The organism is Chachezhania antarctica (assembly GCF_003646465.1).
Lineage (GTDB): Bacteria > Pseudomonadota > Alphaproteobacteria > Rhodobacterales > Rhodobacteraceae > Chachezhania > Chachezhania antarctica.
Map to the genome: position 1 here is coordinate 55,037 of NZ_QZEX01000013.1, position 55,640 is coordinate 110,676.

57 protein-coding genes and 1 tRNA gene (2 of these 58 running past the window's edge) are annotated in these 55,640 nt (G+C 64.9%); 41 read left to right on the forward strand and 17 right to left on the reverse strand.

Translation table 11 applies throughout. The annotated features are described in order from the left end of the window. The 4 genes in view from D4754_RS20115 to D4754_RS20130 are tightly spaced (at most 18 nt apart) and all read left to right on the forward strand, a layout consistent with a single transcriptional unit that may run on beyond the window. On the forward strand, positions 1-604 hold the 3' portion of the coding sequence (locus D4754_RS20115) for an MBL fold metallo-hydrolase (protein WP_121067204.1). The gene continues 347 nt to the left of window position 1, outside the view; only the last 604 of its 951 coding nucleotides appear in the window; the start codon falls outside the window, past its left edge; the stop codon is at positions 602-604. Next, entirely contained in the window at positions 601-1,125 is a 525-nt protein-coding gene (locus D4754_RS20120; protein WP_121067207.1) for a DinB family protein, read from the forward strand. Before D4754_RS20115 ends, D4754_RS20120 begins: the two co-directional genes overlap by 4 nt. Positions 1,126-1,143: 18 nt before the next feature. Next, positions 1,144-2,766 (forward strand): FAD-dependent oxidoreductase, encoded by a 1,623-nt coding sequence (locus D4754_RS20125; protein ID WP_121067210.1) that lies wholly within the window; start codon positions 1,144-1,146, stop codon positions 2,764-2,766. A 3-nt stretch (positions 2,767-2,769) separates the two neighbouring features. Beyond that, a complete protein-coding gene (locus D4754_RS20130) occupies positions 2,770-2,961 on the forward strand; it encodes a DUF2783 domain-containing protein (RefSeq protein WP_121067212.1) in 192 nt (63 codons plus the stop codon). A gap of 180 nt (positions 2,962-3,141) precedes the next feature. Here the strand turns inward: D4754_RS20130 and D4754_RS20135 are convergent, their stop codons facing one another. Further along, the gene (locus D4754_RS20135; RefSeq protein ID WP_240453954.1) at positions 3,142-3,876 is read right to left on the reverse strand and encodes a response regulator transcription factor; all 735 of its coding nucleotides are present in this window, start codon (positions 3,874-3,876) and stop codon (positions 3,142-3,144) included. After that, positions 3,860-5,761, reverse strand: coding sequence for a PAS-domain containing protein (locus D4754_RS20140; protein ID WP_121067214.1), 1,902 nt, complete (start codon positions 5,759-5,761; stop codon positions 3,860-3,862). The genes D4754_RS20135 and D4754_RS20140 overlap by 17 nt, the downstream gene beginning before the upstream one ends. A gap of 275 nt (positions 5,762-6,036) precedes the next feature. Between D4754_RS20140 and D4754_RS20145 the strand changes: the two genes are divergently transcribed. Next, positions 6,037-7,434, forward strand: a complete 1,398-nt coding sequence (locus tag D4754_RS20145; RefSeq protein ID WP_121067216.1) for an ethanolamine ammonia-lyase subunit EutB — start codon at positions 6,037-6,039, stop codon at positions 7,432-7,434. Continuing rightward, positions 7,431-8,180: an ethanolamine ammonia-lyase subunit EutC gene (gene eutC / locus D4754_RS20150; RefSeq protein WP_121067218.1), complete on the forward strand. Its 750-nt coding sequence runs from the start codon at positions 7,431-7,433 to the stop codon at positions 8,178-8,180. Before D4754_RS20145 ends, eutC begins: the two co-directional genes overlap by 4 nt. Positions 8,181-8,416: 236 nt before the next feature. Here the strand turns inward: eutC and D4754_RS20155 are convergent, their stop codons facing one another. Further along, complete coding sequence (locus D4754_RS20155; protein WP_163025998.1) at positions 8,417-8,719, reverse strand: hypothetical protein; 303 nt, start codon at positions 8,717-8,719, stop codon at positions 8,417-8,419. 313 nt (positions 8,720-9,032) lie between these two features. Continuing rightward, on the reverse strand, positions 9,033-9,494 hold the full coding sequence (hpaR, locus tag D4754_RS20160) for a homoprotocatechuate degradation operon regulator HpaR (protein ID WP_121067377.1): 462 nt from the start codon (positions 9,492-9,494) through the stop codon (positions 9,033-9,035). 95 nt (positions 9,495-9,589) lie between these two features. Here hpaR and D4754_RS20165 point away from each other — a divergent pair, with 95 nt between their 5' ends. The 6 genes from D4754_RS20165 to D4754_RS20190 are packed head-to-tail and all read left to right on the forward strand — an operon-like array spanning position 9,590 to position 14,999. Next, positions 9,590-9,985, forward strand: a complete 396-nt coding sequence (locus tag D4754_RS20165; RefSeq protein ID WP_121067380.1) for a 5-carboxymethyl-2-hydroxymuconate Delta-isomerase — start codon at positions 9,590-9,592, stop codon at positions 9,983-9,985. Between the two features lie 3 nt (positions 9,986-9,988). Next, positions 9,989-11,500 carry a 5-carboxymethyl-2-hydroxymuconate semialdehyde dehydrogenase gene (gene hpaE, locus D4754_RS20170; protein WP_121067224.1) on the forward strand — a complete coding sequence of 504 codons (1,512 nt, stop codon included), beginning with the start codon at positions 9,989-9,991 and terminating at the stop codon, positions 11,498-11,500. A 41-nt stretch (positions 11,501-11,541) separates the two neighbouring features. Continuing rightward, positions 11,542-12,522: a 3,4-dihydroxyphenylacetate 2,3-dioxygenase gene (gene hpaD, locus D4754_RS20175; protein WP_121067227.1), complete on the forward strand. Its 981-nt coding sequence runs from the start codon at positions 11,542-11,544 to the stop codon at positions 12,520-12,522. A 13-nt stretch (positions 12,523-12,535) separates the two neighbouring features. Then, the gene (locus D4754_RS20180) at positions 12,536-13,432 is read left to right on the forward strand and encodes a fumarylacetoacetate hydrolase family protein (protein WP_420837225.1); all 897 of its coding nucleotides are present in this window, start codon (positions 12,536-12,538) and stop codon (positions 13,430-13,432) included. After that, the gene (gene hpaH, locus D4754_RS20185; RefSeq protein WP_121067233.1) at positions 13,429-14,232 is read left to right on the forward strand and encodes a 2-oxo-hept-4-ene-1,7-dioate hydratase; all 804 of its coding nucleotides are present in this window, start codon (positions 13,429-13,431) and stop codon (positions 14,230-14,232) included. The genes D4754_RS20180 and hpaH overlap by 4 nt, the downstream gene beginning before the upstream one ends. 5 nt (positions 14,233-14,237) lie before the next feature. Beyond that, entirely contained in the window at positions 14,238-14,999 is a 762-nt protein-coding gene (locus tag D4754_RS20190) for an HpcH/HpaI aldolase family protein (protein WP_121067237.1), read from the forward strand. Positions 15,000-15,082: 83 nt separating this feature from the next. Here D4754_RS20190 and D4754_RS20195 read toward each other — a convergent pair whose 3' ends face one another. Genes D4754_RS20195 through D4754_RS20210 form a run of 4 tightly spaced genes read right to left on the reverse strand, consistent with a single transcriptional unit; the run spans position 15,083 to position 19,850 of the window. Then, positions 15,083-16,309: a Tm-1-like ATP-binding domain-containing protein gene (locus D4754_RS20195; protein ID WP_121067240.1), complete on the reverse strand. Its 1,227-nt coding sequence runs from the start codon at positions 16,307-16,309 to the stop codon at positions 15,083-15,085. Continuing rightward, complete coding sequence (locus tag D4754_RS20200; protein ID WP_121067243.1) at positions 16,306-17,790, reverse strand: aldehyde dehydrogenase; 1,485 nt, start codon at positions 17,788-17,790, stop codon at positions 16,306-16,308. The genes D4754_RS20195 and D4754_RS20200 overlap by 4 nt, the downstream gene beginning before the upstream one ends. Before the next feature lie 3 nt (positions 17,791-17,793). Next, positions 17,794-19,317: a tripartite tricarboxylate transporter permease gene (locus tag D4754_RS20205; RefSeq protein ID WP_121067246.1), complete on the reverse strand. Its 1,524-nt coding sequence runs from the start codon at positions 19,315-19,317 to the stop codon at positions 17,794-17,796. After that, positions 19,317-19,850: a tripartite tricarboxylate transporter TctB family protein gene (locus D4754_RS20210; RefSeq protein WP_121067249.1), complete on the reverse strand. Its 534-nt coding sequence runs from the start codon at positions 19,848-19,850 to the stop codon at positions 19,317-19,319. Before D4754_RS20210 ends, D4754_RS20205 begins: the two co-directional genes overlap by 1 nt. A 128-nt stretch (positions 19,851-19,978) precedes the next feature. Here D4754_RS20210 and D4754_RS20215 point away from each other — a divergent pair, with 128 nt between their 5' ends. From D4754_RS20215 to D4754_RS20245, 7 genes are all read left to right on the forward strand, one after another. Next, positions 19,979-20,770, forward strand: coding sequence for an IclR family transcriptional regulator (locus D4754_RS20215; protein WP_121067251.1), 792 nt, complete (start codon positions 19,979-19,981; stop codon positions 20,768-20,770). A 10-nt stretch (positions 20,771-20,780) separates the two neighbouring features. After that, the gene (locus D4754_RS20220) at positions 20,781-22,136 is read left to right on the forward strand and encodes an aspartate aminotransferase family protein (protein ID WP_121067254.1); all 1,356 of its coding nucleotides are present in this window, start codon (positions 20,781-20,783) and stop codon (positions 22,134-22,136) included. Positions 22,137-22,515: 379 nt separating this feature from the next. Next, positions 22,516-23,196 (forward strand): GntR family transcriptional regulator, encoded by a 681-nt coding sequence (locus D4754_RS20225; protein ID WP_121067257.1) that lies wholly within the window; start codon positions 22,516-22,518, stop codon positions 23,194-23,196. Continuing rightward, the gene (locus tag D4754_RS20230) at positions 23,193-24,785 is read left to right on the forward strand and encodes a gamma-glutamyltransferase family protein (RefSeq protein ID WP_240453955.1); all 1,593 of its coding nucleotides are present in this window, start codon (positions 23,193-23,195) and stop codon (positions 24,783-24,785) included. Before D4754_RS20225 ends, D4754_RS20230 begins: the two co-directional genes overlap by 4 nt. Before the next feature lie 3 nt (positions 24,786-24,788). Continuing rightward, positions 24,789-25,301: a TRAP transporter small permease subunit gene (locus D4754_RS20235; protein WP_121067260.1), complete on the forward strand. Its 513-nt coding sequence runs from the start codon at positions 24,789-24,791 to the stop codon at positions 25,299-25,301. Then, on the forward strand, positions 25,298-26,854 hold the full coding sequence (locus D4754_RS20240; RefSeq protein ID WP_121067263.1) for a TRAP transporter large permease: 1,557 nt from the start codon (positions 25,298-25,300) through the stop codon (positions 26,852-26,854). Before D4754_RS20235 ends, D4754_RS20240 begins: the two co-directional genes overlap by 4 nt. Positions 26,855-26,882: 28 nt before the next feature. Then, positions 26,883-27,962 (forward strand): TRAP transporter substrate-binding protein, encoded by a 1,080-nt coding sequence (locus D4754_RS20245; protein ID WP_121067266.1) that lies wholly within the window; start codon positions 26,883-26,885, stop codon positions 27,960-27,962. A gap of 114 nt (positions 27,963-28,076) precedes the next feature. Here the strand turns inward: D4754_RS20245 and D4754_RS20250 are convergent, their stop codons facing one another. Next, positions 28,077-29,021, reverse strand: coding sequence for a tripartite tricarboxylate transporter substrate binding protein (locus tag D4754_RS20250; RefSeq protein ID WP_121067269.1), 945 nt, complete (start codon positions 29,019-29,021; stop codon positions 28,077-28,079). 122 nt (positions 29,022-29,143) lie between these two features. On the opposite strand from D4754_RS20250, the gene D4754_RS20255 reads away from it, so the two are divergent. The 19 genes from D4754_RS20255 to D4754_RS20340 all read left to right on the forward strand — a co-directional run bounded on the left by D4754_RS20255 (position 29,144) and on the right by D4754_RS20340 (position 47,423). Further along, the gene (locus tag D4754_RS20255; RefSeq protein WP_121067273.1) at positions 29,144-29,938 is read left to right on the forward strand and encodes an IclR family transcriptional regulator; all 795 of its coding nucleotides are present in this window, start codon (positions 29,144-29,146) and stop codon (positions 29,936-29,938) included. Continuing rightward, the gene (locus D4754_RS20260; RefSeq protein WP_121067276.1) at positions 29,935-31,221 is read left to right on the forward strand and encodes an aspartate aminotransferase family protein; all 1,287 of its coding nucleotides are present in this window, start codon (positions 29,935-29,937) and stop codon (positions 31,219-31,221) included. Before D4754_RS20255 ends, D4754_RS20260 begins: the two co-directional genes overlap by 4 nt. Next, positions 31,218-32,168 carry a phosphotransferase enzyme family protein gene (locus tag D4754_RS20265; RefSeq protein ID WP_163025999.1) on the forward strand — a complete coding sequence of 317 codons (951 nt, stop codon included), beginning with the start codon at positions 31,218-31,220 and terminating at the stop codon, positions 32,166-32,168. Before D4754_RS20260 ends, D4754_RS20265 begins: the two co-directional genes overlap by 4 nt. After that, positions 32,165-32,950: an SDR family NAD(P)-dependent oxidoreductase gene (locus D4754_RS20270; protein WP_121067279.1), complete on the forward strand. Its 786-nt coding sequence runs from the start codon at positions 32,165-32,167 to the stop codon at positions 32,948-32,950. The genes D4754_RS20265 and D4754_RS20270 overlap by 4 nt, the downstream gene beginning before the upstream one ends. Before the next feature lie 83 nt (positions 32,951-33,033). Next, complete coding sequence (gene map, locus D4754_RS20275) at positions 33,034-33,783, forward strand: type I methionyl aminopeptidase (RefSeq protein WP_121067282.1); 750 nt, start codon at positions 33,034-33,036, stop codon at positions 33,781-33,783. Between the two features lie 163 nt (positions 33,784-33,946). Next, on the forward strand, positions 33,947-35,920 hold the full coding sequence (locus D4754_RS20280; protein WP_121067285.1) for an AMP-binding protein: 1,974 nt from the start codon (positions 33,947-33,949) through the stop codon (positions 35,918-35,920). Then, complete coding sequence (locus D4754_RS20285; protein ID WP_121067288.1) at positions 35,917-36,513, forward strand: hypothetical protein; 597 nt, start codon at positions 35,917-35,919, stop codon at positions 36,511-36,513. The genes D4754_RS20280 and D4754_RS20285 overlap by 4 nt, the downstream gene beginning before the upstream one ends. Then, positions 36,510-37,325, forward strand: a complete 816-nt coding sequence (locus D4754_RS20290) for an ABC transporter ATP-binding protein (RefSeq protein ID WP_121067291.1) — start codon at positions 36,510-36,512, stop codon at positions 37,323-37,325. The genes D4754_RS20285 and D4754_RS20290 overlap by 4 nt, the downstream gene beginning before the upstream one ends. 25 nt (positions 37,326-37,350) lie before the next feature. Further along, on the forward strand, positions 37,351-38,304 hold the full coding sequence (locus D4754_RS20295) for a branched-chain amino acid ABC transporter permease (protein ID WP_121067294.1): 954 nt from the start codon (positions 37,351-37,353) through the stop codon (positions 38,302-38,304). A gap of 39 nt (positions 38,305-38,343) precedes the next feature. Continuing rightward, entirely contained in the window at positions 38,344-38,589 is a 246-nt protein-coding gene (locus tag D4754_RS20300) for a hypothetical protein (protein ID WP_121067297.1), read from the forward strand. Further along, complete coding sequence (locus D4754_RS20305; protein WP_121067300.1) at positions 38,586-39,008, forward strand: hypothetical protein; 423 nt, start codon at positions 38,586-38,588, stop codon at positions 39,006-39,008. Before D4754_RS20300 ends, D4754_RS20305 begins: the two co-directional genes overlap by 4 nt. 34 nt (positions 39,009-39,042) lie before the next feature. Then, entirely contained in the window at positions 39,043-40,128 is a 1,086-nt protein-coding gene (locus tag D4754_RS20310; RefSeq protein ID WP_121067303.1) for a branched-chain amino acid ABC transporter permease, read from the forward strand. Between the two features lie 55 nt (positions 40,129-40,183). Beyond that, positions 40,184-41,500, forward strand: a complete 1,317-nt coding sequence (locus D4754_RS20315; protein WP_121067307.1) for an ABC transporter substrate-binding protein — start codon at positions 40,184-40,186, stop codon at positions 41,498-41,500. Positions 41,501-41,559: 59 nt separating this feature from the next. Next, complete coding sequence (locus D4754_RS20320) at positions 41,560-42,384, forward strand: ABC transporter ATP-binding protein (protein WP_121067311.1); 825 nt, start codon at positions 41,560-41,562, stop codon at positions 42,382-42,384. Positions 42,385-42,475: 91 nt separating this feature from the next. Next, on the forward strand, positions 42,476-43,696 hold the full coding sequence (locus D4754_RS20325) for a phenylacetate--CoA ligase family protein (RefSeq protein WP_121067314.1): 1,221 nt from the start codon (positions 42,476-42,478) through the stop codon (positions 43,694-43,696). A 5-nt stretch (positions 43,697-43,701) separates the two neighbouring features. Next, positions 43,702-43,881, forward strand: a complete 180-nt coding sequence (locus D4754_RS24120; RefSeq protein WP_163026000.1) for a hypothetical protein — start codon at positions 43,702-43,704, stop codon at positions 43,879-43,881. A 16-nt stretch (positions 43,882-43,897) separates the two neighbouring features. Beyond that, positions 43,898-44,872 carry an NAD(P)H-dependent flavin oxidoreductase gene (locus D4754_RS20330; protein ID WP_121067317.1) on the forward strand — a complete coding sequence of 325 codons (975 nt, stop codon included), beginning with the start codon at positions 43,898-43,900 and terminating at the stop codon, positions 44,870-44,872. After that, positions 44,869-45,657, forward strand: a complete 789-nt coding sequence (locus D4754_RS20335; RefSeq protein WP_121067320.1) for an enoyl-CoA hydratase/isomerase family protein — start codon at positions 44,869-44,871, stop codon at positions 45,655-45,657. The genes D4754_RS20330 and D4754_RS20335 overlap by 4 nt, the downstream gene beginning before the upstream one ends. 128 nt (positions 45,658-45,785) lie before the next feature. Then, positions 45,786-47,423, forward strand: coding sequence for an ABC transporter permease (locus D4754_RS20340; RefSeq protein ID WP_121067323.1), 1,638 nt, complete (start codon positions 45,786-45,788; stop codon positions 47,421-47,423). 54 nt (positions 47,424-47,477) lie between these two features. Here D4754_RS20340 and D4754_RS20345 read toward each other — a convergent pair whose 3' ends face one another. From D4754_RS20345 to D4754_RS20355, 3 genes are all read right to left on the reverse strand, one after another. Next, positions 47,478-48,452: a Fe(3+) ABC transporter substrate-binding protein gene (locus D4754_RS20345; protein WP_121067389.1), complete on the reverse strand. Its 975-nt coding sequence runs from the start codon at positions 48,450-48,452 to the stop codon at positions 47,478-47,480. 312 nt (positions 48,453-48,764) lie between these two features. Beyond that, a complete protein-coding gene (ykgO, locus tag D4754_RS20350; RefSeq protein ID WP_068338904.1) occupies positions 48,765-48,890 on the reverse strand; it encodes a type B 50S ribosomal protein L36 in 126 nt (41 codons plus the stop codon). A 78-nt stretch (positions 48,891-48,968) separates the two neighbouring features. Further along, a tRNA-Val gene (locus D4754_RS20355) sits at positions 48,969-49,043 on the reverse strand. A 182-nt stretch (positions 49,044-49,225) separates the two neighbouring features. On the opposite strand from D4754_RS20355, the gene D4754_RS20360 reads away from it, so the two are divergent. Continuing rightward, positions 49,226-50,086 carry an N-formylglutamate amidohydrolase gene (locus D4754_RS20360; protein ID WP_121067326.1) on the forward strand — a complete coding sequence of 287 codons (861 nt, stop codon included), beginning with the start codon at positions 49,226-49,228 and terminating at the stop codon, positions 50,084-50,086. A gap of 3 nt (positions 50,087-50,089) precedes the next feature. Here the strand turns inward: D4754_RS20360 and D4754_RS20365 are convergent, their stop codons facing one another. Together D4754_RS20365 and D4754_RS20370 are read right to left on the reverse strand one after the other, a co-directional pair. After that, on the reverse strand, positions 50,090-51,304 hold the full coding sequence (locus tag D4754_RS20365; RefSeq protein ID WP_163026001.1) for a Hint domain-containing protein: 1,215 nt from the start codon (positions 51,302-51,304) through the stop codon (positions 50,090-50,092). A 160-nt stretch (positions 51,305-51,464) separates the two neighbouring features. Continuing rightward, positions 51,465-52,775: a DNA polymerase IV gene (locus D4754_RS20370; RefSeq protein ID WP_121067332.1), complete on the reverse strand. Its 1,311-nt coding sequence runs from the start codon at positions 52,773-52,775 to the stop codon at positions 51,465-51,467. 109 nt (positions 52,776-52,884) lie between these two features. Here D4754_RS20370 and D4754_RS20375 point away from each other — a divergent pair, with 109 nt between their 5' ends. Further along, positions 52,885-53,301, forward strand: a complete 417-nt coding sequence (locus tag D4754_RS20375; protein ID WP_121067335.1) for an NUDIX hydrolase — start codon at positions 52,885-52,887, stop codon at positions 53,299-53,301. On the opposite strand, the gene D4754_RS20380 is transcribed toward D4754_RS20375, so the two are convergent. The 3 genes from D4754_RS20380 to D4754_RS20390 form a co-directional block, all read right to left on the reverse strand. Next, complete coding sequence (locus D4754_RS20380; protein ID WP_121067338.1) at positions 53,298-53,627, reverse strand: DOPA 4,5-dioxygenase family protein; 330 nt, start codon at positions 53,625-53,627, stop codon at positions 53,298-53,300. The genes D4754_RS20375 and D4754_RS20380 overlap by 4 nt on opposite strands. A gap of 321 nt (positions 53,628-53,948) precedes the next feature. Continuing rightward, on the reverse strand, positions 53,949-54,653 hold the full coding sequence (pyrF, locus tag D4754_RS20385; protein ID WP_121067341.1) for an orotidine-5'-phosphate decarboxylase: 705 nt from the start codon (positions 54,651-54,653) through the stop codon (positions 53,949-53,951). A 61-nt stretch (positions 54,654-54,714) separates the two neighbouring features. Continuing rightward, positions 54,715-54,972 carry a hypothetical protein gene (locus D4754_RS20390; protein WP_121067344.1) on the reverse strand — a complete coding sequence of 86 codons (258 nt, stop codon included), beginning with the start codon at positions 54,970-54,972 and terminating at the stop codon, positions 54,715-54,717. Positions 54,973-55,252: 280 nt separating this feature from the next. Between D4754_RS20390 and clpB the strand changes: the two genes are divergently transcribed. After that, positions 55,253-55,640, forward strand: the 5' end (the start) of a protein-coding gene (clpB, locus tag D4754_RS20395) for an ATP-dependent chaperone ClpB (protein ID WP_121067347.1). 2,231 nt of this gene lie beyond the right edge of the window; only the first 388 of its 2,619 coding nucleotides appear in the window; its start codon is at positions 55,253-55,255; the stop codon falls past the right edge of the window.

The following is a 55,640-nucleotide window of genomic DNA, read 5'->3' on the forward strand; positions in this document are numbered from 1 at the left end:
CGAATTCGGCCGTTTCCCGCGCCTGTTCGAAGGGCACGAGGAAATCCCCGGCCTGACATGGCCCACCACCACCTTCAGCGACCGGATGACCGTCTATCTTGGCAACCGGCGGGTCGATATCGAATGCGTGGGCCGCGCCCATACCGCCGGTGACGCGGTGATCTGGGTGCCGGATCAGGAAGTGCTGTTTACCGGGGACATCGTCGAATACCATTCCGCCTGCTATTGCGGCGACGGTCATTTCAACGATTGGCCCGATACGCTGGACGCCGTCGCCAGTTTCGAACCCCGCGCGATTGCGCCGGGCCGGGGCGATGCGCTGGTGGGCACCGAAATGGTGACAGCGGCGATCGAGAACACCAAGGATTTCGTCCGCTCCACCTACAAGCCGGTGGAGAAGGTCGTGGCCCGCGGCGGGTCGCTGAAAGAGGCATGGGACGCGGTGCGCGCCGCATGCGACCCGAAATTCGCCGACTACGCGATCTACGAACACTGCCTGCCCTTCAACGTCGCCCGCGCCTATGACGAGGCCCGCGGGATCGACACGCCGCGCGTCTGGACGGCGGAACGCGATCAGGCCATGTGGGCGGACCTGCAGGGATGAGTGCTGCGGCGCCTTTCGTGACCATGGCGCGGAACAACGCCTGGGCCAACGAGGTGCTGCATGGTGCAGTGGCGGGGATGGATGAAGCGAGATTCACCGCCCCGCGCCCCGGCTTCTTTCCGTCGCTGGCGGCGACCCTGAACCACATCCTTCTGGTCGACCGGTTCTACCTGGCCGCGCTGGAAGGGCAGGGGGTGCCCTATGCCGATATCGACGCGCCCGACATCACCGAACCGGGCGCGCTGTACGCTGCACAACGGGCCTGTGACACGCGCCTCATCGCGTTCTGCGAAGGGCTGTCGGAAGGGGCATTGTCGGAAACCCGCGACACCAGGCGGGTGGACGGTCCGGTGCCGGAACGGGTGGATGCGCTGCTGCTGCACCTTTTCCAGCATCAGGTTCACCATCGCGGGCAGGCCCATGTGCAGGTGCAGGACGCAGGGCTGTCGCCACCGCAGCTCGACGATTTTCATCTGGAGTATGGCCGCGTCGCATCGGCTCGCGCGTGGCTCGACGGCTAGGCCGTCAGGGGAGGGGACATGTTGGACGACCGCTATTCGCTGGCTTTCAAGCTCTATCCGTACGAACGCTCGGCCGATCAGGACGCGGCGCAGGCGGTGCGCCATCCGGTGATCGTGGTGGGCGGGGGCCCCATCGGCGTGGCCACCGCGCTGGATCTGGGCCTGCAGGGCATCCCGGTTGTGGTGCTGGACGACCATGAGGGCATCGGCCAGGGCAGCCGCGCGATCTGCTTCGCCAAGCGCAGCCTCGAAATCGCCGACCGCTACGGCGCGGCCGGGCCGATGCTGGACAAGGGCGTTGTCTGGAACCTTGGCAAGGTCTTCCACGAAGACCGGAAAGTGTTCGAGTTCAACCTGCTCCCCGAATCCGGCCACCGCTTTCCGGCGTTCATCAACCTGCAGCAGCCCTATTTCGAACGCTTCCTCGTCGAACGGCTGCGAGAATTGCAGGCAGACGGTGCGCCTATCGAGATCCGCGGCAGGAACAGCGTGCAAAGTGTCGAATTTCACGACGATCACGTCCGGCTTCAGATCGACACCCCCGAAGGCCCCTACACGCTGGAAGCCGACTGGCTGATCGGCTGCGACGGCGCGGGCTCGCCCCTGCGCACGATGATGGGGCTCGATTTCGATGGCCGTGTGTTTCAGGACAGTTTCCTGATCGCCGACATCACGATGAAGGCCGATTTCCCCACGGAACGCTGGTTCTGGTTCGAACCGTCCCACAAGGCCGGCGCCTCGACCCTGCTGCACAAGCAGCCAGATGGCGTCTGGCGGGTCGATTTCCAGATCGGCTGGGACGTGGACCGAAAGGTCGAACTGAAGGAGGAGAACGTCCGCAAACGGCTCGACGCGATGCTGGGGCCGGACGTGGAGTATGAACTGGTCTGGACGTCGATCTACACCTTCCAGTGCCGCCGGATGAAGAAATTCCGGCATGGGCGCGTCCTGTTTGCCGGCGACTCCGCGCACCAGGTGTCGCCCTTCGGCGCGCGCGGCGCGAATTCCGGCATGCAGGACGTCGACAACCTTGGCTGGAAACTGGGCATGGTGATCCGGGGCGAGGCGCCGGATGCGTTGCTGGACAGCTACTGCGCCGAACGGCGGCATGGCGCGGATGAGAACATCCTGAACTCCACCCGCGCGACCGATTTCATCACGCCCAAGTCGAAGATCAGCCACATCTTCCGCAATGCAGTGCTGGACCTGGCCGAGCGGTTCGAATTCGCGCGGCCCCTGGTCAATTCCGGTCGCCTTTCGGTGCCTTGCGTCTATGACGGCTTGCCGCTGAACGGCCCCGATGCCCTGACCGGCGGCCCGGCCCGCACCCGCGTCGGCAGCCCGTGCCCGGATGCTCCGCTGGGCGACGGCTTCCTGCTGCCGCGTCTGGGCAAGGGCTTCACGCTCCTGACCATCGACGTCGAGGCGGCGGAGACGATCGAGGCCGACGGGGTGATCGCCACGCGCGTGGCGCTCAGGGCGTCCGACGACACGACCGGCGCGCTGGCCGAACGGTACCTGGGAACGGCCGCCTCGGCTGTCTACCTGATCCGTCCCGACCAGCACGTTGCGGCGCGGTGGGAGAGTTTCGACGCCGCCGCGGTGCAGGATGCGCTGCGGATCGCCTGCGGAAAAGGATGACAGATGACGCTGCAGACCAAACCGAACATCGCCGATGCTGACGGCTTCTACGCCGACCTGATCGCCGCCCATGACGGGCTGAGCGAAGACGAAAGCGCCGCCTTCAACGCGCGCCTGATCCTGATCCTCGCCAACCAGATCGGTGACCGCGCCGTGCTGGATGCGGCGCTCGAGGCGGCGCAAGCCAGGCGCTGACCGGCGAACGGTGCGTGGAGACCACGCACCCTACCGACCGTCGGAAGAAGAGCGCCGTCCGGGGAACCTTGACGTAGGGTGCGTGGTTTCCACGCACCATGCCCGGCGAAAACCCAACGGCCCTGACGTCTTTGGCCCTAGAATAACTCGGAGGTGTGGGGGCAGAGCCCAACGAACCGCTCAGCTCCACTGCACATCTCCCAGGAAGATGTACCCTGCGCCGTAGATCGTCTTGATCAGGCGCGGGTTCTTCGGGTCCTCGCCCAGCTTGGCCCGCAGCCGCGAGATGCGCACGTCCATCGCCCGGTCGAAGCTTTCCCCCGCCGTTCCGCCCAGCGCGTCCTGCATCTGCGTGCGGCTGATCAGGCGCTTGGGGTTCTCCAGGAACAGCCGCAGCACCTCGCCCTCGGCATGGGAAAAGGTGGATTCCGCCCCTCCGCCGTTCACCAGCGCGTAGCGGTCGAAATGTGCGGTCCAGCCGTTGAAAGCCGCGCTCTGTCCAGATTGGGGCACGGCGCTGCGCGACCGCAACCGGGCACGGATGCGGGCCAGCACCTCGGCCGGGTCGAAGGGCTTGGTGATGTAGTCGTCGGCGCCCAGTTCAAGCCCGGTCACCCGATCCTGCACCTGCACCCGGCCGGAAATGATGATCACCGCCGCCCCCTGTTCCAGCGCCAGCCGGTGGACCAGCGCCAGCCCGTCGGTGTCGGGCAGGGACAGGTCGACAAGGCAAAGATCCGGCGTCGCGCGTTGCAGCGCTGTTTCGAACGCGCGGGCGCGGGCGAAGGACTGGGTGCGGTAGCCCGCTTCCTCCAGCGCGTCGGTCAGGATCTGGCGCACCTCGGGTTCGTCGTCGAGGATCCAGACAAGAGCGCCTTCGCTTGGGGTCATGATCGCCTCATGCTGCTGCTTCATGGCCCAGAAGGCCGGCCAGGGTCTGTATCGTGAACGGCTTGCGCAGCACCGGCCCGCTGGTCAGCGCGGCGCGGTGAAGCGGATCGTCGAGCGGAAGGGAGGTCATCAGGATCAGCGGCACGCCAGCAGACTTGGCCGCCCAGCCGAGGTCGAGCCCGGTGGCCGTGCCTTCCAGCTTGATGTCCGACAGGATCAAAGCGATCTCTCCCACGTCGCCCAGAAGTGCCTGCGCCTCGTCTGCCGCTGCGGCCTCGATCACGGCATAACCCAGGTCCATCAGCATGGTCCGGTAGTTGCTGCGCAGATCGGCGCTGTCTTCGACCAGCAGCGCCAGACCGCCGGGGGCGGCCGGGGCCAGCCGCAGGGGCAGGCGCAAGCGTACTTCGGCCCCGCCGGACCAGTTGCCGATCTCCATCGCGCCGCCGGCCATCTTGACCATGTCGTAGACCATGGGCAGGCCAAGGCCCGAACCCGCGTCGCCCTTCGTCGTGAAGAACGGATGCAGCGCCTTGTCCAGCGCATCCGGTGAAAAGCCCGCGCCGGTGTCGGTGACGGACAGTTCCAGCCAGATGTCGCCCACCGCGTGCGCCGTGATGGTGATCTGCCCCGACGTGCCGCAGGCATCGCGAGCGTTCAGGATGAGGTTCAGCAGCGCGTCCTGCAACAGACCGGGGTCGAGCATCACGGGCCGGTCCGGGCAATGGTCGAGCACCGTCAGATCCACCGCCTGCGGCAGGCTGGGCGAGGCCAGCAGTTTCAGGTCGGCCAGGAAATCATGCATGTCGGTCGCCTGCGGCCGGGGCGGTCGCTGGCCCGTCATGTCAGCGATCCGGTTCAGCAGCCGCCCACCGCGCCGGGCCGCGGTGCGGGTGGCGGCGATCAGGTCGGCGGCCTCGGTGCCCAGATCCATCCGGGCCAGCCGGCTTTGCATGCCAAGGATGATCGTCAGGAGGTTCGAGAAATCATGCGCCATGCCCGAGGTCATCTGCGCCGCGATCTCGCGCCGCCGGCCCTGTTGCAGCGCGGCGCGGGCCTGGGTTTCCGCGGTGACATCCATCGACAGGATATAGGCCCCGCCCTGGCCATCGGGAGTGAAAGCGGCGCGGAGCCTGCGGGAATCGTGCGGCTCGGTGAACTCGAACACCGGGCTTTCGCCCTGGAAGGCGGCATGAAGATGGGGGCGTATCAGCTCGAAATTCTCGATCCCCACGGCGGCGGACAAGGTCATGCCCACGACATCGGCCGGGCGGCCCGGCATGATCGCCGACAGGCGGCGGTTGGAATAGGTGTAGCGGCCTTCGGCGTTCACATGGGCGATGTGGGCGGGCATCATCTCAGTCACCAGACGCGTGCGGGCCTCCATCTCCGTCAGTTCGCGCTTGGCCTCCTCCAGCGCGGCGTTGGAGGCGGCGAGCTTGCGGTTGGCGGCGGCCAGTTCCTCGGAATGGGAGACGAGCTTTTCCGACAGCTCCTCCGACCGTGCCCGCAGAAGCGTTTCGCTGCGCTTGGCTTGCGTGATGTCGGTGTAGACGGTGACCCAGCCGCCTTGCGGCAGGGGCGAGCCTTCGACCGAGATCGTGCGGCCGTTGGCGCGGGTGCGTTCCATGTAATGCGGTTCGAACGCGCGGGCGATGTCGACCTTGTCGGCGACATAGGCCTCTATATCGTCGATGGGGCCATATTCGCCCGAGGTGGCGAGGTAGCGGATGGTATCCTCGAAGGGTGCGCCCGGGATGGTCAGCCAGTCGGGCAAGTTGAACATCGTCTGGAACGGACGGTTGCAGACAGCCAGCCGCAGATCGCGGTCATAGATCGAAAGCGCCTGGGCAATGAGGTTCAGCCCGGCGCTGGTCATGGCCTTGGTCTGGGTGTCGTCGAGTGTCATGGGCACGGGTCCTGCGGGAAGAACAGGCTAGCATCGGGCGGGGCGGCGGGCAATCTTGCGTGGTGCGTTGGCCGGTGTCGGAGGGGGCTCTGCCCCCACCCGCCCGTTCCGGGCGTGCCCCCCGGAGTATTTTGGGAAAGAAGAAACCGGGCTTCTGATGAGACTTCGGGCATCTCTTGGCGAAGTTGGGGAGGGCACGGTGAAAATCGGCATGTGCGGTTAGCGTCTGTGGAAATATCGGGTATCTCTGTGGCGAGAATTCGAAAGGTTTGTCCATGAGTTATGTCACCACGCTGGAACAGACGCGGTTCACGTTCCCGGATCTGCGCGCGCTTCTGGCCAAGGCGTCGCCTCATCGCAGCGGCGACGTGCTGGCGGGTGTTGCGGCAGATGGGCCGGTGGAGCGGCTGGCGGCGCAGATGGCGCTGGCGGACTTGCCGCTGAGTGCCTTTCTGTCGGTGGATGTTCTGGGCGTGGACGGCGACGAGGTGTCCGACCTGATCGCTGCGCGCCATGACGCGGAGGCGTTCCGGCCCGTGGCGTCCCTGACGGTGGGCGAATTCCGCGAATGGCTGCTGGCGCCCGAGACGGATGGCGCGGCAATCGCGGCACTGAAATGGGGACTGACGCCGGAAATGGTGGCGGCGGTGTCCAAGATCTGCCGGGTGCAGGACCTGATCGCGATTGCCGCAAAGGTGCGGGTCGTGACCGCGTTCCGGACGACGATCGGCCTGTCCGGGCGGCTTTCGACGCGGAACCAGCCGAACCACCCGACCGACAGTTCGCGGGGGATCGCGGCCTCGGCGCTCGACGGGCTTTTGATGGGATCGGGCGACGCGGTGATCGGGGTGAACCCGGCCACGGATACGGTCGAGGATTACGTGCGCATCGTGACGCTGCTGGACGACCTGCGGCAGGCGCTGGAGATCCCGACGCAATCGTGCTGCCTGGGCCATGTCACCACAGCCATCGCCGCGATGGAGGCTGGCGCGCCGGTGGATCTTGTCTTCCAGTCGGTCGCCGGGTCGGCAAAGGCCAATGCCGAGTTCGGGGTGACCCTGTCGTTGCTGGCCGAGGCGACGGAGGCGGCGCGGGCTCTGGGCCGGGGCACCGTCGGCACCAACGTCATGTATTTCGAGACCGGGCAGGGCGCGGCCCTGTCGGCCAATGCGCATAACGGTGTCGATCAGCAGACGATGGAAGCGCGGGCCTATGCTGTGGCGCGGGAATTCGATCCGCTGCTGGTCAACACGGTCGTGGGCTTCATCGGCCCGGAATACCTGTTCAACGGAAAGGAGATCCTGCGCGCGGGGCTGGAGGATCACTTCTGCGGCAAGCTGCTGGGCCTGCCGATGGGGGTGGACGTCTGTTACACCAACCACGTGGAGGCCGATCCCGACGACATGGACACGCTGTTCGTGACGCTGTGTTCGGCGGGGGTGAATTTCGTGATCACGGTGCCGGGCTCGGACGACGTGATGCTGAATTACCAGAGCCTGTCGCATCACGACGCCGTCTTCGCGCGCGAGACGCTGGGGCTGGCGCCCGCGCCGGAATTCGAGGACTGGCTGAACCGGATCGGGCTGACGGATGGGGCAGGACGGCTGCAGGACGCGCCGCCTGCGCTCGCGGGCCATCCGGGTGTGGCCGGTCTGCTGGAGGCACACGCATGAGCAAGGGACGCACCGAGGCGTTGCTGTCGCCCCTGAAGGCCGCGACCGAGGCGCGGATCGGCATGGGCCGGTCGGGCGCCGGTCTACCGACACGGGCGGGCCTGTCCTTCGCGCTGGATCACGCGCGCGCGAAGGAGGCGGTGTGGTCCGAACTGGACCGGGAGGCGTTGCAGGAAAGCATCGCCGATCTGGGCCCGGTTGGCCTGGCCGACAGCCAGATCAGCGAGGGGCGGGCCGAATACCTGCGCCGCCCGGATCTGGGGCGGTTGCTGGCGCCGGGGGCGGAACTGCCGGACGCATCCCCCGGGGGCATTTGCATCGTCGTGGCCGACGGGCTGAGCGCCATGGCGGTAAAGTTCAACGCCGCGGCTGTCCTGCGGTCGCTGGTGCCACTGCTGCCGGGGATCGGGATGGATCTTTCGGGGATCGTCCTGGCGCGACAGGCGCGCGTCGCGCTGGGCGACGAGGTTGCGGTGAAGATGCGGGCCGCCGGCGTCGTCGTGCTGATCGGCGAACGGCCCGGGTTGTCGTCGGCCGACAGCCTTGGGGCCTATGTCACGTGGAACCCGCATGCGGGCATGCCCAATGCCGACCGGAACTGCATTTCCAACATCCGCGCGGGGGGGCTGGACCCGGCTGACGCCGCCCGCCAGATCGCCGGGTTGTTGCGGACCATGAAGCGTGTCGACGCCAGCGGACTGGAGATGAAGACCCGGCTGACCGCGCTGACAAAGGCCGACGGCTAGAGCGGCGCCGGACGTGCCCATGCCGGGATCTCTACCGGGCGCTCATCGCCATGGTCGGGCTATTTGTGATCGACACGCTTGTTGTGGCGATCCTTTGGAAGGTTGCCGGACCCCCTGAGGTCGATCCCCGTGTTGCGCAAGGCGCGCGGCGGAGATCGGCGTTCGCCGTTGCACGGCACATCGTGGCAAGGGCAGAGAGCCGGACCTGGGGTGCCAAAACCTGCAGGGCGCGAGGTCTACTTCTTGCGGGTCGGCGGGACTTCTTTCATGGACTCCAGCAGGGCGGCCTTCAGTCCCTCGGGGTCCCCGACCAGACGTTCATCGCGGCAGATATCGGTCGCGAGGGCCGTGGCATTGGCGAAGTCGTAGCCATTGAGCACGAGATCGTTGATGAACGTACCCTGCGGCTTGTCCCAGATCGTCTGACGCCACGGGCCGCGGTAGCAGTCGATGATGATCGGGTGCCCCCCGGTCGCCTTTGCCGCGCTGCCGTCGGTTGCGAACGCGGGGGCAGCGGGAAGGGTCAGCGGGATCAGCATAAGGAGGGCGGTGCGAAACGATGCCATAATGGGAAAACCTCTTGTCTCGGACAGAACTCGCCGAGGGTGATGTGAATGAGCGCATACTGCACGGGGTCGATGCGGTGTGTGAAGCAGGCCAAGCGCTTCGCTTCAAGTGAAGATTGAACGCTACGCGAGGTCACACGCAATTTTGACCGGTTTTTCGTCTGGTTTGGGAAGTGCAACCGCAACAATGCCCCGAAAATGGCCATAATGTTGCCGTGCAGAGATTCGCCGGAGAAAGTACGGTTTGGGCGGTCACGTCGGCGGGCAGAGGACCTGGGCGCTTGTGTCAGTCGTCGTCCAGCGCGCGGATCGCGGCGTCGAGATCGTTCAGCAGCGCGTTGATCCGGTCGGGGCCGATCCGCGCTTCGATCCTTTCATAAGCCTTGATGCTTTCGGGCGAGACCTTGCGGATGAAGGCGAAGCCGTCGTCGCTCAGCCGGATCCGGGCACGCCGGCCGTCGCCGGGGTTGCGATCCATGGCGATCAGGCCGCGTTCATCCAGCGTCTTCAGGATGCGCGACAGGGACGGCGCAAGGATGCAGGCGCGTTCGGCCAGTTCGGTCGCGGTGATGACGTCGGATTCCATCAGAACCCGCAGCACGCGCCATTGCTGTTCCGTGACGCCGTGAGCTGACAGGATGGGGCGGAACTCGCTCATCAACCGTTCGCGCAGCCTGAGCAGCGTGATTGGCAGGGTGCGCCGGGTCTCCGAAAGCTCGAAGCCGTCGCGGAATTCTGAACGCGCCATGATCTGTTCCTCGTGTCGGAATCTTTGGTCTTTCAAAGCGGCGGCGTTGACAAGCGGCTTATTGATTAACATGTTCATTTATGGGAGGCGAATCGATGCCGCATCTTGCAATGGACTATTCGGCCGGGCTGGAACACCGCTGTGACATGACCGCGGTGGCCACCGCCGCGCATGGTGCCATGGTGGCGGCCGGGATCTTTCCGGTGGCCGGTATCCGGGTGCGGCTGCACAAGGCGGATCATGCCATCATTGCCGACGGGCTGGCAGAGAACGACTTCCTGGCCATGACGCTGTCAGTCGGCGCCGGACGGTCGACCGAGGCGTTGAAAGCCGCGGGCGACCTGATCTTTGCCGCTGTGCAGACGGCGCTGGCCGAACCCCTCGCCACCCCCCATTTCGCCCTTTCGCTGGAAATCCGGATCATCGATCCGGAGCTGAGCTGGAAGGACACGCCCATTCACGCCCGCGTGTCGGCACCGAAGAAGGACTGAGCCATGAGCGTTCTGGACGACAACATCCAAAAGGCCCACGCCTACATGGCGCCGTTTCGCGAGGGCGGCGTCATGAACCATATCGACGGCGACATTGTGCCCGCGATTTCGGGGCAGTGGATGGATACGATCTGCCCGGTCGATGGCTCGGTCCTGGAACAGGTCACGATGTCCGGTCCGAAAGACGTGGACCGCGCCGTTGCCGCGGCCAAGGCAGCCTTTCCGGGCTGGTCGAAAACGCCGGGGGCCGAGCGCCGCAAGATCCTGATCAAGGTGGCAGAGGCCATCGAGGCCCGGGCCGAGGAGATTGCCTTCATCGAATGCATGGACACGGGCCAGGCGCTGCGCTTCATGTCGAAGGCCGCCCTGCGCGGGGCGGCCAACTTCCGCTTCTTCGCGGATCAGGCGCCCCATGCCGAGGACGGGCAGGTCACACGCACACCCACGCAGATGAACACGACCACCCGTCGCCCCATCGGGCCGGTGGGCGTGATCACCCCGTGGAACACGCCGTTCATGCTGTCGACGTGGAAGATCGCACCTGCGCTGGCATCGGGCTGTACCGTGGTGCACAAACCCGCCGAATTCTCGCCCATGACGGCCAAGCTGCTGGTCGAAATCGCCGAAAGCGCGGGCCTGCCCAAGGGCGTTCTGAACGTCGTGAACGGGTTGGGCGAAACCGCGGGCAAACGGCTGACGGAACACCCCGAAATCCGCGCCATCGCCTTCGTGGGCGAAAGCCGCACCGGGAGCATGATCATGAAGCAGGGCGCCGACACCCTGAAGCGCGTGCATTTCGAACTGGGCGGCAAGAACCCGGTCATCGTGTTCGACGATGCCGACATGGAGCGCGCGCTGGATGCCGCGACCTTCATGATCTATTCGCTGAACGGGGAACGCTGCACGTCATCGTCGCGCCTGCTGGTGCAGGATACGATCTATGCCGAGTTCACGGCCAAGGTCGCCGAGGTCGCGAAGAAAATCAAAATCGGCCATCCGCTGGACCCCGACACGGTAGTCGGCCCGCTGATCCACCCGGTACATGAAAAGAAGGTCCTGTCCTATTTCGATACCGCCAGTGCCGAAGGTGCGACCATCGCCGCGGGTGGCGAAAAGGTGGGCGATACGGGTTGCTACGTGGCGCCAACGCTCTTCACCGATGCCACCAGCGACATGGCCATCGCGCAGGAGGAGATCTTCGGCCCCGTCCTGACCGCCATTCCCTTCAGGGATGAAGCCCATGCGCTGGAGATTGCCAACAGCGTGCAATACGGGCTGGCCGCTTACGTCTGGACGCAGGATCTGGACCGCGCGATCCACATGACCGACAATCTGGAAGCGGGCATGATGTGGGTGAATTCGGACAACATCCGCCACCTGCCGACACCCTTCGGCGGCGTGAAATCATCCGGCATCGGCCGCGACGGCGGCGACTGGTCGTTCGATTTCTACATGGAAACCGTGAACGTCTGCTTCCCGCGCGCGCCGCACAAGATCCCGAAACTGGGCGCCTGAGCGCCCGTTTCCAGATACAGTCATCCCCGGGAGGACCCACAATGCCGATCCCCGCGCCCGTCCTGGCCCCGCCGTTCAACATCCTCCGTCTCAGCCATGTCGAATTCGGCGTGACGGACCTGGCCGCCAGCCGCACGTTCTATACCGACATCCTTGGCCTGCAGGTCACGGACGAGGACGACAGCACCATCTATTTTCGCGCCATGGAAGAACGCGGACACCACTGCCTTGTCCTGAAGAAGAAGCCCGAGCCCGGGATCGACTACCTGTCCTACAAGCTGTTCGCCGAGGAAGAACTGGACAAGGCAGAGACGTATTTCAAAGGCCTGGGCCACCGCACGGACTGGGTCGACCGCCCCTACCAGGGCCGCACCCTGCGCACGCATGATTGTTTCGGCGCACCGATGGAGTTCTATTTCAAGATGGAAAGGCTGGAACCGATCCACCAGAAATACGCGCTCTACAAGGGTGTGAAGCCCCTGCGGATCGACCATTTCAACTGCTTTGCCCCGAACGTGGACACGGCCGTCGACTTCTACGGCAAGCTGGGCTTCCGGGTGACGGAATACACCGAGGATGCGGAATCCGGCGCGCTCTGGGCCGCGTGGACGCATCGCAAGGGCGGCGTGCACGATATCGCCTTCACCAACGGCCACGGCCCCCGCCTGCATCACACCGCGTTCTGGGTGCCGACGCCCCTGAACATCATCGACCTGCTCGACCTGATGGCGACCACGGGTTACGTCGGCAACATCGAACGCGGCCCGGGGCGGCACGGGATTTCGAACGCGTTCTTCCTCTATATCCTCGACCCGGACGGCCACCGGATCGAGATCTACTGTTCCGACTACCAGACCATCGACCCCGATCTTGAGCCGATCAAGTGGGACCTGAAGGACCCGCAGCGGCAAACGTTGTGGGGGGCTCCGGCGCCGAAATCGTGGTTCGAGAATGGCTCCGCCTTCACCGGGGTCGAAACGCGGGACGCCGATCTGAAGGCCTCACCCATCATCGCGCCATGATGGGGGCAATCCCATGGCAGAGACGCAGAAGGACCAGAGCATGAACATTCCCGCAAGGGTTGCCGCATTCCGCGCCGGGGGGCTGAACCGTTATGGCCTCGTCACCGATGCGGGCATCGTGGATCTGACTGTGGAGTTCGGGGCGCGCTTCCCCACGCTGCAACACGTCATCGAAGCCGGCGCGCTGGAGGAGATCATCGCCGCAGGCGAAGCCCGCGCGCCCGCCTTCCGCGAGGAGGATGTGGAGTTCCTGATCCCCATCGCCCGGCCGGAAAAGCTGATCTGCATCGGCGTGAACTTCCCCGACCGCAACGCTGAATACAAGGACGGGCAGGCCGCGCCGGGCAAGCCATCGATGTTCATCCGCTTTCCGCGGTCCTTCACCGGGCACAACGGCGCCCTTGTCCGTCCGCCGGAAAGCGAGCAGCTGGATTACGAGGGCGAGTTGACCATCGTCATCGGCAAGGGCGGGCGCCGCATCGCGCGCGAGGACGCCTATGACCACATCGCGGCGATCACGCTTTGCAACGAAGGCACGATCCGCGACTGGGTGCGCCATGCGAAGTTCAACGTGACGCAAGGCAAGAACTGGGATTCGACCGGCGCCATCGGCCCGTGGCTGGTGCCCTTCCGCGAGGCCGCGCAGCTGGACGACATCAAGCTGGAAACCCGCGTCAACGGAGAGATCCGCCAGCAGGACCGCACCGGCCGGATGATGTACGATTTCCGCTACATCCTGAACTATGTCTCGACCTTCTGCACGCTTGCCCCGGGCGACGTGATCGTCTGCGGCACGCCCACGGGCGCGGGCGCGCGGTTCGATCCACCTGTCTGGCTGAAGCCCGGCGATGTGATAGAGGTGGAAGCGGACGGTGTGGGAATCCTGCGTAACACGGTGGTGGACGAATGACCCTTACAGACACACAAATCGAAGACGCCGCCGAGGCGCTGCTGACGGCCGAAGACACGGGCACCCAGATCGGGCTGCTGTCCCTGAAATACCCCGGCATGGACCTTGACGATGCCTACCGGATCCAGGCGGCGCAGATGGTGCGGAAGCTGGCTTCGGGCCGGACGATCGCCGGCTGGAAGATCGGCCTGACATCCAAGATCATGCAGGACGCACTGGGCATCGCGACGCCCGACAGCGGGGTTCTGTACGATGACATGCTCTTCGCCTCGGGAGTCGCAATCGCCGCGGGCCGCTTCATCCAGCCCCGGGTCGAGGCGGAGATCGCGTTCGTCATGAAATCCCCGCTGGACGGGGATGTCACCCGCGATGACGTTCTGGCAGCGACGGATTACGTGGTGCCATCGCTTGAAATCCTCGACACGCGAATCCAGCGCAGGGATCCCGAAACGGGGCAGGCGCGGGTGATCGTGGACACGATCAGCGACAACGCGGCCAATGCGGGTATCGTCACGGGCGCGCAACACCACGCCGTCGATGCCCATGACCTGCGCTGGGTCGGTGCGATCCTCCGAAAGAACGGCGAGGTCGAGGCGACGGGCCTTGGCGCCGCGGTGCTGGACGATCCGGTCACCAGCCTCGTCTGGCTGGCCCGCCGCATGCACCAGTACGGGCAGAAGATCGAAGCCGGGCAGGTGATCCTGTCGGGCTCGTTCATCGCGCCCGTCGAATGTCCCCCCGGCACGGTGATCGAGGCTGATTTCGGCGCTTTCGGTGATGTGTTCGTCAGCTTTGAGTGATCCCCATGCCCGCACCTGAAAACATCTTCAAACGGCGCCTTCTGGCGAAGGAAACGCAGATCGGCCTTTGGGTCGGGCTGGGCGATCCCAGCGTGGCGGAACTGGCGGCCGGCACCGGGTTCGACTGGCTGGTGCTGGATGGCGAACACGGGCCCAACGGCTTGCGCGATATCCTGGCGCAACTGCGGGCCGTAGGCGCCGGCCGCGCGCACCCGGTGGTCCGCACCCGCGACGACAGCCGGACCGAGATCAAGCAGATGCTGGATATCGGCGCGCAGACGCTGCTCATCCCGATGATCGAAAGCGCAGACCAGGCGCGCGAGGCCGTGCGATCCGTACTCTATCCGCCCGAGGGCGTGCGCGGTGTCGGGGCGGCGCTGGTACGCGCGTCGGGCTACGGCGGGGAGGCCGATTACCTGCACACGGCGAACGACCAGATCTGCCTTCTGCTGCAGGTCGAAAGCCGCGCGGGGATGGCGGCGCTGGACGATATCCTTGCGGTCAAGGGTGTCGACGGCGTGTTCATCGGCCCTGCCGATCTGGCCGCAGACATGGGCCACCGGGGCAATCCCGGCCACGACGATGTCAGGAAAGCCGTCAGCGACGGGCTGGCCCGGATCCGCGCCGCCGGTGTCGCCGCAGGCGTCCTGACCGGTGACCGCGCACAGGCCAAAAGCTTTGCCGAGGCGGGCGTGGAGTTCCTGGCGGTCGGGTCCGACGTGGGCACCCTGCGCAGTGGTCTGGTGGCCTTGCGCGACGCGTTCTGATCGGTCAGGGGGCAACGCTCCGGAGATCGCTGTCCGGGCCAATTTCGGTCAACGGGTCCGCGGCAGGGACGCGACTGTCTCTGTCAGATCAGGCCCTCGGTGCACCAGCCGTCGAAGACATCAAGTGCTGCCGCCACGAACGCGGGGTCGTTGATATGGCAGTCGAGCTCGACCAATGTCACGTTAGCCGGGACCTTGGAACGCAGTTCGTCGATGAAGGCCGCAAGACCTTCGGGATCGGACAGCACGCCGCCCGGTCGGTCCCATTCGTTGCCACCCTGAAGCGGCAGCAGGAAGGTCACCGGGCCGGTGGCCGTGGCCAGCTTGTCGCACAGGGCGCGGGCCATCTCGCGCCGCTGGTCCGGGGTCATCATCACCGATGACAGCAGCCGATTATGCGCATGGATCTCCTGCCCGGCGAGCTTCTCCGGAACGGGTTGCCAGCCGACAATATCGATCAGGTCGTAGCAACCGATGGACACAAGCTGCGGCGTGCCGGTGCGGCCCGCGTTCGTCATCCGGTCTTCGCCCGCGGTGACGGTCGAGCCCATGATGTGGTTGCCGATCTCCTGCGGGGCAAAGTCCATCACGGCGGCGAAGGCCTTCTGACCGGCCAGGCTTTCGAAGGCACGCCCGCCCATGCCCGTCGCATGGAACACGGCGACTTCATAGCCGCGCGCCTCCAACGCCGGTTTCAGGTCGACCATGTAGCGCAGGACCGTCTTGCCGAAGGACGTCATGCCGATCAGCGGCTTGTCCCGGTCCGGCTTTTCCACGGCCCGCGCCGCGCCCAGCACGGCACCCGCAGCCTGCGACAGCGACGCCTTGCAGACAGAGTTCAGGCCATAAAGCCCCCCGGCCCACAGGATCATCTGCACATCGGCCGGCAGCCTGTCGGTCGGGATCAGGGGCGAGAAGCTGACCGTCGACACTATGTATTTCGGCACCCCCAACGGCAGGGCGGAACAGACATCCAGCGACAGATCGGTGCCCATGGTGCCGCCCAGCACGATAACGCCATCGAAACGCCGGGCTTCGTACAATTCCGCAGCCATGGCCGCCGCACCGCGGGCCATATCCTGCATGGCAAGGTTTTCATCCTCGTGCGCGATGGCCTGCGCGATGGTGCTGCCGCCTGCCTCGACGACCTGGTGCTTGGAAATGTCCGTGGGCTTCTTCGGATCGCCCAGAACGCTGACATCCATCGTCAGGACCTTGCCGCCCTGCGCTTCGATCACGCCTGTCAGGTAGGACAGTTCGTCGTCCTTGGTGTCGTAGGTGCCGACGACAAGAATGGTGGGTTCGGTCATAGCTTGATCCACGCTGTTTTCAGGTCGAGATACTTGTCCATCGCATGGAGCGACTTGTCGTGCCCGTTGCCCGATTGTTTGACCCCGCCCAGGGGCACGGTGTTGTCGGCGCCGCCATAGGTGTTCACGTGCACGACGCCTGCGCGCAATCCCCGGATCATCCGGTGCGCGCGGGACAGGTTCGATGTCCATACGGCCGCGGCCAGCCCGTAATCGGTGCCGTTGGCGATCTGCAAAGCGTCTGCTTCGGTATCGAAGGGAATGACGGCCAGCACGGGGCCGAACACCTCGTCCTGCGCAATGCGGTCGCCGGGCGCGACGCCGGTCACCAGCGTCGGTTCCATGAAATATCCGCCGGTATCTTCCAGAATGCGCGCGCCGCCGATCACGGTGCGCCCGGCGGCGCGGGCCTCGTCCACGAAAGACAGGTTCTGCGCCAGTTGCCGTTCCGAATTCACGGCGCCCGCATTGGTCTTCAGATCCAGCGGATCGCCGACCTTCATCGTCTCCATGAACGTGGTGAGTCGGGCAACGAATTCGTCATGGATCGACCGCTCCACCAGCAGGCGCGAGCCCGCAACGCAGACCTGCCCGGAATTGCGGAAGATCCCGTTGGCCGAGACCTTCACCGCCTCGTCCAGATCGGGCACATCGGCGAAAACGATGTTGGGGGATTTGCCGCCAAGTTCCAGATAGACCCGTTTCAGGTTCGACCGGGCCGAATATTCCAGCAGCCGCCGCCCCACGGGGCCGGAGCCTGTGAAGACCAGCACATCGACGTCCATAGACAGCCCCAGTGCCTCGCCCACCACGGCGCCTTCGCCGGTGACGACGTTCAGGACGCCGGGGGGGAGGCCAGCCTCGTGCCCCAGTTGCGCCAGCTTCAGCAGCGAAAGGGACGCGGTTTCGGCGGGCTTCAGCACCACGCTGTTGCCGGCGGCCAGCGCGGGCGCCAATTTCCATGCGCCGATCATCAACGGGAAGTTCCACGGCACGATGGCCCCGACGACGCCCACGGGTTCGCGGTGGACCAGTGCCAGCACGGACGGATCGGTCGGCGCGATCTCTCCGTTCAGCTTGTCGATGGCTTCGGCGTAGTAGCGGAGCGTACCGGCGGCCGACAGCGGTTCGGCCTTCAGGGCCATGCCGATCTCGGTCCCGTTGTCGCGGACGCCAAGCACGGCCAGTTCGGCGGCGTGTTCCTCGACCAGCGCGGCCCATTTCGACAGCACCGCCTTGCGCTTGGCCGGCGCCGTGTCCGCCCACACGCGTTCAACGAACGTCCGTCTCGCGGCGGCCGTGGCGGCGGCAACGTCGTCCTTTGTACCACGGGCGATGGTTGTCAGCACCTTGCCGTCCAGCGGCGAGATGACGTCCAGCCGCCCCCCGTCCGATGCGGGCACGTGCGCGCCGTCGATCAGGTGATCGGCGGGGGGAACCTCGGCGCTGCGCAAGCTGTCGATGCGGTTCTGGTCAAGCATGGCCTAGCCCTGTTGCGAGTTGTGAATGTCGTGGTCATGGGAATCTTCGGGCGAGGTCGCGCGGCGTTCCCGGATGATCCCCCAGATGTGGATGACGATCAGCAGCACGATGGCGGCGGCCAGCATCGCCGCGATGGGCCGGTCGACGAAGTCGAGCGGTGTCTTGACCCGCGCCATGGCCGACCGCAGCTTGACCTCCATGATCCCGCCAAGGACCATACCAAGGATGATCGGCACGGTGGGCAGGTTCTGCCGTTTCAGCACCAGCCCCAGCATCCCGAACCCGGCGGCAATCGCGCAATCGGTGATCGAGTTCCTTAGCGAATAGACCCCCACGAAGCCCAGCGTCAGGATCGTCATGCCAAGGAACCGCGTGGGAATCCGGATAATCCGCATCAGCATGTTGGACGACAGGCCCACGAAAACGACCACGACGACGTTCAGCAGCATCATCGACATGAAGAGCGCGTAGACGAAATCCAGCTGGTTCTGGAACAGCCCCGGCCCCGGCACCACGTTGTGGACGTAGAAGACCGACAGCATCATCGCCGTCAGCGCCTCGCCCGGGATACCCAGCGCCAGCAGCGGGATCATGGCGGCGGCGGGCACGGCGTTGTTGGCGCTCTCCGATGCCACCAGCCCTTCGGGGCTGCCATTGCCGAATTCATCGGGCGTTTTCGATGTCTTGCGGGCGTAGGTGTAGGTCAGGAACTGGGCGGTGAATTCGCCCACGCCCGGGATCATCCCCATCAGCACGCCGAAGCCCGATCCGGCCGCGGCGATGCGCTTGTGCCTGAAGACGCCGGTCATGGCCTTGAACATGTTGCCGACGACGCGTTCGCCCTTTGGCGCCTCGTCGGGTTGCGTGGCCAGCAGGAAGCCTTGTGACAGCGCGAAGAGGCCCAGCACGACGACGATCAGATCGACGCCCGAGGACAGGAAATCGAAGCCGAAGGTGAAGCGCTGGGTATAGCGCACCGGCTCGAGCCCGATGGTTGACAGAAGGATGCCGAAGGCCGCGAGCGATCCGGCGGCGAAGGTCTGGCCACGGTGAGCGATCACCACCAGCACAATCCCCAGAAGGGCGGCCAGGAAGATCTCGCGCGAGCCGAACATGGGGGCGATCCTGGCCAGTACGGGCGACAGCAGGATCAGCGCGGCGATCGACAGGATGCCGCCCACGAAACTGGCACCATAGGCCAGCCCCAGAGCGCGCAGCGCCTCGCCCCGTTTGGTCATCGGGTGGCCGTCATAGGTGGTCAGCGCGTTGACTGCCGTACCGGGCGTGTTGATCAGGATCGCGGGCAGGGAGCCGCCGTACATGGACGATCCGTAGATCCCCAGCAGCATGGTCAGGCCGACGATGGGCTCCATCGAGAACGTCGCGGGCAGCAGGATCGCGATGGCGACGGGGGCGCCGACACCGGGAATGGCGCCGATGATGACTCCGCCGATGGACCCGATCAGCAGCGCGAACAGGACGGCAGGGGTCAGCAGCAGGTCAAAGCCGGCGATCAGGTCAACCATCAGAGATACGTCATCACGAAAGTCCGGAACGGCCCGGATGGCAGGGACTGGTAGACCTCACCGGCCGGAATGCGCACACCCAGAAACCCCTTGAAGATCACCACGACAAGCGTGCCGAAGACGGCAGCCGCCAGGATCCACCGCCAGCCGCGATAGCCAAGGCGCAGCGTCAGCAGGATCGTGAAGGCCAGCGTTGCGGGCAGGTAGCCTATGATCGGCACCAGCCAGACATAGGCCATGAACCAGATCGCGTATTCCACGGCCTTGATCCATTCCAGCACCTCGGCCATGCGTCCGGGGATGCGTTCCGACACCATGGCGCCGATCAGGTGCAAGAGGCTGAACACAACCATCGCGATTACCGCCACACCGGGCCAGAAGGCCGGCTGCGCGAAGGTCTTCACCCGCGGCAGCCACGGCGCCTGCGTCGGAAGATTGAACAGCAAGAACAGCGCGAACAGGAAGGCGAGTGCCGCGATGAAGAAATCGCCCGGCCGCCGGTATCGCTGAAACAGGTCCTGGAGGGTCTTCATGGATAGGCTCCGGGTTGGTTCAATATTTGAACCTATGGTGTTAAAATAACTTGCCTCGCGAAAAAGCTTCTGTCAACAACGGTGAAGAACCGAAACGCCGATGCCGTTTTTTTCAGCAAGGGACGCAGATGGGGACGATTACCAAGGCGCTTGAACTGCTCGACCTGTTCTCGAAATCCCGGCCGGAGATCGGCCTGGGCGAATTCGTGAAACTTGTCGGCCGGGACAAGGCGACGGTGCATCGTCATCTGGTCGAACTAATGCAGAACGGCTGGCTGGAGCAGGACCCGGCCTCGCGCGCCTACCGCCTGGGCCCGGCGATCCTGCGGCTGTCGGCGGTGCGCGAAACAACCTATCCCACCCGCGCCCTGATCCGCCCCGTCGTGCGTCAATTGTCGGAAGACGTCGGCGAACTGGTTCATGCCTCGCTGCTGCAGGGCGATCAGCTGTCGCCGATCTTCTTCGCCGATCCGGGCCGCTACGGCGTTCAGGTGCATTTCAACCTGTCGGAACTTCTTCCCCTGCACGCCACGTCCTCGGGCCTGGCCGTGCTGGCCTTCTGCGCGCCCGATCAGCAGGAGCGTATCCTGACCGGCGCGCTGACGGCCTATACCAAAGCCACCACGACCGACCCCGAGACGCTGCGGGCGCTGATCGAAGACACGCGCCAGACGGGCATCGCGGGCATTTCACAGGCCTTCGACGCCGAAGTCGCCTCGCAGGCCATCGCCGTCTACGGGCCCGGCGACCGGCCGATCGGTGCCCTGTCGGTTTCCGTCCCGTCGGTGCGGGCGACGCCCGAGCATAGGCAAAACATCCGTGGTCCCCTGACCCGGGCCGCGCGCGACATCACCCGGTCCCTCGGCGGTACGTACCCGCCGGATCATCCCCTGTCCCGGCACGAGGCCGAGGTAACGTAAGGAGGCCCTCATGAAAGACGGCAATTTCCTGAAGGAACACAACGCGCGCCACATCTGGCACCCGATGGCGCATCCCGCCGACAGCCAGGCCAACCCGCCCGACATCATCGTGGGGGGCGAGGGCGTGCACATCACCGATGTCGACGGCAACCGCCTGGTCGATGCCGTGGGAGGCCTGTGGAACGTGAACCTTGGCTATTCCTGTCAGCCGGTGAAGGACGCAATCACCGCGCAGCTGGACCGGCTGCCGTATTATTCGATCTTCCGGGGCACCTCGAACGACAATGTCATCGAACTGGGCGAGATCCTGCGCGAATTCTTCGCCGAAGACGGGATGACGCGCGCCTTCTATACCTCGGGCGGGTCCGACAGCGTGGAAATCGCCCTGCGGCTGGCGCGCCAGTATCACAAGGTGCGCGGCGAAGGCGGGCGGGTGAAGTACCTGTCGTTGAAGAAGGGCTATCACGGCACCCATACGCTGGGCGCCAGCGTGAACGGCAACGCCAATTTCCGCACCCAGTACGAGCCGCTGATGCCGGGCTGCTTCCACGTTCCCGCGCCCTATACCTACCGCAACCCGTTCAACGAAACCGATCCCGAGAAGCTGGCGCACCTGTGCATCGCCGCGCTGGAAGACGAGATCGCGTTCCAGGGCCCCGAGACCATCGCCGCCTTCATCATGGAGCCGATCCTTGGCGCGGGCGGCGTGATCCCCCCGCATGAAAGCTTCATGCCGGCGGTGCGCGCGATCTGCGACAAGCACGGGATCCTTCTGATCGCTGACGAGGTGATCACCGCTTTCGGCCGGTCCGGCGACTGGTCGGGCAGCCGTCACTGGGGCGTGAAGCCCGACATGATGACGACCGCCAAGGCGATCACCAACGGGTACTTCCCGTTCGGCGCCGTGATGCTCTCGGACCGCGTGGCCGAGGTGTTCGAGAACGACAAGAGCGGCAAGGCGGCCATCGGGTCCGGCTATACCTATTCCGGGCACCCGGTGGGGGCGGCGGCCGCGATTGCCTGCGTGAAGGAAACCCTGCGCCTGAACGTGAAGGACAACGCGGCGGCGCGGGGTACGCAGCTTTATGGCGGGTTGAAGAAGCTGATGGAGAAGCACGAGATCGTCGGCGACATCCGCGGCGGGCACGGCATGATGGCCGCGCTGGAGCTTGTGTCGGATCGTGACGCCAAGACGCCGCTCGACAAGAAGACCATCGGCGCCGTCCACCGCGCGACGTTCGACGCGGGCGTAATGGTGCGGGTGTCCGGACCGAACATCATCCTCTCACCACCGCTGATCCTGTCGGAAGCCGAGGCTGATACCATCATCGACGCGCTGGATACAGGCCTGTCCGCAGCGCGGTGAAGGCGGAAATCACATCGGGCCGCGCGCACTTACGCGGCCCGATCCGTATCGAACCCAACATCAGATCACCGCCCCGCCCGGAGCATACCCGGGCAGCGGCCGACCCTCCCGTCACGCCAAAGGCGTGCCTTCGGCGCGATGAGGGCGCTTTGCTGAGGTCCCGCTCCGGGCTAATGGCGCGCAGGTGTCGGAGCCTCGCCCCGGAACCAGCGCTGAATCGACCACCCAGGGTCAGGCGCTGCCCTTCCCGACCGACACTCTTTGTCGCCCGTTTTTTCGGCAAGACAACCGCGTCAGCGTCCCGCATGAAAAAATTGTATACAAAAATCCTTTACAGCGTACAGAACTCCCTTCTAGCGTAGCAGCATCAGGAGGACCAATGCCCCACACGCTACGCCAACAGATCGCGGACCTTGTCCTGAACGGAGAGCTCAAGCCCGGCGACCGGCTTGACGAACAGTCTCTGGCCGACCGTTTCGGCGTTTCCCGCACGCCCATCCGCGAAGCGGTGCGCCAGCTCGCGGCCTCGGGCCTGATCGAGATCCGCCCGCGCAGGTCGGCCGTCGTCCGCAGCTTCGACCGGACCGAACTGAACGAGGCCTTCGAGGCCATGGGCGAGATCGAGGCCCTGTGCGCCTCCCGCGCCGCGGTCCGGTTCAACGAGGCCGAGCGCCTGCGCCTGCGCGCCCTGATCGCCACGTCCGAGGACATCAGCGCGCGGGCCGACAGGTCTGCCGCGCTGGAGATGGATTTCGAATTCCACGGCCTGCTGCACGACGGCGCGCGCAACTGGATGCTGAAGGCCGTGGCCGAGGAAACCCGGCTGAAGATCACGCCCTACAGCACCGCGCTCTACATCATGGAAGATTACGACGCCGATCTGGGTACGCCCCATCGGCAGCACAGGGCCATCGCCGACGCCGTTCTGGCGGGCGACGCGGATCTGGCCGGTTCGCTGATGCGCGAACATATCGCGCAGGCCCTGATCTCGCTTCAGGCATTTTTCGACAAGACGGCGGCGCGCGGCACTGCCCGGAAACAGAAGGGCAAGGCCCGATGACACATGTCTATAACGGCCCCGGCTACGCGCCGATGTACGCAACGGGCGCCATGTGCGCGACATCCCATCCCTTCGGCGCGCGGGCCGCGATAGACATTCTGGCCCAAGGCGGCAACGCCGTGGATGCGGCCGTGGCTGGGGCGGTCGTGCTGGGCTTCTGCGAACCGGCGATGACCGGCCTGGGCGGCGATGTCTTCGCGCTGATCCACGATGCAAAAACCGGCGAATGCCGCGGCCTGAATGGATCGGGCCGGGCGCCCGCCGCGTTGCAGGCGGCGGATCTGCGGGCGCAGGGGATGACCGCGATACCGCTCGATTCCGCTCATGCCGTGACGGTGCCGGGCGCGGTCAACGCGTTCGACCGGCTGATCGCGGATGACGGCCGGCTGGACCTTGCGGCGGTGCTGGCCCCTGCCATCCATTACGCCGAAACCGGCGTGCCGGTGCATCGCCGCACGGCCTTCGACGCGAGGGATTTCGGCGACCGGCTGAAAGGCGCGGGGCGCACGCATTTCCTGAAGGACGGCCGCCCCTACCGCGAGGGCGAGATATTCTTGGCCAAGGGACAGGCCGAGGCGCTGAAGCTGATCGCGACCGAAGGCGCCTCGGCCTTCTACGAAGGCCCGATCATGGACGACATGCTGGCAACGCTGAAAGCCGAAGGCGGCCTGCACACGGAAGCCGATTTCGCGGCCACCGCAGCCACGTCCGTCACCCCGATCCGCCGCGCCTACCGTGATCACGACCTGGTCGAGCTTCCACCCAACGGGCAGGGCGCCACGGCCCTGCTGATCGCGGCGTTGCTGGAGCGGTTCGACATGGCCGCGCTGGACCCCAACGGTGCCCAGCGGGTGCATCTGGAGGCAGAAGCGACGCGGCTGGCCTATGGCGCACGGGACAAGTTCATTGGCGATCCGGGTGACGGCGCACTGGATCTGGACGGCATGCTGTCGGACGCGGCGGTGGATGCGCTGGCCGCGCAGATCGACACGCGGCGCGCGGGCACGCTGGTCCAGCCGCGGGCCGAGGCGCTGCACAAGGACACGATCTACATCACCGTTGTCGATGACGACGGGCTGTGCGTGTCGCTGATCTATTCGATCTTCTGGCCCTATGGCTCGGGGCTGGCGACCGAGCGCTACGGGATCAACCTTCAGAACCGCGGCGCCGGGTTCACGCTGCAAGACGGGCATGTCAACGAACTGGCCGGCGGCAAGCGGCCCCTGCACACGCTGATCCCCGGTTTGCTGGAACGCCCGGGCGATTACGCGATACCCTTCGGTGTCATGGGCGGCCCTTACCAGGCCACCGGCCATGCGCACCTCGTGTCGAACCTTGTCGACTACGGAATGGACATCCAGGCGGCCATCGATGCGCCGCGGAGTTTTCTCGACATCGCGACCGGCGAGCTGGAGCTTGAAACCACTTTCAGCGACGCCGTCGCGGCCGAACTGGCCCGGATGGGTCATACCATCACCCGCGCGCCCGTCGGCATGGGCGGGGCGCAGGCCATTCGCCGGGACGTTGCCACCGGGCTTCTGACGGGCGGCAGCGATCCGCGCAAAGACGGGTTCGCACTGGGGGTCTGAACGATGAGCGATCGGGAACGCACAGGGCAGGGCGGCGTCAGCATCGTGGGGATCCTGCGCGGTCTGGCCGGGCTCGCGGTGATCACGCTGCTGTCGGCGCAAATCGTGATCGTGGCGCTGCGCTATGTCTTCTCGATGGGCGCGCCCTGGGCCACGGACCTGCTGACGTACCTGTTCTTCATCATCGTCTCGCTGCCGTTGGCGGGCGTGATCCTGCGTAACGAAAGCGTTCGCGTCGACGTGATCAGCCAGCGCTTCCCGCGGGCCACGCGGCGGTTCATCGACCGGTTCGCGCTGCTGGGCCTGCTGTTCCCCGCGATGGCCTGGGCCGCGTGGAAGACGGTGCCGATGGTCCAGACGTCGTGGCGTGTGCTTGAAAGCTCTCCCACCCTTGGCGGTTTGCCCGGCTTCTTCATCCTGAAGACGATCACCGCGCTGGTCTTCGTCATGCTGGCGGCCCTTGCGCTGCTTCTGGGCCTGCGCCCGAGCCTTTACCGCGGGAGCGACGATTCATGAGCGGTGCCCTTCTGATCCTGCTGGGAGTCCTGCTTCTGGGCGGTATCCTGTCCGGTGCGCCGGTGTCCTTTGTCCTGATCGGCGTGCCGACGCTGATCGCCTTCCTTGGCGCGACGTTCGGCCATTTCGATCTGGGCTTCCTTGCGGCTTTCCCGTCGCGCGCCTTCGGGATCATGACCAATGACGTGTTCCTGTCAGTGCCGCTTTTCGTGCTGATGGGCGGGCTGCTGGAAAAGTCCGACATCGCCAAGCGGATGATGCTGACCGCGGGCGCGCTGTTCGGCGACCGCGAAGGCGGGATGGCCTATGCCGTGGTGATCGTGGGCGCGCTGCTGGCCGCATCGACCGGCGTGATCGGCGCCTCGATCTTCATGCTGGGCCTGATCGCGATGCCCGCGATGTTGCAGGCGGGGTATTCGAAATCGCTGGCCTCGGGAGTGATCTGCGCCTCGGGCTCGTTGGGGCAGATCATCCCCCCATCGATCCTGCTGATCCTGCTGACCGACCAGATCTCGTCCGCCTACCAGGCCGGGCGCCGGTCGGCCGGCGAATGGGCGGTGGAACCCGTGTCGGTCGGCGACCTGTTCGCCGGGGCCTTCATTCCCGGTCTGCTGCTGGTGGCACTTTACATCCTCTACGTCTTCTTCATGTCGAAACGGCGGCCCGACACCTGCCCGCCCGTCGTGATGCGGGACGAGGCCGGCAACCGCACCCGCCCCGATCTGAAAGAGGTCACCTATTCGCTGGTCCTGCCGCTGTTGCTGATCGTGATCGTCCTGGGCTCGATCCTGGGCGGGATCGCGACGGCCACGGAAAGCGCGGCGCTTGGCGCGGCAGGCGCTTTGGTGATGACGGCGATGGACCGTCCCGGCGTACCGCGCTGGCGGCTTGCGGTCATGCTGGCGGTCCTGCCGGCCGCCATCGCGCTGGTGCTGGTCAAGTTCGCCGGCGGCGCGCAGGCGGGGCCGCTTGCCGCCGCCTTCGGAACCGTGGCGCTTGTCTTCCTGTGCGTGGGCACGCTGACCGCGCTGGCACAGGAATTGCGGCACGGCGGCGTTTGGGCCGTCTCCGTCGACACTGCCAGCATGGTGGCGATGCTCACGCTGATCGTGCTGGGCGCAACGATGCTGTCGCTGGTCTTCCGGGGCCTGCACGGCGAGGCGATGGTCGAGGATTTCCTGCACGGGCTGCCCGGCGGCAACATGACGGCGGTGCTGGTCGTCATGGCGATCATCTTCCTGCTGGGCTTCGTCATCGAATATGTCGAGATCATCTTCATCGTCGTCCCCATCGCCGGGCCGCCGCTGATGGCCGCGGGCGTCGATCCGGTGTGGTTCGCGATCCTGATCAGCATGAACCTTCAGATCAGCTTCCTGACGCCCCCCTTCGGCTACGCGCTGTTCTACTTCCGCCGGGTGGCCCCGGCTTCCGTGCAGACCATCGACATCTACAGGGGGATCCTGCCGTTCATCCTTCTGCAGATCGTCGCGCTGGCGATCGTCGTGCTGGTTCCCGGCCTCGCGACATGGTTGCCCGACGCGATCTACCACTGAACGGCTCCACCAACAGGGATGAGATAAAATGAAAAGAAGAGCCTTCATCACCGCGGCAGCCACCGCGCCCGCCGCGCTTGCGGCACCGTCCATCGTCAGCGCGCAGGCGCAGCATAACTGGAAACTCGTCACGTCCCTGCCGCGGGGCCTGCCGGGACCGGGGGTTTCGGCGCAACGCTGGGCCGACCGTGTCACCGCGATCACCGAAGGCGCGATCAAGGTCGATGTCTTCGGTGCGGGCGAACTGGTGGCCCCTTTCGCCACGCAGGAAGCCGTGGAAAGCGGCACGGCCGAGGTCTATCACGGCTCGGGCTCGTGGTTCTCGGGCCGTGACACCGCGCACGCGTTCTTTACCGCCGCACCCTTTGGGCTGACGTTCGACGAGATGCACGCGTGGATGTATTACGGTGGCGGGCAGGAGTTGCTGGACGAATTTACCGCGCCGCGGAACCTGAAAGTCTTCATCGGCGGCGGCTCCGGCGTGCAGACGGCGGGCTGGTTCAAGAAACCGATCAATTCGCTGAGTGATCTGCAGGGCCTGAACTTCCGCGCCGCGGGTCTCTACGGAGAGGTCCTGCGCAAGCTGGGCGTGAACCCCACGTCGATTCCCCCCGGGGATATCTTCGCCTCGCTTCAGGCGGGCACGCTGGACGGCGCGGAATGGGTTGGTCCGTCGAACGATCTGGCATTCGGTCTGCCGAATGTAGCGGGCTACATGTATGCGCCGTCGCCCGTCGAGATCTACGGCGGGATCGAATTCGGCATTGGTCTGGATGCCTGGAACGCGCTGACCGACGGCCAACGCGTGATGGTGGAAGCGGTCACGGAAGCCGAGGCGAACCGGTCTTCGGGCGACACCCTTCATGCGCACCTGCAAGCCTACGAGAAGCTGCGCGCCATGCCGGATCTGACCATCGGCACCTTCCCGGACGATGTGTGGGAGGCGATCATCACCGCCTCGCGCGAGGTCATCGACGAGGTCAAGCAGACCAGCGATTTCCATGGACGGTTCGTCACGGCCTATTACGACTACGTCCGGCAGGCGACCGAGTACAAACGCTACTACGATACCGCGTTCCTGATCGAACGGCAGAAGTTCTTCAGCTGAATCGAAACGCCGGCCTGCCTGATGGCGGGCCGGCGTTCCTTTCGGGGGCTATGAAACGACGATCCGGACCAGATCCGTGCGCACGGTCGGAACGCATGGGTCACACCGGTCGCGTTACTCGGCCAGCAGGGCGTCGATCTCGCCCAGCGTTTTTGTATCGGCGTCGATCTGGGCCGTGGTTGCGGCCGCATCCTTCCAGTAGATCACCGCGCCGGTTTCGGCGGCGATCTGCTGGGCCTTGTCGGATTCGATGACCTTCTTGGCGACAACGGCGATCTTCTCGCGCACCTCGGCCGGCGTGTCCTTGTGCACGAAAAGCCCGTTCCACAGGCTGGCAGACAGTTCGGGTGTCAGTTCCTTGATCGTCGGAACATCCGGTGTCAGCGGAATGCGCGTGTCGCCGATGGTGGCCAGGATGGTGACGTCGTCCATGCAGGGCATGACCGATTGCAGGTTGGTGTTGATCACGTCAGCATCGCCCGAGGCCAGCGTGTTGCAATCCAGCGCGTCGAATGCCGTGTCGGAATCATAGGCGAAATCGTTCAGCTTGGCATGGGCCAGCGTGACCTGCGTCGGGATCAGGAACGATCCGAAATGGCCAAGCGCCACCGGGTTTTCCTTGGCGTGCGCGGCCAGGCCTTCCATGTCGGAATAGGGCTGGCTGGCCGACGACACGATGACGAACGGATAGGTCAGGAACGATCCCACCGGCTCGAACGGGTTGGGATCCAGCGCAGGAATGCCGACCAGCGGACCCACCACGGGAATGTCGATCACGAAGGACCCGATGGTGTAGCCGTCCGGCGCCGCATTGGCGACTTCGGCGGCGCCGGGGAACGGGCCGCCGCCGCCGCCGGGCTTGTTCACCACCGCCGCGGGCACATCGTATGTGGCCTGGAATTCATCCGCGATCAGGCGCGTGAACACGTCCTCCAGATCGCCCGGCGGGAACGGCACCACGAATTCCACCGGCTGTTCGGGGTATTCGGCGAAGGCGGCAAACGGCACTGCGGATGCGGTCAGTACCAGCGCGCCGGCTTTTGCGATTGTCGATGTCATTGAAGGCTCCCTGCGTAAGTGTCATTATTCAACACGTTGTATGCAAAAAACATTGAAGCTGTTAATCTAAGCTGTCAACACATAGCTGCGCATGTGTTTCCCGAAGGACTGGAGCGGCACCCATGGGGACGATCACCAAGGCTCTGACATTGCTCAATCACTTCTCGGCCGACCGCGCGGAAATCGGGTTGGCCAGTTTCGTGCGCCTCACAGGGGGCGACAAGGCCACCGTGCGGCGCCACCTCGTGGAATTGCAGGACAATGGATTTCTTGAACAAAATCCCGACAGCCGCCGGTACCGGCTAGGTCCCGCGGTGTTGCGGCTGGCCGCCGTACGCGAACGCAGCTTCCCGATGCGCAGCGTCGTGGCGCCCATTGTCGACGAGATGTCGGCGGCACTTGGGGAACTGGTGCACGCCGCCGTCCTACAGGGCGACATGATGTCGACGGTCTATTTCGCGGACCCGAAGATACACGGCACCCACGTGATCTTCGACGAATCAGAGATGCTGCCATTGCACGCCACCGCCTCGGGTCTGGCGATGCTGGCTTTCGGGCCGGAAGGCACAACCGACTACGCGATCGCGCAGGACAGGCTGTCCTATGCGCCCAATACTGTGATCGCGAAGTCCGACCTGCTGCACCTTGTCCGCCAGACCCGCGCGCAGGGCTTCAGCTTTGCCGACCAGTTCTTCACGCTCGACATCCAGTCCATCGGAATGCCCTTCTTCGGGATCGACGGCGCGGCAGTCGGCACGCTGGCCGTCCCGGTCCCGCAGGCGCGGATGACGGCCGGTCTGCGCGACGATATCATCGAGCACCTGGCCAACGGCTGCGCCGCCATAACCCGCTCGCTGGGCGGCGAGATGCCGGCCATCTGCAAGCCCGGACGCCCCCGCACGGAGACCATTTCATGACACGCACGACGCAACAGCTCCTGGCCGACCGCACGCGGCTGCTGGGGCCTAACGTTTCCACCTTCTACGACGATCCGGTGCATTTCGTGAAAGGCGAAGGCGTCTGGCTGTGGGATGCCGACGGGCGCAAGTACCTGGATTGCTACAACAACGTGCCCGTAGTGGGGCACTGCAACCCGAGGGTGGTCGAGGCGATTGCCACGCAGGCCGCCACGCTGAACACGCACACAAGATATCTGCACGACACGATTCTGGATTATGTCGAGGCGCTGACCGAAACGCTTGACAACAGCCTGAACACCGCGATCCTGACGTGCACGGGGTCCGAGGCCAACGATGTCGCCTTGCGGATGGCCGAGGCGGTGACCGGCAAACGCGGCATCATCGCGACAGACGCCACCTACCATGGCAACACGGCGCTCGTCAGCCAGCTGAGCAAGTCGAACGTGCCCACCGTGGGCTTCGGGCTGGAACAGTATTTCCGCTTCGTCGATGCGCCCGACAGCTACCGCAATCCCGATCCGGACGGAACGAAATTTGCCGCCGCCGTGGCCGAACAGATCGCGGCGCACGAGGCGTCGGGCACCGGGTTCGCCGCGTTGGTGGTCTGCCCGTACTTCCTGAACGAAGGCTTCCCGAACCATCCCGACGGCTGGCTGAAGGCCACGGCCGAGGTGGTCCGCAAGGCCGGGGGGCTTCTGATCTGTGACGAGGTGCAATCGGGCTTCGGCCGCACCGGCACCCATATGTGGGCGCACGAGAAGATGGGCGTGGTGCCCGACATCATGACGCTGGGCAAGCCCATGGCCAATGGCCACCCGGTGGGCGGCGTGGTGACAGGCGCCGATACGATGGCCGCGTTCCGGTCGGGTTATCGCTATTTCAACACCTTCGGCGGCAACCCGGTGAGCAGCGCGGCAGCTTTGGCCGTGCTCAGGGAAATCCAGGAGCGGTCGCTGGTGGAAAACGCCCGCGTCGTGGGCGCGCACGCGCAGGTCCGCCTTCGGGACCTGATGGACCGCTACGACTGCATCGGCGACGTGCGCGGCTCGGGGCTGGTTTTCGGTGCGGAAATGGTGACCGACCGCGCCACGAAGGAACCGGCCAGCGCCTATACAGACCGTCTGATCAACGCGATGCGCCACGAAGGCTTCATCCTGTCCAAGCTGGGCCGGCACAAGAACGCGCTGAAGATCCGGCCGCCGCTGGTGTTCTCGATCGACAACGCCGACATGCTGTTCGATGCGCTGGACAAGGTGCTGCGGGACACGCCCCTGACATGAGCGCGACCGTCGAAAAGGCGCTGCATCTGTGGGGGATGGAGGGCGCCGAGTACACCCTGTTCGCCGCGCGCGAAAACGCGGTGCACCGGGTGCGGCAGGGCGGGCAGGCCTTTGCGCTGAGGCTGCATCGTGAGGGCTACCGGACGGATGCGGAACTGACCTCGGAACTTGCGATGATGGAGGCGGCGGGGCAGGCGGGGCTACAGGTGCCTGCACCCTGCGTCTCGGCGGAGGGGGCGTTCCTGCATGTCGTCGACGGTATCCAGATCGACCTGCTGACATGGCTGGCCGGCGCGCCCGTGGGCAAGTCGGGTGAACCTCTGCCCCCCGCGCGCGGGGCTAATCTGTTTCACGATTTGGGCCGGGAAATGGCCCGGCTGCATGGCGCATGGGACGGCTGGGCGCGGCCCGATGGGTTCGACCGCTGCGCGTGGGATCGCGCGGGGCTGTTGGGCGCGGCGCCAGTCTGGGGCCGCTTCTGGGACAATCCGACCTTGGACGCAGGGGACTGCGCCCTGTTCACCCGGCTGCGAGAGGTCGCCGATGCCGATCTCTCCCGACGCGAGGCCGGGCTGGACTATGGTCTGATCCACGCCGACCTGGTGCGCGAGAACGTGATGGTCGATGGCGACCGCGTCCAGTTGATCGACTTCGACGATGCGGGGTTCGGCTTCAGGCTGTTCGACGTGGCGACCACGCTGCTGAAGAACATGAATGAACCCAACTACCCCGAACTGAAAGCGGCTCTGCTGACCGGCTACCGCTCGATCCGGGCGCTGGATACCGATGCACTGGACCTGTTCATGGTGCTGCGCTCGGCCACCTATGTGGGCTGGATCATGACGAAGCTGGACGAAGACGGCGCCGCGGCCCGAAATGCGCGGTTCGTCTCGACGACGCGGCAGCTGGCGCAGGACTATCTGACCGGGGAAGGAGCAACCCCATGACCCGTTTCCAAGGCAAGACCGCGATCATCACCGGCGCCGGGACCGGCATCGGTGCCGCCATCGCCGACCGTTTCGCGGCCGAAGGCGGCAACGTCATCCTGACCGGCCGTCGTCCCGGACCCATCACGGCAGTGGCCGGCCGGTGCGGCGGCGTTGCGGTGGCGGGGGATGCGTCCTCCTCGGAGCATATGGCGACGTTGGTGGCGTTGGCGAAGGAACGCTTCGGTGGGCTCGACATCATGGTCTGCAACGCCGGGGGCTTCGGTTTCGGCACGTTGACCGAAACCGGCGAGGAAGACTGGGGCAATGCCGTTCAGGCCAACCTCACCACCGCTTACGCGGCCGCGCGGGCGGCGCTTCCGGCACTGGTCGAACGGCAGGGCAACGTGCTGATGATGGCCTCGATCGCGGGGCTGGCGGCGGGACCCGAGGCGTGCGGCTATGTCACCATGAAACATGGGTTGCTAGGCCTGACCAAGTCCATCGCTCGCGATTTCGGGCCTAAGGGCGTGCGGTGCAACGCGATCTGCCCCGGCTGGGTGCGAACCGAAATGGCCGACATGGAAATGGCCGAGCTGATGGAGCGCAAGGGGCTGGACACGGTGGAAGCGGCCTATGCCCTGGTAACCCGCGATGTCCCCCTGCGCCGCCCGGCCGAAGCGGCGGACGTGGCAGCGGCGGCCGCGTTCCTGTGTTCGGACGAGGCGAAGATGATCACCGGCAGCATCCTGACGGTCGATGGTGGCGCGACCATCGTTGACGTTCCGACGCTGGCGTTCTGAAGCGGGCGAATTGTCCGACGGACAATGCCCGCGGTCTTTGGTATTTCTTGCGGTCAGGGCAGTGTTGCAAGGAAGGCCGGGCCATGACGATCACACGGCAGGAAGAACTGGACCGGCTGAAAGAGATCGGCCGCATCGTTGCCAACACAATGCACGCCATGGCCAAGGCGATGGAGCCCGGCATGACGACCCGCGAGCTGGACGAGATCGGCAGCGTGCTGCTCGAGACCGAGGGCGCCGTGTCGGCCCCGAAATCCACCTACGGTTTCCCGGGCGCGACCTGCATCAGCGTGAACGAGGAGATCGCCCACGGCATCCCCGGCGACCGGGCGATCCGGGCTGGTGATCTCGTCAACATCGACGTGTCGGCGTCGAAGGACGGCTATTTCGCAGATACAGGCGCCACGTTTCGCGTGGGCTCCGTGCATCCGACGCTTGATCGCCTGTGCCGCGACGGGAAACGCGCGATGGAGATCGGGGTTGCACAGGTGCGCGGCGGCCAGCCGCTGGCCGGCATCGGGAATGCCGTCGGGCGTTTCGCGTCGGACCGCGGCTACACGCTGATCCGCAATCTTGCCAGCCACGGCATCGGCCGGTCGCTGCACGAATACCCGCAGGAGATCGCGACCTGGCCCACGCGCAAGGACAGGCGGCGCATCGACAAGGGGCTGGTGCTGACCGTCGAGCCGTTCCTGTCCACCGGCGGTGTGTGGGCTGCACAGGGCGACGATGGCTGGACGCTTTACAGCGAACCGTCTGCTCCGGTGGTACAGTACGAACATACGGTCGTGGCGACGGACAGCGAGGCGATCATTTTGACGATGCCCGGCTAGGGCGCCAACGGCCCTTCGGGCCGCCGTTACAATTCGCAAGATTCTGGCAATCGTCAGGAAAAAGTTGACGCCGACGGTACAGGTCGCTTCAGTTGGGACGGACGAAAGAATTCCGGCCAACGGATGTGTCAGGCGGGCCGAAGGTCCCGCAGGGAGGAACTACATGGCTCAGTCGCAAGGCGGCGCTTCGGCGCTGCTCTCCTTGCCTGCGTTGCTGAATCGCAATGCGACCCAGTTCGGGACCAAGCCCGCCTTCCGCGAGAAGGAATTCGGCATCTGGCAAACCTGGACATGGGCCGATGTCGAACGGGAGGTCGAGGCGCTGGCGCTTGGCCTCATCCAGATGGGCGTGGGCAAGGGCGACTTTGTCGCCATCATCGGGCGCAACCGGCCGCACCTGTATTGGGCCGTCGTGGCGATCGAACGGGCGGGGGCCATTCCCGTGCCGCTCTACCAGGACTCCGGCGCCGAGGAGATGGCCTATGTGCTGGATCATTGCGGCGCCAAGGTCGTCGTGGCCAGCGATCAGGAGCAGGTCGACAAGGTCTTCGAGATTCAAGGAAAACTGCACCAGTTCGAACACCTGATCTATCTCGATCCCCGCGGCCTGCGGAAATACGACCATTCGCATCTGCACCGGTTCAGCGACGTGCAGGAGAAGGGCCGCGCCGCCCGTGACGACCTGATCCGCGAACTGGAGGCGCGGACCGCTGCGCTGACCTACGACGATCCGTGCGTGATGCTCTACACGTCGGGGACGACAGGCAAGCCCAAGGGCGTGGTGCTGTCGAACCGCAACATCATCGAAAGCTCGAAAGCCTCGTCCGAATTCGACAAGCTGACCAAGGACGAGGAAATACTCGCCTACCTGCCGATGGCATGGGTGGGGGATTTCATCTTCTCGGTGGGGCAGGCGTACTGGAACGGGTTCTGCGTGAACTGTCCGGAAAGCCCCGAGACGATGTACGAGAACCTGCACGAGATTGCGCCCACGTACTTCTTTGCGCCGCCGCGCTATTTCGAGGAGCGGATCACCATCCTGACGATCCGGATGGAAGATGCCGGGCGACTGAAACACTGGCTGTTCAAGCGATTCATGGAACTGGGCCGCAAGGTTGGCCCGCAACTGCTCGACGGCAAAACCGTGAGCGCGTGGGACAGGTTCCTTTACGGGCTGGGCAACATCCTCGTCTATTCACCGATTCGAAATCGCGCGGGCATGAGCCGTGTGCGCGTGGGCTACACCGCGGGCGAAGCGATCGGGCCCGAGATATTCGACTTCTGGCGCTCATTGGGCATCAACCTGAAGCAGCTTTACGGGCAGACCGAGGCATCGGTCTTCATCACCCAGCAGCCCGACAATGAGGTCCGCGCCGACACGGTGGGTGTGCCGAGCCCGGGGGTGGAACTGCGCATCGACGAGACGGGAGAGGTCTTCTACCGCTCGCCCGGGGTGTTCGTGGAATACTACAAGAACCCCGAAAGCACGGCGTCGACCAAGGATGCCGAAGGCTGGGTGGCGACGGGGGATGCCGGGTTTATCGAGGACGGGACCGGCCATCTGCGGATCATCGACCGCGCGAAAGACGTGGGCAAGATGGCCGACGGTGCAATGTTCGCGCCGAAATATGTCGAGAACAAGCTGAAGTTCTATCCCAATATCCTGGAAGCGGTCCTGTTCGGGAACGAGCGGACGGAATGTGTGGCCTTCATCAACATCGACCTGACGGCGGTGGGGAACTGGGCGGAACGGAACAACATCGCCTATTCGTCGTACCAGGAACTGGCGGGCCACCCGCAGGTGATGGAGACGGTGCAGGCCCATGTCGAGGAAGTGAACAAGTCGGTGGCCGAAGATGACATGCTGTCGGGCTGCCAGATCCACCGGTTCGTGATCCTGCACAAGGAACTGGATGCTGACGATGGCGAACTGACCCGCACACGGAAGGTGCGCCGGCGGATCATCGAGGAGAAATACGCCGATATCGTCGTCGCGCTTTACGATGGGTCGAAGGAGATCGCGACGAAGACGGAAGTAACGTACGAGGACGGACGCAAGGGATCGATCAGCGCGGTGCTGGAGATCCGGGATGCGGCCGTCGTGCCGGTGGTGCCGCAGAAGGTTGCCGCGGAATGACGGGTGACGTGCGCCTGCGGCGACACCCCACCCGCCATCCCGCAGGGGCGATGGTGATGGCGCTGGCCGTGATGGCTTCACCCGCCGTTGCGGGCTTTGCCGAGGACTGGACCGGGGCCGCGACCCGGTGTTTCGAGGCCGTGGACGAGGGCCGGGCGCTGGCGACCGACGGGTACTCTCTGGTCGACGGCGAGGCCGGGGGCGACTGGGCGGACCGGATCTGGCGCAAGGGCGGCGTGGCGATTGTGCAGCGGGTGCTGGAGGCCGGCGGGTCGGTTGACCCACGGGTCTGCGACGTGCGGAACATCGAATACCTGTCACTGGGCAGCATTGCGGCCGTGACCGGGGCTTACGCCGATATGCTGGGGCGGTTGACCGGGGACCGGGGCTATGTCCAGCGGCAGTTCCCGCCCGGCTATCGCAAGGGCAACGGGATGGTGTCGGAGCTGCGATCAAGCCAGCCGGGGCCGCGCGGGTGCCGGGTGGCGGTGAGTTTCGTCACCGCGCCGGCGGATGGCCTTGTGATCTTCTCGGTCAGTGAAATCGGACGGCAGCCGTGCGGGGCGCTGCCAGCGGAGGGGAGCGCGGGATGAAGGACACCGACGGGAGCTACATCACCGAGGACGGCCGCAAGATTGGCGGCGTGGTGATGGAAATGAAGAACATCACCCTCAAATTCGGCGGGGTGAACGCGATTTCCGACATCTCGTTCGACATCCGCGAGGGCGAGATCCGCGCGATCATCGGGCCGAACGGCGCCGGCAAGTCTTCGATGCTGAACGTGATCTCGGGCTTCTACATCCCGCAGGAGGGCGAAGTCTGGTTTCATGGCAAGCCGCGCCCGCAGATGAAGCCCTACGAGGTCGCGCGCCAAGGCATTGCGCGGACGTTCCAGAACATCGCCCTGTTCGAGGGCATGAGCGTTCTGGACAACGTGATGACCGGCCGGCTGACCCACATGAAATCGGGCCTGTTCGCACAGGCGATCTGGAAAGGCCGGGCCGAAAAGGAGGAGATCGCCAACCGCGAGATCGTGGAGAAGGTGATCGACTTCCTTGAAATTCAGGCGATCCGAAAGACGCCGGTCGCCGGGTTGCCGTACGGCCTGAAAAAACGGGTCGAACTGGCGCGCGCGCTGGCGGCAGAACCCAGGCTTCTGCTGCTGGACGAGCCCATGGCCGGCATGAACGTCGAGGAGAAGGAGGACATGTGCCGCTTCATCCTGGACGTGAACGACGAATTCGGGACCACCATCGCCCTGATCGAACACGACATGGGCGTGGTGATGGATCTGTCGGACCGGGTGGTCGTGATGGATTACGGCAAGAAGATCGGGGACGGCACACCGGAAGAGGTGCGCGCGAACCAGGAAGTCATCGACGCGTATCTTGGTGTGCAGCACTAGGCGGCCGAAAAGGGAAGAAACAGGCATGTTCAACGAGATTTTCATCGCGCCCTTTGCCGACATGATCGCGGCGCCCGATTTCCTGCTGCAGGTGCTGTGGGAGGGGCTGGTTTCGGGCATCCTCTATGCGCTGATCGCGCTGGGCTTCGTTCTGATTTTCCGGTCCTCCCGGATCTTCAACTTCGCGCAGGGCATCATGGTCGTCTTCGCGGCGCTGACGCTGGTGGGCCTGCATGCGATGGGCGTGCCCGCGTGGATCTGCGTGCTGCTGACGCTGGGCGTTATGTTCGTGCTGGCCGTCGTGATCGAACGGGTGGTGCTGCGGCCCCTTGTGGGCCAGCCCGACATCATCCTGTTCATGGCCACCATCGGCATCACGCTGTTCCTGATCGGGTTCGGAGAGGTCATCTTCGGCGGCGAGAACAAGGTGATGATCACCGAGGAACTGGGTATTCCAACCGGCTCCGTCCTGCTGGAGCCGTTCGGGGGCCTGCTGATCCTTGAACAGAAGGACATCACGGCGGTCGTGGTTGCGGCCCTGCTGGTCGTCGCGCTGCTGGTTTTCCTGAACTACACCCGCATGGGGCGCGCGATCCGTGCGCTGGGGGACGACAGCCAGGCGGCGCTGTCGGTCGGCATCTCGATCCAGACGATCTGGGTGCTGGTGTGGTTCATCGCGGGCATCATCGCGCTGGTCACCGGCATTGCCTGGGGCGCCCGCGCAGGCGTGTCCTTTGCGCTGGAGGTGATCGCCTACAAGGCGCTGCCGGTTCTTATGCTGGGCGGGCTGGAAAGCATCGCGGGCGCCATCATCGGCGGTCTGATGATCGGGCTGCTGGAGAAACTGTTCGAGATCTACTGGGGCCAGCCGCTTCTGGGCGGGAACACCGAGACATGGTTCGCCTTCGTGCTGGCGCTGATCGTGCTGCTCTTCCGGCCTCAGGGGCTGTTCGGGGAAAAAATCATCGAAAGGGTTTAGCGCAGCCCCGGGGCTGCGTGACCAAAAGGGGTGAGGCCAGTGGCAAAGCTGATTGCGATCCTGAACGTGGTGGCATGGTCCGGTTTCTGGGCCTTCGGCTATCTTGCCGTGACGACCGATCCCGACCTGGGCTCGCGCATGGTCATGGCGGCGGTGCTGGCCGCGGTTGGCGGGGGGCTCGGGCTCTGGGCGTGGTTCTGGCTGGTGCGCCACTCGGAAGAAATCGGTTACGCTCGGGCACCGAAACGCGCCGAGCGCACGAATGACGAAGTGGAAATAGGATGAACTTGGTACCCCGTATCGCACTGGCCGCCGCCCTGACACTGGCCGGGGGCGTATCCGCGCAAGCCACCTGCGCGCCGATCGATACGCCTGCCGCCAATGCGGGGCTGGAAAAGATCAAGGCCGACATCGCCGCCGGCGATTACAAGGCGGCTTTCACCGGGTTCGAAGTTTCGGACGATGAAAAGAAGATGCTTACCGATCAGTTCGCACAGGCGATGGGCACTGATGGCAGCCCGTGCAAGACCCTGCGCCGGCTGGCCCACAGCCCCTATTTCATGAACGAGATCGTGCTTTACGAAGTGGCGCCGACCCGCCTGATCTACCTGGTGATCAGCGGCGAGACGGATGGCGACGCCTTCCGCCTGATCGATCTGAGTTTCACCAGCAAGTACCACGAAGTCCGCCCTTTGATGTTCTGAAGCGGACCTGACGACCCAGACAAGGAAACACCACATGTTCTACCGCACTGCCGGACAGTTCAAGACGACCTACCGCGACGACCAGGCGCTGTTTCCGATCCGTCAGGACGCCGTGCTGGTCGCGGTGATCCTGATCCTTGCCTGGGCCGTCTTCCCGTTCATCGCGACGGAATTCGCGTTCCAGACGCTGCTGATCCCGATCCTGATCTATTCGCTGGCGGCCCTGGGCCTGAACGTGCTGACGGGCTATGCCGGGCAGCTGTCGCTCGGCACCGCGGCCTTCATGGGTGTGGGTGCCTATGCCTGCTACAAGATGCTGACGATCATGCCGTGGCTCGACCCGATCGTGGCGATCCTTCTGTCGGGGTTCTTCAGCGCCGGGGTCGGGGTGATGTTCGGCATCCCCAGCCTGCGGATCAAGGGCTTCTACCTGGCCATCGCGACGCTGGCCGCGCAGTTCTTCCTTGTCTGGCTGTTCGAGAAATGGGCCTGGCTTTACAACTACAACGCATCGGGCGCCATTCAGGCACCGAACATCACGTCGGTCTTTTCCGGGGGCACCTATGTCAGCGGGCCGCTGGCCACGTCGTTCACGCAGTACTACATGGTGCTGGGGATCACGACGCTCCTGACCATCCTGACGATCAACCTGACCCGCGGCACGCTGGGGCGGACGTGGAAGGCCACGCGCGACATGGATTTCGCGGCCGAACTGATCGGGATCAACCTGATGCGGTCCAAGCTGTCGGCCTTCGCGGTGTCGTCCTACATCGTGGGCGTGGCCGGCGCGCTCTTCGTCTTCATGTGGCGCGGGGCGGCGGAACCCAACCTGTTCGACATCCCGCTGTCCTTCACGATCCTCTTCATCGCCATCATCGGCGGGCTGGGATCGATCCTGGGCAACTATCTGGGCGCGATCCTGATCGTGGGCCTGCCGGTGGTCTTGAACACGGTGCCGGCGGCACTTGGCCTGCCTCTGGAATCCGCCTTTGTCGAACACCTGAACCTGATGATCGTCGGCGGGCTGATCATCTTCTTCCTGATCGTCGAGCCGCACGGCCTTGCGCGCCTGTGGGGGCTTGCCCGCCAGAAGCTTATCGTCTGGCCGTTCCCGTACTGACGGGGCCGGCTGCAACCTGAAGTCATCGCAAAGAGAATTCCAAGGGAGGAACTCGATGAAACACTTCACCAGACTTGCCGCTGCGGCGCTGGCCGTCACGGTCGCTGCCACGTCGGCCCCGGCGCAGGAGACAGAGGAACTTTTCGTTCCGAACCTCGCCTACCGGACCGGACCTTTCGCTGCCACCGGCATCCCGCTGATGAACGGCCAGCGCGACTATGCGCAGATGCTGAACGCCCGCGACGGCGGTGTCGGCGGCGTCATGCTGAACTTCGAGGAATGCGAAACCGGCTACAACACGCAGAAGGGCGTGGAGTGCTACGAGAAGACCAAGGGCGAGGCCATCGTGACCCAGCCATGGTCGACCGGCATCACTCTGCAGGTCCTGCCCAAGACAAACGTCGACAAGATCCCCGTTCTGGCCCCCGGCTACGGCTTTTCGCCGATGGCCGACGGCAAGGTGTTCCAGTGGGCCTTCAACGTGCCCGGGTCGTACTGGGATGCGGCGTCGATGATCCTGAAATACATCTCCGGCGGCGATCTGGGCTCGCTCAATGGCAAGACCATCGCCTTCCTGCATCTGGATCACCCCTACGGCAAGGAACCTTTGCCGTTCATGGAGGCCATGGAAAAGGAACATGGCTTCAAGCTTGAGCCGATCCCGGTCGGTCTGAAGGAAATGCAGAACCAGTCGGCCCAGTGGCTTCAGATCCGCCGCCTGCGTCCCGATTACGTCGTGATGTGGGGCTGGGGGGCGATGAACGCCGGCGCCATCACCGAAGCCGTGAAGACCAAGTTCCCGATGGACAAGTTCGTCGGTGTCTGGTGGTCCAGCCATGATGCCGACCTGCGGATCGTCGGCGAAAAGGGCAAGGGCTACAAGGCGATCTCGTTCTCGCGCCCCGTGCTCGACGCGCCGGTGCTGAGCGATCTCGAAGACTACGTCTATTCCAAGGGTGACTCGCTGGCCAGCGAGGAGGAACGCCAGGGCGTGTTCTACAATCGAGGGCTGGTCATCTCGATGATCCTGACCGAAGCGATCGCAACGGCGCAGAAGCATTTCGACAAGGCCGTTATCGGCCCCGAGGACCTGCGCTGGGGGCTTGAGAACCTCAACATCACGGATGAGCGCCTGGAAGAGCTGGGCATGTCCGGCATGGTGGCGCCGTTCTCGACGTCCTGTGGTGACCACACCGGGCATTCCGGCGGCTGGATCCTGGAATGGGACGGTGAGAAGTTCGTGCAGGCGTCCGACCACCTGACGCCCGACAGCGAAGTGATCCGCCCGATGGAGATCGCGGGCGCCAAGGCCTATGCCGAGGAAAACGCGCCCTGGCCGGTCAATGAAAGCTGCGACGCCCAGGCGGGCTGAGCGAACACGTCCCGGCGCGCTGCCCGCGCCGGGGCATTCCCCTGTACGAGGACGAGACCATGCTCGACGCCGGCGAGACCCGCGAGACGCTTCTCGAAGTGAACAATATCGAGGTGATCTACAATCACGTGATCCTCGTTCTGAAAGGCGTCAGCCTGTCGGTCCCCAAGGGCGGCATCATCGCGCTTCTGGGCGGCAACGGCGCGGGCAAGACGACGACGCTGAAAGCGATCTCGAACCTGCTGCATTCCGAACGCGGCGAGGTGACGAAGGGTTCGGTCAAGTACCGCGGCAAGGACGTGCACAACGAAGATCCGTCCGCGCTGGTGCGCAAGGGCGTGATCCAGGTGATGGAAGGGCGGCACTGCTTTTCGCACCTGACCGTGGAAGAAAACCTGATGACGGGCTTCTACACGCGGCGCGAAGGGCGCGCGGCGATGATGAACGACCTCGATCTGGTCTATAGCTATTTCCCGCGCCTGAAGGAGCGCCGCAATTCACAGGCCGGCTACACCTCGGGCGGCGAACAGCAGATGGTGGCCATCGGCCGCGCGCTGATGTCGAAGCCCGAAACCATCCTTCTGGACGAGCCGTCGATGGGCCTTGCACCGCAGCTGGTGGAAGAGATCTTCGGCATCGTTAAGAACCTGAACGAACAGGAGGGCGTGTCCTTCCTTCTGGCCGAACAGAACACCAACGTGGCGCTCAGGTTCGCGCATTACGGCTATATCCTTGAATCGGGCCGCGTGGTGATGGACGGCCCGGCGGCCGAACTGCGCGAGAACCCGGACGTGAAGGAATTTTACCTAGGCATGGCCGAGGAGGGCCGGAAGTCGTTCCGCGACGTCCGCTCCTACCGTCGCCGCAAGAGGTGGCTGAGCTGACCGGCCAACCATGGACCCGACCTGAGACGATGACCGAACCGAAACCCGTCCGACGACCGCATATACCCGGCAGAGCGCGGAGTTTGCCCTGATGACAACGTATTTCGACACTCTCGAAACCCGCAGCGCGGACGAACGGGCCGCCGATCTGGCAACGGCCCTGCCGCAACAAATCGCCCGCGCCAAGGCCCTGCCGGGCTATGCGCAAACCTTTGCGGATGTCGATCCGGCCAGCATCACCGATGTTGCGGCCTTGGCAACTTTGCCCGTGCTGCGCAAATCCGACCTTGGCAAGGCGCAGGCCGCCCATCCGCCCTTCGGGGGCTTCACGGTGAAGCCGCCCGCGGGAAATGCCCATGTCTTCCAGTCCCCCGGCCCGATTTACGAACCGGGCGGCATCGGCGCTGACTGGTGGCGCGCGGGCCGCGCGATGTTCGCCGTGGGGATCGGGGCCGGCGATATCGTCCAGAACTGTTTCAGCTATCACCTGACACCCGCGGGCATGATGTTCGAAAACGGCGCCCGTGCCATTGGCGCCGCCGTGCTGCCGGCCGGCACCGGCCAGACCGAGCTTCAGGCCCGCGCCGCGCATGACATCGGCGTCACCGCCTATGCCGGCACGCCGGATTACCTGAAGGTGATCCTCGACAAGGCCGGGGAGATGGGGCTCGCGCTCAAGATCACCAAGGCGGCGGTCGGCGGCGGTGCGCTGTTCCCGTCGCTGCGACAGGAATACGCCGACCGCGGGATCCTGTGCCGGCAGAGCTACGGCACCGCCGATCTGGGCAGCGTGGCCTACGAGACGAAGGCAATGGAGGGCATGATCGTCGACGAAGGCGTGATCGTCGAAATCGTGACCCCCGGCACCGGCACGCCGGTTGCGCCGGGCGAGGTGGGGGAGGTCGTGGTGACGACGCTCAACCCCGATTACCCGCTGATCCGCTTCGCGACCGGTGACATGAGTGCGGTCCTGGAAGGCGAAAGCCCCTGCGGGCGGACCAATATGCGGATCAAGGGCTGGATGGGCCGTGCGGATCAAACCACCAAGATCAAGGGCATGTTCGTGCGCCCCGAACAGGTGGCGGCACTCGTCGGCAAGCACACCGAGATCGTGAAGGCCCGCGTTGTGGCGGGGCGCGATGGCGAGATGGACACGATGACCGTCCGGATCGAAGCGGATGGCGGCGATGCCGATGCCTACGGGCGAACGGTTGCCGACGTGCTGAAGCTGAAGGGCCGGATCGAGGTTGTCTCTCCCGGCAGCCTGCCCAAGGACGGGCTCGTGATCGAGGATGCACGCAGTTACGACTGACAATCTTGGCCGGGACCGGAACCGGTTTGAAAAAGGCCGCTTACAAGAGCCTTCTGGAAAGGCTCTTGCCGGAACAGCCGCTGCTGTTCGGCTTGAGGGTCATCGGCGGGGATGGCGTGGCCGACGCAACGGCCCGATTGACCGACGCGCGTCAAGCCACGATGTCTTCTTCAAACACGATCTGACGATTGGGGAGACATCATGAAGACGAGAATCACCGAACTGTTCGGCATCGAACACCCGATCATGCAGGGCGGCATGCACTATGTGGGCTTTGCCGAACTGGCGGCGGCGGTATCGAACGCCGGCGGTATCGGCACCATCACCGGGCTGACGCAGAAGACACCCGGCGACCTTGCCAACGAGATCGCCAAGTGCCGCGACCTGACCGACAAGCCCTTCGCCGTCAACCTGACCTTCCTGCCCACGGTGAACGCGCCCGACTATCCGGGCTATGTAAAGGCGATCATCGAAGGCGGCGTGACGGTCGTCGAAACCGCCGGCCGCAACCCGCAGGAGGTCCTGCCCTACCTGAAGGATGCTGGCATCAAGGTGATCCACAAGTGTACCTCGGTCCGCCATTCGTTGAAGGCGCAGGAGATCGGCTGCGATGCGGTGTCCGTCGACGGGTTCGAATGTGGCGGCCATCCGGGCGAGGACGACATCCCCAACATGATTCTGCTGCCCCGCGCGGCGGACGAACTGGAGATCCCGTTCCTCGCCTCGGGCGGCATGGCCGATGCGCGCAGCCTTGTCGCCTCGCTGGCGATGGGGGCTGACGGCATGAACATGGGCACCCGTTTCATCGCCACGAAAGAGGCGCCAGTGCATGAGAACGTGAAGCAGGCGATCGTGGCCGCGTCGGAACTGGACACGCGGCTGGTCATGCGCCCGCTGCGGAACACCGAACGTGTGCTGACCAACGACGCCGTCGAACGACTGCTGGAGAAGGAACGCAGGCTGGGCGCCGATCTGAAGTTCGAGGACATCATCGAAGAGGTCGCGGGCGTCTACCCCAAGATCATGATGGAGGGCGAGATGGAGGCAGGCGCCTGGTCCTGCGGCATGGTCGCGGGCCTGATCCACGACATCCCGACCTGCGCCGAGTTGATCGGCGGAATCATGAAAGAGGCCGACAGCCTGATCAAGGACCGCCTCGCGGGTCTGGCGGCATGAGCTACAAGACGCTCGACCTGGCCATCGCCGACGGCATCGCCCGGATCACGCTGAACCGGCCCGATCAGGCCAATGCGCTGGACAGGACCATGGCGCAGGAGCTGTTCGCCGCGTCGCTCGCCGTCTCCACCGATCCGTCGGTGCGGGCGGTCCTGCTGACAGGGCGGGGGAAGCTGTTTTGCGGCGGCGGCGATCTGGCGGCGATGGACGCGGCCGGCGACGGTCGCGAGGCGATGCTCCTGGAGATGGCCACGCTGCTGCACCAGGCGATCATCCGGTTCAATTCGATGGATGCGCCCATGGTCGTCGCGGTGAATGGCGCAGCCGGTGGGGCGGGGTTTTCGATCCTGCTGGCGGGCGATTACGTCATCGCGGCAGACACGGCGAAGTTCGTGTCTGGCTACACCGCCTCGGGGCTGACGCCCGATGGATCTTCGACGCATTTCCTGGCCAAGCACGTGGGTCTGTTGCGCGCGAAGGAACTGATGCTGACCAACCGTCCGCTTTCGGCGCGGGAGGCCTGCGAATGGGGCCTCGTCAGCCGGGTGGTGCCGCACGAAAGCCTTGGGGAGGAGGCCGAAGCGATGGCGCGCCAGTTCGCCGACGGGCCGACGAAGGCGTTCGGCGGGGTGAAACGGCTTCTGCAGACAACCTATTCCGACAGCATCGAGGCGCAGCTGGAGAAGGAATCTGTCAGCATCGCGAAGATGGTGACGACGGAAGACGGCCCGCATGGCATCCGGTCGTTCCTGAACAAGGTCAAACCCGTCTTCAAGGGACGCTAGGCGCACGGATTGCTGCGGGCGCGCGTCTGTCGTAGATCCGTGGGACCAGCCCCAGCCGGGAGATCGGCCGGGGCCCAACGGTCGAAGGGCAGGGCGGCGTGACGGATGTGGTGACAGGAACCGGGGCGATGCCGCGCCGCAGGGTGACCGGCACGCGCGGGCTCAAGATCCTGTCCTTTCTGATCGCCATGATCTGCCTTCTGCCGATCGTCGCCGTGGCGCTGGCGGCCGTGACGGGCGGGCTCGATTCCGTACTGCACCTGTGGTCGACCGTCCTGCCGCGCTATACCCTGACGACGCTTGTTCTTGTGACGTTGGTCGCCGCAGGCACGTTCTCCATCGGGGTCGGTACGGCCTGGCTGGTGACGATGACGCGTTTTCCCGGCGTCCGCGTGCTGGAGGTGCTGCTGGTCCTGCCGCTGGCCTTCCCGGCCTATGTGCTGGCCTATGCCTATACTTTCGTGCTGGACCATCCCGGCATCGTGCAATCCACCCTGCGCCAGGTCACCGGTTGGGGTCCGCGAGACTACTGGTTCCCGGAAGTCCGATCCATCGGCGGCGCGGCGGTGATGTTCGTGCTGGTGCTGTATCCCTACGTTTACCTGCTGGCCCGGGCCGCCTTCCTGCAGCAAAGCAGCGGGGCGCTACTGGCCGCGCGCACGCTGGGCGACAGCGCATGGGCCGCGTTCCGGCGGGTCAGCCTGCCGATGGCCCGGCCCGCCATCGCCGCGGGCGTGCTGCTGACGGTGATGGAGACCATCGCCGATTTCGGCACCGTGTCCTATTTCGGCGTCCAGACCTTCGCGACCGGCCTTTACACCAGCTGGTTTTCCTTCGCCGACAGGGCCGGGGCCGCGCAGCTGGCCCTGTGCCTTCTGGTCTTCGCGCTGATGCTGGCCGTGTTCGAACGCGCGCAGCGGGGCGAGGCGCGGTTTCACCAAGCGGGCAAACGGTCGATGCGGATGCCTGCCGCCGATCTGACGGGGGGACGGGCGGCGGCTGCTGCCGTCTTCTGCGCGATCCCGGTCCTCTGCGGCTTCATCCTGCCTTGCGTGATCCTTCTGTCGATGGGCATCGGATCGGAACAGGATCTGCTGGGCCGCCGGTACCAGGGCTTCGTCCGGAACTCCCTGACACTGGCCGGCACCGCCGCGTTGATCACCGTGGGAGCGGCCATCGTCGTGGGCTTCTACCAGCGGCTGGCCCCGGGGCGCAATTCGGCCGGGGCGGCCTATGTCGCGCGGCTGGGCTATGCCGTGCCGGGGGGCGTGATCGCCGTTGGTCTGCTGGTGCCCTTCGCGGCCTTCGACAACGCGCTTGATGCGTGGATGCGCGAGACGTTCGATGTATCGACGGGGCTCCTGATCACCGGATCGATCTGGCTTCTGGTGGCGGCCTACATGGTTCGCTTCCTTGCCGCGGCCCTTGGCGCTTACGAGGGCGGGCAAGCGACGGTGCATGTGAACATGGATGCGGCGGCACGGTCGCTGGGGCAGACGCCCTTGGGCGCACTGCGCCGCGTGCATCTGCCGATCCTGACGCCCAGCCTGCTGACTGGGCTTCTGATCGTGTTCGTCGACGTGATGAAGGAACTGCCCGCGACGCTGATCCTGCGGCCGTTCAACTTCGACACGCTGGCGGTGCAGGCCTACCGGCTGGCCTCGGACGAGCGCCTGGAAGGGGCGGCGGTGCCGTCGCTGGTGATCGTGGCCGTGGGGCTTCTGCCGGTGATCCTGATCTGTCGTCAGGTCGGGCGGCACAAATGAAACCGGCGCCCGAAGGCGCCGGAATTGATCTGACCATTGGTCCGAACGGGCCGGTTACTTCCAGCCGACGTCGTTGAAGATCTTCTGCGCGGTGCCAAGGTTCTGTGCCACGGCGGACAGGTCCACCGTGTCGGGCTTGAATGCGCCCAGTTTCTGCACCGGCTCGGCCATGGCCACGCCGTCGACAACCGGGAATTCGTTGTTGCCGGCCGAGAAGTATTCCTGCGCCTGATCGGTGGCGAGGTATTCAAGGAACGCCAGCGCCGCTTCCGGGTTGGGCGCATGGGCCGCCATACCGCCGCCCGACAGGTTCATGTGGGCGCCGTTGCCGTCCTGATCCGGGAAAACCCAGCCGATCGTGTCGATGGATTCGGTCACGCCGCTGACGTCACCGCCAAGGGCACGGGCGAAGTAATAGCTGTTCGACACCGCGATGTCGCATTCGCCCGACACCACGCCGCGGATCTGGTCGGTGTCGCCGCCCTGCGGGTCGCGCGCCATGTTGTCAACGATGCCCTGCGCCCAGTCGCGGGCGGTTTCTTCGCCGTGGTTCTCGATGATCGAGGCCAGCAGCGTCTGGTTGTAGGTGTTGGTCGAGGACCGGATGCAGATCTTGCCCTTGTACTCGGGATCGGCAAGCTCGAGGTAGGTCTGCGGCGGCTCGGGCATGTCGGTCTTGTCGTAGAAGATGATCCGCGCGCGCTGGCTGAAGCCGAACCACTGGTTGTCGCTGTCCTGCAGGTTGTCCGGGATACGCTCTTCCAACGTGGCGCTTTCGACCGGTTGCAGCAGGCCCATGTCCTTCGCGCGCTTCAGGCGCGAGGTGTCGACCGTCAGCAGGATATCGGCGGGGCTGTTCGCGCCTTCTGCGTCCATCCGGGCCATCAGCTCGTCGGCGTTGCCTTCGATGCGGTTGATGGTGATGCCGGTGGATTCTTCGAAGTCGGTGTAAAGCCGTTCGTCGGTGTCGTAGTGGCGGGACGAATACAGGTTCAGTTCGTCGGCACCGGCGGCGAGCGGTGCGCCCATGGCAATTACGGCTGCAAGGGCGGCGCTGTGAACACGACGCCCCAGCAGGGCGCGGAAAGGGGTGACATCAGTGCTGGTCATGCGGAATCCTTATCTCCTCCGGCCGGAGCGACATTGCTCCGTTGCATATGCATCGCCTGCTCAACCTGTGGGGTCAATGTAAACCGAGTAAAATCATCGGGAATGAACGGATCGGTTTACCGGATACCCGGAAACAATGAATAGCCAAACGCCGAAAGGGCCGCCCGGAGATCCGGAGCGGCCCTTTCGGCAGGGTCTTCCACGCGGCGCCTTAAGGGCCCACGCGCAGGATCAGCCCTGGCGCGCCTTGAATTTGCGCTGGGTCTTGTTGATGACGTAGACGCGGCCCTTGCGGCGCACGACACGGCAATCGCGATGGCGGTTCTTGAGCGACCGCAGCGAGTTTCTGACCTTCATGGTCTGTCTCCGTTCCGTGTGGCGCCGCGGGGGCACCGGTTTGTCGGGTGTTTCGCAGATTACGAAACAGTTAATGCATGGTGGGCGATACTGGGATTGAACCAGTGACCCCTACGATGTCAACGTAGTGCTCTACCGCTGAGCTAACCGCCCCTGCACCGTGGCGCCAAACACATGCATATGCTTGCGAATTTTCGCTTGCATCAGGCCGAACCGGGAAGGTCCGAAACACGCGCTCCGCGCCGGTTCGGGCTCTATAAAAGGAGTCGCGGGGCTATTCAAGGGCTTTTGGTGCGGTGCAGATATGCGCTATCCTGACGCTGGAAGGAGACAGGATGATCGCCGAAGCCTATCGTCTGATCGAGCCGGTTGTAAGGCGGTCGAGCGTGGTGTTCGCCTCGCCGCACAGCGCCAGTTCCTATCCCGTCGACTTCGTGCGCCGCAGCCTTCTGGACAAGCACTCGATCAGGTCCTCGGAAGACGCATTCGTCGATCAGTTGTTCAATGAAGCGCCCGATTTCGGGGCGCCTCTGCTGCTGTCGGGTGCGCCGCGGGCCTACGTGGACATGAACCGCAGCCCGGATGAATTGGACCCGGCATTGATCGAAGGTGTGCCGCCCCAGGCGCACAATCCGCGCGTGGCCTCGGGCCTTGGGGTCATCCCGCGATTCGTGGCCAACGGCCGCGCGATCTACCGCGGCAAGATCACCCTTTCCGAAGCGCAGCGGCGGATCGACCTGTACTGGCGGCCCTATCACGACGAAATACAGCGACAGCTTGAAATCTCGCACGCGCTGTTCGGCAACGCGATCCTCATCGATTGCCATTCCATGCCGCACGAGGCGCTGGACAGCGTCGTGCGCCGCGGCGTGGCCCGGCCCGAGATCGTGCTGGGCGACCGTTACGGCGCCGCCGCCGGGGCGGATATCGTCGACCGGGTCGAAGCGGCGTTCCAGGCGGTTGGGCTGGTGGTTGCGCGCAACACGCCCTTCGCGGGCGCCTTCGTCACGCAGGCTTACGGGCGCCCCTCGCGCCGGCAGCACGCAATCCAGATCGAGATCGACCGCGCGCTGTACATGGATGAACGCCGGATCGAGCCGAACGCGCGGTTCCACACCTTCCGCGAAATACTGAAGCAGGTGATCGCCGAGATCACGGCGCTGGGATACGACGAACTGTCCCTTGCAGCGGAATAGGTCTCAGGCGCTCAGCTTGCCCGGATCGTGTTCCGGCTCGGGCGCCAGGTCCACGGGACAGCCAGCGGTCCCGGCCGATTGCAGGACCCGCGATATCAACGTCTCGGCTTCCCACCTTTTCAGGCACAGACGTGCCGCCAGACTGTCGTCGGTCTCCATGTCGTCGAAGATCGCATCGGGAAGCTGGTCTTCCAGCGCCCGTAGCGCGACATCGCCGGAATAGAGGCTTTCGGCTTCGATCCCGTTGGCGGTCACGATCTCGTGCCGGTCCATCAGGAAGTGGAAATAGGTGACGGTGCCTGCGGTGTCTTCACGGCTGACGCCGGGCAGGCCCAGAAGTGCGACCGCGGGCACAAGGACTTCGCCCGCACCGAACATCAGTTCTGCATCCGCGGTAGAGATCAGAATGCGATGCTGGGCCGAAACCCGCAGCGTTTCCCGCGGCAGGTTCTGTCCAAGCGCGCCCGCCTCGATCCGGATGGTGCGCAGTTTCTTGCGTCGCCGCATCACCTCAGGCTCGATCGTGCGCGACCCGATCCAGCGGACCGGCTGCACGCCGTTGTCGCGCGTCATGACAAGGTCGCCTATCGCAAGTGTTTCCACCGGGCGTGTTCCCGAAGGCGTCGAAATCCGGGTGCCGGCGACAAAGCAGGGGAACACCGGATAGCCGGGATCGCCGGCCACCACGAAATTCTCGCCCGAGTATTCGACGGGAACTTGCTGGAAAGAGCCGTTGTCGCCGAACGGGGCACTGTTTGACAGGTACAGGTTGCTGCTTGAAAACGGGGAGCCGGTATTGCTTCCGTTTACGTACATCCGCAAGTTGGAGTTCAGGTAGGCGATGTTCGCGCCGGTCTGGTTGTTTTCCTGCAGATCAAGGTCGTTCGGATTCTGGCCGCGGACTTCGGATTCGAAGATACCGTCGCCATCCAGATCGACCTCGAAAAGCCTGATCCGTGCGGCGTTGGGAAGTGTCTCTTCGTCGGTCCCGTCATTATTGACGTCTTCTTCGACGATCTCGTTCGATTTGTATGTCAGCCTGACCTGGGCGTTGGGCGCCGCCGTAATCGTACCACCCATATTGTCGTCGAAATTCTGGTTGAACGGCTGGCTTGTCGGTTGGACCCGCAACGGATTGTTGGCGTCGCCGGGGTTGCCCACGATGTTGCCGTTCGCGAAGAACTTGTAGGAGAACGTGACCGAGATATCAGTCGCCATCGGGGGCTCCATTCCAGGGGGCCGGTGCCCGCACCGGGACCGGCGACGATGCCGCGTTATGAATTCATTGCCCCTTCGCCTAGCAGCGAGCGAGGCAAAAGTCACCCGAAACTGCGTGCGAAGGGCACAAATGGCGCGATTTTCGGCCATTTCGCACGCGTCAACGCAGTGTTCGGCCCTTTATTATGGCCTTTTCACCAAATCTCTTCCTGATGTCGTCAGTTGCGCGTTCGGCTTTCGACCGAGTCGCGGCGCCCGGATCCAGCAGATCGCCGGACAGATCGGCCCGGTCTTCCGGGCACAGATCGGACAGGCCGCATCCCAGCAGGCGGAACGGCCCGGCGGATTCGGCCTGGTCCAGCAACCCGCGCGCCGTGCGGTAAAGCGTGTCGGCCATCTGCGTGGGCGAGCGCAGCGAAACGCGCCGGGTCAGTGTCTTGTGGTTGGCCCGCTTCAGCTTCAGCGTAACGACGCGCCCCGCGATCCCCTTGGCCTTCGCGCGGGCCGATACCTTTTCCGCCATCCGCCACAGGTGACCGTCCAGCAGGGCCGGATTGCCCGTATCTTCGAAGAACGTCGTTTCGTTCGAGATCGAGCGCACCGGTTCGTTGGCCGAAACGCGGCGAAAGTCCTCTCCGCGGGCCAGATGGTACAGCCGGTCGCCCATCGACCCGAACCGCGCCACCAGATCGGTCTTCTCCCAGCGCAAGAGATCGGCAAAGCTGCGAATCCCAGCCCGGTCCAGCGATTCCTGCGCTGCCGGACCGATCCCCCAGATCAGGCGCACGGGCTTGTCGCGCAGGAAGGCGGCGGTTTCGGCCCGCCCGATCACGGAAAACCCCCGCGGCTTGTCGAGGTCGGATGCCACCTTGGCCAGGAACTTGTTGTGCGACAAACCGATGGAGCCCGTGAGCCCCAGGTCGTCCTTCATCCGCTTGATGAGCCCCGCCAGCATCACTGCGGGCGGCGCGCCGTGCAGGCGTTCGGTGCCGGTAAGGTCCATGAACGCCTCGTCCAGCGACAGGGGTTCTACTACGGGAGTCAGCGCATCCATCATCGCGCGGATCTCGCGGCTGATGCCGGCATAGACCTCCATCCGCGGGGATAGCACGACGGCCTCGGGGCACAGCTCTAGCGCCTTGAACATCGGCATGGCCGACCGCACGCCGCGAATCCGTGCGACATAGCAGGCCGTCGACACCACGCCGCGCCGGCCGCCGCCGATGATCACCGGCTTGTCGGCCAGCGCCGGATCGTTGCGCTTTTCGACCGAGGCATAGAACGCGTCGCAATCCATGTGCGCGATGGTCAGGCTGAAAAGCTCGGGATGGGACAGCATCCGCAGGCTGCCGCAATCCGGGCAGCGCGCGTGGCCCCTGGTTGGCGGTTGCCAAGCCTCCCACCATGCCAGACAGTCCCGGCAAAGCGCAGGTTGCGGCCCCCGGGGCGCAGTGATGTCGTTTCGTGGCATGGCGGTTCGGGCAGTGCTGTTGGGGCGCAAGCGCCTTGGGCCCTTATCTTGCGTGATGCGGGGGCTTTTTCAATCACCCGCGGGTGCGTGGTGCAAGGGGACGGGTGCGATGACGGCGTTTGTTGGAGCGAAGCTCGCGCTTTTCGCCGGGCCGGAACTGGTGGTGATCGAGCGGGACGACATCCCGACGATCGACTGGCCGGGCTTTCTGGATTTCCCCGGCGGCGGGCGCGAGGGTTGCGAATCCCCTGTCGCCTGCGCTCTGCGCGAGACGCACGAGGAACTGGGATTGAAAGTGCCCGAGACGGAACTCGTCTGGCAGCGTCTCTATCCGCACCCATTGGGACAGGTCTGGTTCTTCGCCGCGCATCTGGAGGCGCGGGTGGCGCAGGACATCCGCTTCGGGGATGAAGGGCTGGGCTGGCGGCTGATGACGCCCGCGGCCTACATGGCGCATCCGAGGGCCACGCCGCAATTCCGGTCGCGGTTGCAGGACTACCTGCGCGAGTCGGGCCGGACGCCCTAGCCAAAGATATCCAGCTTCAGCGGCAGCAGCTCGCCCATCCAGATCGCGTGATCGCGGTGATCTTCCAGATCGTGGCCGGTGTCGGGATGCGTGAAGACGGTCAGCCCGTCGCGGTGCAGCGCGAGCCACGGCACGATCTGCGCGAAGGCGTCGGGTCCGAAGGCCAGCTGGCAGCTCCACCGTGGATGGGGGCCCACGTTCTTTTCGTGCACGCGGCCCATTTCCGCGCCGAACCGGTCGCGCACCGTTTCACACAGCGCCCGCGCCTTATCGACGGTCGCGGCGTCGAAATAGACATGTGCGTGGTAGCCCTTGATTTCGGTCATCTGCGTCTCCGTCCGCTGGGAGTGCCGTCAGTATTGCAGATGTGCAGGGGCTTCACGAGCGGGTGCCGCGAACAGCGTCTGTGCAGCGCCGGACAGGTTCCCGCCAAAAAAATCCCCGAGGCTTTCGCCCGGGGCTAGTGAAGAACGAACCCAGGAAGAGGACAGGTCCGTTACGGGGAGTGTAGGGACCAGTGTCTGCCTTCCGGGGGCATCCGGGAAGGCAGGAATTCCGGACCCGCCATGTTGTTGTAACCGCGACACGACGGCCGCCCTGAAAGCGGGCGCTCGTGCTCGGTTTGAAGGCGGTCTGTTGTCGCCGGGTCAGGCGCCGGCCAGTTCCTGAAGGATTGCCTGCGCGGCCTCGCGCGGGGAGGGCGCGTTGACGATCGGCCGGGCGACCACGATGTGGTCAGCCCCGTCGCCGATGGCGGCGCCCGGCGTCGCGACGCGCTTCTGATCGCCCATGGCGCTGCCTTCAGGCCGCACGCCCGGCGTGACGATCAGGCGGCCCGCCGCTTCCGGCAGGGCGCGGATCCTGATGATTTCGCGGGGCGAACAGATGATGCCGTCGGCCCCGGCCTCGAACGCGCGGGCGGCCCGTTCGGTCACCACGTCCGCCAGATCGCCATCCCGGATCATGCCGGCATCCAGATCGGTGCGGTCGAGCGACGTCAGCACCGTGACCGCAAGGATCTTCATGTCGGACTTGGCCGCGCCTTCCTTGGCGGCGCGGACGACATGCGGGTCGCCATGCACCGTCAGGAAATCCAGATCGAACTGGGCCAGACCGCGCACCGCCGCTTCCACCGTGTTGCCGATATCGAAGAGCTTCATGTCGAGGAAGATGCGCTTGCCATGCTCCATCTTCAGCTCGTTTGCCAGCGCCAGTCCGCCGCCCGTGAGCATCCCCAGGCCGATCTTGTAGAAGTTGACCGCGTCGCCCAGCGTCTGCGCCATCTGCAAGCCGGCGACGGCGTTGCCCACATCCAGTCCGACGATCAGGCGGTCATCCGGTTTTGCAGGCATCCGGCGGCTCCGTTTTTGCGAAAGGGTCCGCCGGCTCCTACACGTTCGGGTGGCGTTTTGTCTATCCCGCGCGATCGATCTCGGTTGCCAGCAGCTTCAGTTGGTCACTCAGCCGAATTTCCGGCATCCGCTTCATCTGGCGCAGCGCATCGCCCAGAAGCGCGCACCTGAGCACTTGCGGATCCACGTCGGCGGGAAGCTCGGCCATGCAGTGAAGCCAGGTCACCCCGCTTTCGCGCTGAACCGCGACATCGGAATGGTATGTCTTCGTGCTGTTGCAGAAGACGGTTCGCGCAATTTCAAAGCCAGTTACAGTCACTCTTTAACCCCTCAGTACACATACAATTCGAATATCAATTTTGACTCATCCGAGCGCCGGACCTAGTAGCCGATTTTCGTCGTTGTAACCGTTCTGTAACATTGACCCGGCGTCAGGACACTTCGATGTCATACGTGTTGGACAGGTATTGTAAGCCGAGATTCAGGGCCTGCGATCTTGAACGGGGCGGGGCTGATCCCATCTTTGAACCAAGGCCCGACCCACGGTGTGCTGCCAGGCAGGCACCGACATATCCGGGCGCTTTTGAAGGAGACCAGTGATGGACTTGAACAAGTTCACGGAACGCGCCCGCGGCTTCGTGCAGGCGGCGCAGACCATAGCAATTCGCGAAGGCCACCAGCGGCTTTCGCCGGAACATCTGCTGAAAGCATTGATGGACGACGATCAGGGGCTTGCAAGCAACCTGATCACCCGTGCCGGCGGTGAACCCGCCCGCGTGGTCGAGGCGTTGACGCTTGCCATGGGCAAGATCCCGAAGGTCAGCGGCGATACCGGCCAAATCTACATGGACACGACCACGGTCAAGATCCTGGACGAGGCGGAAAAGATCGCCTCGAAAGCCGGGGACAGCTTCGTGCCGGTCGAACGTGTGCTGATGGCGCTGGCGCTGGTGAAATCGCCGGCGAAAACGGCTCTGGATGCCGGCA

Excerpts from the sequence above, each read along its gene's own strand:
- D4754_RS20120 (WP_121067207.1), top strand. The coding sequence starts at position 601 with ATGAGTGCTGCGGCGCCTTTCGTGACCATGGCGCGGAACAACGCCTGG.
- D4754_RS20125 (WP_121067210.1), top strand. The coding sequence starts at position 1,144 with ATGTTGGACGACCGCTATTCGCTGGCTTTCAAGCTCTATCCGTACGAA.
- D4754_RS20130 (WP_121067212.1), top strand. The coding sequence starts at position 2,770 with ATGACGCTGCAGACCAAACCGAACATCGCCGATGCTGACGGCTTCTAC.
- D4754_RS20135 (WP_240453954.1), bottom strand. The coding sequence starts at position 3,876 with ATGAAGCAGCAGCATGAGGCGATCATGACCCCAAGCGAAGGCGCTCTT.
- D4754_RS20140 (WP_121067214.1), bottom strand. The coding sequence starts at position 5,761 with ATGACACTCGACGACACCCAGACCAAGGCCATGACCAGCGCCGGGCTG.
- D4754_RS20145 (WP_121067216.1), top strand. The coding sequence starts at position 6,037 with ATGAGTTATGTCACCACGCTGGAACAGACGCGGTTCACGTTCCCGGAT.
- eutC (WP_121067218.1), top strand. The coding sequence starts at position 7,431 with ATGAGCAAGGGACGCACCGAGGCGTTGCTGTCGCCCCTGAAGGCCGCG.
- D4754_RS20155 (WP_163025998.1), bottom strand. The coding sequence starts at position 8,719 with ATGCTGATCCCGCTGACCCTTCCCGCTGCCCCCGCGTTCGCAACCGAC.
- hpaR (WP_121067377.1), bottom strand. The coding sequence starts at position 9,494 with ATGGCGCGTTCAGAATTCCGCGACGGCTTCGAGCTTTCGGAGACCCGG.
- D4754_RS20165 (WP_121067380.1), top strand. The coding sequence starts at position 9,590 with ATGCCGCATCTTGCAATGGACTATTCGGCCGGGCTGGAACACCGCTGT.
- hpaE (WP_121067224.1), top strand. The coding sequence starts at position 9,989 with ATGAGCGTTCTGGACGACAACATCCAAAAGGCCCACGCCTACATGGCG.
- hpaD (WP_121067227.1), top strand. The coding sequence starts at position 11,542 with ATGCCGATCCCCGCGCCCGTCCTGGCCCCGCCGTTCAACATCCTCCGT.
- D4754_RS20180 (WP_420837225.1), top strand. The coding sequence starts at position 12,536 with ATGGCAGAGACGCAGAAGGACCAGAGCATGAACATTCCCGCAAGGGTT.
- hpaH (WP_121067233.1), top strand. The coding sequence starts at position 13,429 with ATGACCCTTACAGACACACAAATCGAAGACGCCGCCGAGGCGCTGCTG.
- D4754_RS20190 (WP_121067237.1), top strand. The coding sequence starts at position 14,238 with ATGCCCGCACCTGAAAACATCTTCAAACGGCGCCTTCTGGCGAAGGAA.
- D4754_RS20195 (WP_121067240.1), bottom strand. The coding sequence starts at position 16,309 with ATGACCGAACCCACCATTCTTGTCGTCGGCACCTACGACACCAAGGAC.
- D4754_RS20200 (WP_121067243.1), bottom strand. The coding sequence starts at position 17,790 with ATGCTTGACCAGAACCGCATCGACAGCTTGCGCAGCGCCGAGGTTCCC.
- D4754_RS20205 (WP_121067246.1), bottom strand. The coding sequence starts at position 19,317 with ATGGTTGACCTGATCGCCGGCTTTGACCTGCTGCTGACCCCTGCCGTC.
- D4754_RS20210 (WP_121067249.1), bottom strand. The coding sequence starts at position 19,850 with ATGAAGACCCTCCAGGACCTGTTTCAGCGATACCGGCGGCCGGGCGAT.
- D4754_RS20215 (WP_121067251.1), top strand. The coding sequence starts at position 19,979 with ATGGGGACGATTACCAAGGCGCTTGAACTGCTCGACCTGTTCTCGAAA.
- D4754_RS20220 (WP_121067254.1), top strand. The coding sequence starts at position 20,781 with ATGAAAGACGGCAATTTCCTGAAGGAACACAACGCGCGCCACATCTGG.
- D4754_RS20225 (WP_121067257.1), top strand. The coding sequence starts at position 22,516 with ATGCCCCACACGCTACGCCAACAGATCGCGGACCTTGTCCTGAACGGA.
- D4754_RS20230 (WP_240453955.1), top strand. The coding sequence starts at position 23,193 with ATGACACATGTCTATAACGGCCCCGGCTACGCGCCGATGTACGCAACG.
- D4754_RS20235 (WP_121067260.1), top strand. The coding sequence starts at position 24,789 with ATGAGCGATCGGGAACGCACAGGGCAGGGCGGCGTCAGCATCGTGGGG.
- D4754_RS20240 (WP_121067263.1), top strand. The coding sequence starts at position 25,298 with ATGAGCGGTGCCCTTCTGATCCTGCTGGGAGTCCTGCTTCTGGGCGGT.
- D4754_RS20245 (WP_121067266.1), top strand. The coding sequence starts at position 26,883 with ATGAAAAGAAGAGCCTTCATCACCGCGGCAGCCACCGCGCCCGCCGCG.
- D4754_RS20250 (WP_121067269.1), bottom strand. The coding sequence starts at position 29,021 with ATGACATCGACAATCGCAAAAGCCGGCGCGCTGGTACTGACCGCATCC.
- D4754_RS20255 (WP_121067273.1), top strand. The coding sequence starts at position 29,144 with ATGGGGACGATCACCAAGGCTCTGACATTGCTCAATCACTTCTCGGCC.
- D4754_RS20260 (WP_121067276.1), top strand. The coding sequence starts at position 29,935 with ATGACACGCACGACGCAACAGCTCCTGGCCGACCGCACGCGGCTGCTG.
- D4754_RS20265 (WP_163025999.1), top strand. The coding sequence starts at position 31,218 with ATGAGCGCGACCGTCGAAAAGGCGCTGCATCTGTGGGGGATGGAGGGC.
- D4754_RS20270 (WP_121067279.1), top strand. The coding sequence starts at position 32,165 with ATGACCCGTTTCCAAGGCAAGACCGCGATCATCACCGGCGCCGGGACC.
- map (WP_121067282.1), top strand. The coding sequence starts at position 33,034 with ATGACGATCACACGGCAGGAAGAACTGGACCGGCTGAAAGAGATCGGC.
- D4754_RS20280 (WP_121067285.1), top strand. The coding sequence starts at position 33,947 with ATGGCTCAGTCGCAAGGCGGCGCTTCGGCGCTGCTCTCCTTGCCTGCG.
- D4754_RS20285 (WP_121067288.1), top strand. The coding sequence starts at position 35,917 with ATGACGGGTGACGTGCGCCTGCGGCGACACCCCACCCGCCATCCCGCA.
- D4754_RS20290 (WP_121067291.1), top strand. The coding sequence starts at position 36,510 with ATGAAGGACACCGACGGGAGCTACATCACCGAGGACGGCCGCAAGATT.
- D4754_RS20295 (WP_121067294.1), top strand. The coding sequence starts at position 37,351 with ATGTTCAACGAGATTTTCATCGCGCCCTTTGCCGACATGATCGCGGCG.
- D4754_RS20305 (WP_121067300.1), top strand. The coding sequence starts at position 38,586 with ATGAACTTGGTACCCCGTATCGCACTGGCCGCCGCCCTGACACTGGCC.
- D4754_RS20310 (WP_121067303.1), top strand. The coding sequence starts at position 39,043 with ATGTTCTACCGCACTGCCGGACAGTTCAAGACGACCTACCGCGACGAC.
- D4754_RS20315 (WP_121067307.1), top strand. The coding sequence starts at position 40,184 with ATGAAACACTTCACCAGACTTGCCGCTGCGGCGCTGGCCGTCACGGTC.
- D4754_RS20320 (WP_121067311.1), top strand. The coding sequence starts at position 41,560 with ATGCTCGACGCCGGCGAGACCCGCGAGACGCTTCTCGAAGTGAACAAT.
- D4754_RS20325 (WP_121067314.1), top strand. The coding sequence starts at position 42,476 with ATGACAACGTATTTCGACACTCTCGAAACCCGCAGCGCGGACGAACGG.
- D4754_RS20330 (WP_121067317.1), top strand. The coding sequence starts at position 43,898 with ATGAAGACGAGAATCACCGAACTGTTCGGCATCGAACACCCGATCATG.
- D4754_RS20335 (WP_121067320.1), top strand. The coding sequence starts at position 44,869 with ATGAGCTACAAGACGCTCGACCTGGCCATCGCCGACGGCATCGCCCGG.
- D4754_RS20340 (WP_121067323.1), top strand. The coding sequence starts at position 45,786 with ATGCCGCGCCGCAGGGTGACCGGCACGCGCGGGCTCAAGATCCTGTCC.
- D4754_RS20345 (WP_121067389.1), bottom strand. The coding sequence starts at position 48,452 with ATGGGCGCACCGCTCGCCGCCGGTGCCGACGAACTGAACCTGTATTCG.
- ykgO (WP_068338904.1), bottom strand. The coding sequence starts at position 48,890 with ATGAAGGTCAGAAACTCGCTGCGGTCGCTCAAGAACCGCCATCGCGAT.
- D4754_RS20360 (WP_121067326.1), top strand. The coding sequence starts at position 49,226 with ATGATCGCCGAAGCCTATCGTCTGATCGAGCCGGTTGTAAGGCGGTCG.
- D4754_RS20365 (WP_163026001.1), bottom strand. The coding sequence starts at position 51,304 with ATGGCGACTGATATCTCGGTCACGTTCTCCTACAAGTTCTTCGCGAAC.
- D4754_RS20370 (WP_121067332.1), bottom strand. The coding sequence starts at position 52,775 with ATGCCACGAAACGACATCACTGCGCCCCGGGGGCCGCAACCTGCGCTT.
- D4754_RS20375 (WP_121067335.1), top strand. The coding sequence starts at position 52,885 with ATGACGGCGTTTGTTGGAGCGAAGCTCGCGCTTTTCGCCGGGCCGGAA.
- D4754_RS20380 (WP_121067338.1), bottom strand. The coding sequence starts at position 53,627 with ATGACCGAAATCAAGGGCTACCACGCACATGTCTATTTCGACGCCGCG.
- pyrF (WP_121067341.1), bottom strand. The coding sequence starts at position 54,653 with ATGCCTGCAAAACCGGATGACCGCCTGATCGTCGGACTGGATGTGGGC.